The 57,671-nt window shown below is 27.7% G+C and carries 55 protein-coding genes and 2 other annotated features (1 of these 57 running past the window's edge); of the genes, 14 read left to right on the top strand and 41 right to left on the bottom strand.

Annotated elements, in window-relative coordinates; all coding sequences use genetic code 11:
* Positions 1 to 144, bottom strand: the start of a protein-coding gene (locus tag CSBG_RS06180; RefSeq protein ID WP_008677990.1) for a flavodoxin. Its footprint begins 282 nt before the window's first position; only the first 144 of its 426 coding nucleotides appear in the window; the start codon lies at positions 142 to 144; its stop codon lies off the left edge, out of view.
* Between the two features lie 163 nt (positions 145 to 307).
* Positions 308 to 1,393 (bottom strand): undecaprenyldiphospho-muramoylpentapeptide beta-N-acetylglucosaminyltransferase, encoded by a 1,086-nt coding sequence (locus CSBG_RS06175; protein ID WP_008677989.1) that lies wholly within the window; start codon positions 1,391 to 1,393, stop codon positions 308 to 310.
* 316 nt (positions 1,394 to 1,709) lie between these two features.
* Here CSBG_RS06175 and CSBG_RS06170 point away from each other — a divergent pair, with 316 nt between their 5' ends.
* Positions 1,710 to 1,898 carry an alpha/beta-type small acid-soluble spore protein gene (locus CSBG_RS06170; protein WP_008677988.1) on the top strand — a complete coding sequence of 63 codons (189 nt, stop codon included), beginning with the start codon at positions 1,710 to 1,712 and terminating at the stop codon, positions 1,896 to 1,898.
* Positions 1,899 to 1,980: 82 nt separating this feature from the next.
* Here the strand turns inward: CSBG_RS06170 and recJ are convergent, their stop codons facing one another.
* The 10 genes from recJ to CSBG_RS06120 form a co-directional block, all read right to left on the bottom strand.
* Positions 1,981 to 3,762: a single-stranded-DNA-specific exonuclease RecJ gene (recJ, locus tag CSBG_RS06165; RefSeq protein WP_008677986.1), complete on the bottom strand. Its 1,782-nt coding sequence runs from the start codon at positions 3,760 to 3,762 to the stop codon at positions 1,981 to 1,983.
* Positions 3,763 to 3,781: 19 nt separating this feature from the next.
* Positions 3,782 to 4,321, bottom strand: a complete 540-nt coding sequence (locus tag CSBG_RS06160; RefSeq protein ID WP_008677985.1) for a DJ-1 family glyoxalase III — start codon at positions 4,319 to 4,321, stop codon at positions 3,782 to 3,784.
* A gap of 19 nt (positions 4,322 to 4,340) precedes the next feature.
* Positions 4,341 to 7,247: a DNA topoisomerase IV subunit A gene (locus CSBG_RS06155; protein ID WP_008677984.1), complete on the bottom strand. Its 2,907-nt coding sequence runs from the start codon at positions 7,245 to 7,247 to the stop codon at positions 4,341 to 4,343.
* A gap of 20 nt (positions 7,248 to 7,267) precedes the next feature.
* Complete coding sequence (locus CSBG_RS06150; RefSeq protein WP_008677983.1) at positions 7,268 to 9,217, bottom strand: DNA topoisomerase IV subunit B; 1,950 nt, start codon at positions 9,215 to 9,217, stop codon at positions 7,268 to 7,270.
* Between the two features lie 448 nt (positions 9,218 to 9,665).
* Entirely contained in the window at positions 9,666 to 11,060 is a 1,395-nt protein-coding gene (locus tag CSBG_RS06145) for a glycosyltransferase family 2 protein (protein WP_008677982.1), read from the bottom strand.
* A 539-nt stretch (positions 11,061 to 11,599) separates the two neighbouring features.
* Positions 11,600 to 12,946 carry an NADP-specific glutamate dehydrogenase gene (gene gdhA / locus CSBG_RS06140; protein WP_008677981.1) on the bottom strand — a complete coding sequence of 449 codons (1,347 nt, stop codon included), beginning with the start codon at positions 12,944 to 12,946 and terminating at the stop codon, positions 11,600 to 11,602.
* Between the two features lie 278 nt (positions 12,947 to 13,224).
* Positions 13,225 to 13,848, bottom strand: coding sequence for a hypothetical protein (locus CSBG_RS06135; protein ID WP_008677980.1), 624 nt, complete (start codon positions 13,846 to 13,848; stop codon positions 13,225 to 13,227).
* 88 nt (positions 13,849 to 13,936) lie between these two features.
* Entirely contained in the window at positions 13,937 to 14,914 is a 978-nt protein-coding gene (locus CSBG_RS06130; protein WP_008677979.1) for a rhomboid family intramembrane serine protease, read from the bottom strand.
* Positions 14,915 to 14,986: 72 nt separating this feature from the next.
* Entirely contained in the window at positions 14,987 to 16,789 is a 1,803-nt protein-coding gene (gene pepF, locus CSBG_RS06125) for an oligoendopeptidase F (RefSeq protein ID WP_008677977.1), read from the bottom strand.
* Between the two features lie 31 nt (positions 16,790 to 16,820).
* A complete protein-coding gene (locus CSBG_RS06120; protein WP_008677976.1) occupies positions 16,821 to 17,219 on the bottom strand; it encodes a DUF6762 family protein in 399 nt (132 codons plus the stop codon).
* 426 nt (positions 17,220 to 17,645) lie between these two features.
* Here CSBG_RS06120 and CSBG_RS06115 point away from each other — a divergent pair, with 426 nt between their 5' ends.
* Both CSBG_RS06115 and CSBG_RS06110 read left to right on the top strand, forming a co-directional pair.
* On the top strand, positions 17,646 to 18,317 hold the full coding sequence (locus CSBG_RS06115) for a metal ABC transporter ATP-binding protein (RefSeq protein ID WP_008677975.1): 672 nt from the start codon (positions 17,646 to 17,648) through the stop codon (positions 18,315 to 18,317).
* 26 nt (positions 18,318 to 18,343) lie between these two features.
* Positions 18,344 to 19,141, top strand: coding sequence for a metal ABC transporter permease (locus CSBG_RS06110; protein ID WP_008677974.1), 798 nt, complete (start codon positions 18,344 to 18,346; stop codon positions 19,139 to 19,141).
* Positions 19,142 to 19,190: 49 nt separating this feature from the next.
* Here the strand turns inward: CSBG_RS06110 and CSBG_RS06105 are convergent, their stop codons facing one another.
* Both CSBG_RS06105 and CSBG_RS06100 read right to left on the bottom strand, forming a co-directional pair.
* Complete coding sequence (locus tag CSBG_RS06105) at positions 19,191 to 19,622, bottom strand: Fur family transcriptional regulator (protein WP_008677973.1); 432 nt, start codon at positions 19,620 to 19,622, stop codon at positions 19,191 to 19,193.
* A 62-nt stretch (positions 19,623 to 19,684) separates the two neighbouring features.
* Positions 19,685 to 20,239, bottom strand: a complete 555-nt coding sequence (locus CSBG_RS06100; RefSeq protein ID WP_008677972.1) for a manganese efflux pump — start codon at positions 20,237 to 20,239, stop codon at positions 19,685 to 19,687.
* 189 nt (positions 20,240 to 20,428) lie between these two features.
* On the opposite strand from CSBG_RS06100, the gene CSBG_RS06095 reads away from it, so the two are divergent.
* Positions 20,429 to 21,646: a 6-phosphofructokinase gene (locus tag CSBG_RS06095; RefSeq protein ID WP_008677971.1), complete on the top strand. Its 1,218-nt coding sequence runs from the start codon at positions 20,429 to 20,431 to the stop codon at positions 21,644 to 21,646.
* A 191-nt stretch (positions 21,647 to 21,837) separates the two neighbouring features.
* Positions 21,838 to 23,757, top strand: a complete 1,920-nt coding sequence (locus CSBG_RS06090; RefSeq protein ID WP_008677969.1) for an ABC-F family ATP-binding cassette domain-containing protein — start codon at positions 21,838 to 21,840, stop codon at positions 23,755 to 23,757.
* A 134-nt stretch (positions 23,758 to 23,891) separates the two neighbouring features.
* On the opposite strand, the gene dut is transcribed toward CSBG_RS06090, so the two are convergent.
* From dut to CSBG_RS06070, 4 genes are all read right to left on the bottom strand, one after another.
* Positions 23,892 to 24,332, bottom strand: a complete 441-nt coding sequence (gene dut, locus CSBG_RS06085; RefSeq protein ID WP_008677967.1) for a dUTP diphosphatase — start codon at positions 24,330 to 24,332, stop codon at positions 23,892 to 23,894.
* Between the two features lie 270 nt (positions 24,333 to 24,602).
* Positions 24,603 to 25,274 (bottom strand): prealbumin-like fold domain-containing protein, encoded by a 672-nt coding sequence (locus CSBG_RS17910; RefSeq protein ID WP_008677966.1) that lies wholly within the window; start codon positions 25,272 to 25,274, stop codon positions 24,603 to 24,605.
* Between the two features lie 95 nt (positions 25,275 to 25,369).
* Positions 25,370 to 27,601 carry a GGDEF domain-containing phosphodiesterase gene (locus CSBG_RS06075; RefSeq protein WP_207745196.1) on the bottom strand — a complete coding sequence of 744 codons (2,232 nt, stop codon included), beginning with the start codon at positions 27,599 to 27,601 and terminating at the stop codon, positions 25,370 to 25,372.
* A gap of 157 nt (positions 27,602 to 27,758) precedes the next feature.
* On the bottom strand, positions 27,759 to 29,036 hold the full coding sequence (locus CSBG_RS06070; protein WP_008677964.1) for a uracil-xanthine permease family protein: 1,278 nt from the start codon (positions 29,034 to 29,036) through the stop codon (positions 27,759 to 27,761).
* 322 nt (positions 29,037 to 29,358) lie between these two features.
* Here CSBG_RS06070 and CSBG_RS06065 point away from each other — a divergent pair, with 322 nt between their 5' ends.
* Positions 29,359 to 30,105: a polysaccharide deacetylase family protein gene (locus tag CSBG_RS06065; RefSeq protein ID WP_008677963.1), complete on the top strand. Its 747-nt coding sequence runs from the start codon at positions 29,359 to 29,361 to the stop codon at positions 30,103 to 30,105.
* Positions 30,106 to 30,162: 57 nt separating this feature from the next.
* Here CSBG_RS06065 and CSBG_RS06060 read toward each other — a convergent pair whose 3' ends face one another.
* The 8 genes from CSBG_RS06060 to CSBG_RS06030 all read right to left on the bottom strand — a co-directional run bounded on the left by CSBG_RS06060 (position 30,163) and on the right by CSBG_RS06030 (position 38,426).
* Positions 30,163 to 30,681 carry a tryptophan transporter gene (locus CSBG_RS06060; protein WP_035285699.1) on the bottom strand — a complete coding sequence of 173 codons (519 nt, stop codon included), beginning with the start codon at positions 30,679 to 30,681 and terminating at the stop codon, positions 30,163 to 30,165.
* Between the two features lie 140 nt (positions 30,682 to 30,821).
* Positions 30,822 to 31,053, bottom strand: a binding site (T-box leader).
* Positions 31,054 to 31,085: 32 nt separating this feature from the next.
* A complete protein-coding gene (locus CSBG_RS06055) occupies positions 31,086 to 32,462 on the bottom strand; it encodes an MATE family efflux transporter (RefSeq protein WP_008677961.1) in 1,377 nt (458 codons plus the stop codon).
* 139 nt (positions 32,463 to 32,601) lie between these two features.
* On the bottom strand, positions 32,602 to 34,338 hold the full coding sequence (locus tag CSBG_RS06050) for an EAL domain-containing protein (RefSeq protein WP_008677960.1): 1,737 nt from the start codon (positions 34,336 to 34,338) through the stop codon (positions 32,602 to 32,604).
* A gap of 52 nt (positions 34,339 to 34,390) precedes the next feature.
* Positions 34,391 to 34,516 (bottom strand): hypothetical protein, encoded by a 126-nt coding sequence (locus tag CSBG_RS18930; protein WP_008677958.1) that lies wholly within the window; start codon positions 34,514 to 34,516, stop codon positions 34,391 to 34,393.
* 20 nt (positions 34,517 to 34,536) lie between these two features.
* Positions 34,537 to 34,725: a DUF4250 domain-containing protein gene (locus CSBG_RS06045; protein ID WP_008677956.1), complete on the bottom strand. Its 189-nt coding sequence runs from the start codon at positions 34,723 to 34,725 to the stop codon at positions 34,537 to 34,539.
* A gap of 496 nt (positions 34,726 to 35,221) precedes the next feature.
* A complete protein-coding gene (locus CSBG_RS06040) occupies positions 35,222 to 36,088 on the bottom strand; it encodes a tRNA 2-thiocytidine(32) synthetase TtcA (protein WP_008677954.1) in 867 nt (288 codons plus the stop codon).
* Between the two features lie 151 nt (positions 36,089 to 36,239).
* Positions 36,240 to 37,004 (bottom strand): EFR1 family ferrodoxin, encoded by a 765-nt coding sequence (locus tag CSBG_RS06035; protein ID WP_008677952.1) that lies wholly within the window; start codon positions 37,002 to 37,004, stop codon positions 36,240 to 36,242.
* Between the two features lie 63 nt (positions 37,005 to 37,067).
* Positions 37,068 to 38,426, bottom strand: a complete 1,359-nt coding sequence (locus tag CSBG_RS06030; RefSeq protein WP_008677950.1) for an FAD-binding oxidoreductase — start codon at positions 38,424 to 38,426, stop codon at positions 37,068 to 37,070.
* A gap of 310 nt (positions 38,427 to 38,736) precedes the next feature.
* Here CSBG_RS06030 and CSBG_RS06025 point away from each other — a divergent pair, with 310 nt between their 5' ends.
* From CSBG_RS06025 to CSBG_RS06015, 3 genes are read left to right on the top strand one after another with little or no spacing between them, the layout of a single operon-like run.
* Positions 38,737 to 39,012, top strand: a complete 276-nt coding sequence (locus CSBG_RS06025) for a spore coat associated protein CotJA (protein WP_008677949.1) — start codon at positions 38,737 to 38,739, stop codon at positions 39,010 to 39,012.
* Entirely contained in the window at positions 39,012 to 39,275 is a 264-nt protein-coding gene (locus CSBG_RS06020; RefSeq protein ID WP_008677946.1) for a spore coat protein CotJB, read from the top strand. Before CSBG_RS06025 ends, CSBG_RS06020 begins: the two co-directional genes overlap by 1 nt.
* A complete protein-coding gene (locus CSBG_RS06015; protein WP_008677945.1) occupies positions 39,275 to 39,850 on the top strand; it encodes a manganese catalase family protein in 576 nt (191 codons plus the stop codon). Before CSBG_RS06020 ends, CSBG_RS06015 begins: the two co-directional genes overlap by 1 nt.
* A gap of 60 nt (positions 39,851 to 39,910) precedes the next feature.
* On the opposite strand, the gene aspS is transcribed toward CSBG_RS06015, so the two are convergent.
* Entirely contained in the window at positions 39,911 to 41,197 is a 1,287-nt protein-coding gene (aspS, locus tag CSBG_RS06010; RefSeq protein ID WP_008677943.1) for an aspartate--tRNA(Asn) ligase, read from the bottom strand.
* A 221-nt stretch (positions 41,198 to 41,418) separates the two neighbouring features.
* Positions 41,419 to 41,640, bottom strand: a binding site (T-box leader).
* A 110-nt stretch (positions 41,641 to 41,750) separates the two neighbouring features.
* On the opposite strand from aspS, the gene CSBG_RS18505 reads away from it, so the two are divergent.
* Both CSBG_RS18505 and CSBG_RS06005 read left to right on the top strand, forming a co-directional pair.
* A complete protein-coding gene (locus tag CSBG_RS18505) occupies positions 41,751 to 41,924 on the top strand; it encodes a hypothetical protein (protein ID WP_008677942.1) in 174 nt (57 codons plus the stop codon).
* Positions 41,925 to 41,939: 15 nt separating this feature from the next.
* Positions 41,940 to 42,185 (top strand): spore coat protein, encoded by a 246-nt coding sequence (locus CSBG_RS06005; RefSeq protein WP_008677941.1) that lies wholly within the window; start codon positions 41,940 to 41,942, stop codon positions 42,183 to 42,185.
* 89 nt (positions 42,186 to 42,274) lie between these two features.
* Here CSBG_RS06005 and CSBG_RS06000 read toward each other — a convergent pair whose 3' ends face one another.
* The 11 genes from CSBG_RS06000 to CSBG_RS05950 all read right to left on the bottom strand — a co-directional run bounded on the left by CSBG_RS06000 (position 42,275) and on the right by CSBG_RS05950 (position 54,140).
* Positions 42,275 to 43,213 (bottom strand): ROK family protein, encoded by a 939-nt coding sequence (locus CSBG_RS06000; protein WP_008677940.1) that lies wholly within the window; start codon positions 43,211 to 43,213, stop codon positions 42,275 to 42,277.
* Positions 43,214 to 43,215: 2 nt separating this feature from the next.
* A complete protein-coding gene (locus CSBG_RS05995) occupies positions 43,216 to 43,914 on the bottom strand; it encodes an N-acetylmannosamine-6-phosphate 2-epimerase (protein ID WP_008677938.1) in 699 nt (232 codons plus the stop codon).
* Positions 43,915 to 43,995: 81 nt separating this feature from the next.
* Positions 43,996 to 44,961 carry an acetylxylan esterase gene (locus CSBG_RS05990; protein WP_008677937.1) on the bottom strand — a complete coding sequence of 322 codons (966 nt, stop codon included), beginning with the start codon at positions 44,959 to 44,961 and terminating at the stop codon, positions 43,996 to 43,998.
* A gap of 1 nt (position 44,962) precedes the next feature.
* A complete protein-coding gene (locus CSBG_RS05985) occupies positions 44,963 to 45,928 on the bottom strand; it encodes an acetylxylan esterase (RefSeq protein WP_008677935.1) in 966 nt (321 codons plus the stop codon).
* Positions 45,929 to 45,932: 4 nt separating this feature from the next.
* The gene (locus CSBG_RS05980; RefSeq protein WP_008677933.1) at positions 45,933 to 47,558 is read right to left on the bottom strand and encodes an FAD-binding protein; all 1,626 of its coding nucleotides are present in this window, start codon (positions 47,556 to 47,558) and stop codon (positions 45,933 to 45,935) included.
* Positions 47,548 to 48,477: a dihydrodipicolinate synthase family protein gene (locus CSBG_RS05975; protein WP_008677931.1), complete on the bottom strand. Its 930-nt coding sequence runs from the start codon at positions 48,475 to 48,477 to the stop codon at positions 47,548 to 47,550. Before CSBG_RS05975 ends, CSBG_RS05980 begins: the two co-directional genes overlap by 11 nt.
* Positions 48,470 to 49,498: an oligopeptide/dipeptide ABC transporter ATP-binding protein gene (locus CSBG_RS05970; RefSeq protein WP_035285096.1), complete on the bottom strand. Its 1,029-nt coding sequence runs from the start codon at positions 49,496 to 49,498 to the stop codon at positions 48,470 to 48,472. Before CSBG_RS05970 ends, CSBG_RS05975 begins: the two co-directional genes overlap by 8 nt.
* Positions 49,488 to 50,525: an ABC transporter ATP-binding protein gene (locus CSBG_RS05965; RefSeq protein ID WP_035285094.1), complete on the bottom strand. Its 1,038-nt coding sequence runs from the start codon at positions 50,523 to 50,525 to the stop codon at positions 49,488 to 49,490. The genes CSBG_RS05970 and CSBG_RS05965 overlap by 11 nt, the downstream gene beginning before the upstream one ends.
* 12 nt (positions 50,526 to 50,537) lie before the next feature.
* On the bottom strand, positions 50,538 to 51,467 hold the full coding sequence (locus tag CSBG_RS05960) for an ABC transporter permease (RefSeq protein ID WP_008677929.1): 930 nt from the start codon (positions 51,465 to 51,467) through the stop codon (positions 50,538 to 50,540).
* Positions 51,468 to 51,476: 9 nt separating this feature from the next.
* On the bottom strand, positions 51,477 to 52,436 hold the full coding sequence (locus tag CSBG_RS05955; RefSeq protein WP_035285092.1) for an ABC transporter permease: 960 nt from the start codon (positions 52,434 to 52,436) through the stop codon (positions 51,477 to 51,479).
* Between the two features lie 69 nt (positions 52,437 to 52,505).
* Positions 52,506 to 54,140: an ABC transporter substrate-binding protein gene (locus CSBG_RS05950; RefSeq protein WP_008677924.1), complete on the bottom strand. Its 1,635-nt coding sequence runs from the start codon at positions 54,138 to 54,140 to the stop codon at positions 52,506 to 52,508.
* A 309-nt stretch (positions 54,141 to 54,449) separates the two neighbouring features.
* Between CSBG_RS05950 and CSBG_RS05945 the strand changes: the two genes are divergently transcribed.
* A complete protein-coding gene (locus tag CSBG_RS05945; RefSeq protein ID WP_008677922.1) occupies positions 54,450 to 54,899 on the top strand; it encodes a YhcH/YjgK/YiaL family protein in 450 nt (149 codons plus the stop codon).
* A 57-nt stretch (positions 54,900 to 54,956) separates the two neighbouring features.
* Here CSBG_RS05945 and CSBG_RS05940 read toward each other — a convergent pair whose 3' ends face one another.
* The 3 genes from CSBG_RS05940 to CSBG_RS18500 all read right to left on the bottom strand — a co-directional run bounded on the left by CSBG_RS05940 (position 54,957) and on the right by CSBG_RS18500 (position 56,639).
* Positions 54,957 to 55,757 (bottom strand): MurR/RpiR family transcriptional regulator, encoded by an 801-nt coding sequence (locus CSBG_RS05940; protein WP_008677920.1) that lies wholly within the window; start codon positions 55,755 to 55,757, stop codon positions 54,957 to 54,959.
* Positions 55,758 to 56,005: 248 nt separating this feature from the next.
* Positions 56,006 to 56,356 carry a DUF2500 domain-containing protein gene (locus CSBG_RS05935; RefSeq protein ID WP_008677919.1) on the bottom strand — a complete coding sequence of 117 codons (351 nt, stop codon included), beginning with the start codon at positions 56,354 to 56,356 and terminating at the stop codon, positions 56,006 to 56,008.
* 142 nt (positions 56,357 to 56,498) lie between these two features.
* Positions 56,499 to 56,639, bottom strand: a complete 141-nt coding sequence (locus CSBG_RS18500) for a hypothetical protein (protein WP_008677916.1) — start codon at positions 56,637 to 56,639, stop codon at positions 56,499 to 56,501.
* A gap of 461 nt (positions 56,640 to 57,100) precedes the next feature.
* On the opposite strand from CSBG_RS18500, the gene CSBG_RS05930 reads away from it, so the two are divergent.
* Positions 57,101 to 57,343: a DUF6241 domain-containing protein gene (locus CSBG_RS05930; RefSeq protein ID WP_008677914.1), complete on the top strand. Its 243-nt coding sequence runs from the start codon at positions 57,101 to 57,103 to the stop codon at positions 57,341 to 57,343.
* 111 nt (positions 57,344 to 57,454) lie between these two features.
* The coding region (locus CSBG_RS18495) for a helix-turn-helix domain-containing protein (protein WP_008677911.1) at positions 57,455 to 57,671 on the top strand (217 nt) is incomplete at its 3' end.

The raw sequence follows: 57,671 nt of genomic DNA, 5'->3' as shown, positions 1-57,671 counted from the left end.
TTCTGTTACATCTTCAACTGTTGCATCATAAACATATTTTATATTTACATCTGCATTGGCACATTTAGCACCTTCTGCAATTGAATTTGCAAGAACTTCTACATTTCCTCCATTGCTCCAATAGATAATAGAAATTTTCTTCATAATTACATCACCTCATCCTTTGACTAAATTAAGTCACATTGTTGGATATATATTACCTGTTTTTTTACTCACTATTTTATTATATAACACTATTTTTTTTTTGCAAGTTTTATACAAGCCATATTACTTCAATATATCCTTTTCAATTAAAAAAAATCTTATTTTACTTATTTAACTCCATACTTTGGTTAATTACTCCTAAAATCGCATCTACACCATTAGTTATACCACTTTTTTTCATATTTTTTACTAAAGCGCCACTTTTCTCTTTCAACTCATTTATTTTTGTAAGCAGCATTTCTTTATTTTCCATCATTTCATCTTCATCAAGGACTACTGAGTACCCTTCCTTCTCAAAAGATTTAGCATTTAATATTTGATCCCCTCTACTTATCTTTTTAGATAATGGAATTAAAAGAGTTGGTTTATTTAATGCTAGTAATTCAAATATAACATTAGCACCAGCTCTAGATATTACATAATCAGCAGCTTTTAATAAATGTGGAAGTTCATCTTTAACATACTCATATTGTACATATCCTTTTAAATTGTTTAGTTTTTTATCTAAATTTCCTTTTCCACATATATGAATAATATTAAAACTTTCTAATAAGGTTTTAATATTTTTTCTTACTTCTTCATTAATACTTTTAGCGCCTAAACTTCCCCCGATAATAAATAAAATTTCCTTATTATCATTAAACCCACATATCTGTTTTCCTTTAATTGCACTACCACTTAAAATTTCTTTTCTTATTGGTGTTCCTGTTAATACACCTTTACCATCCTTTATATAATTTAAACTTTCTCTGAAGGTAACGCATAATTTTGAGCAAAATGGAGCCGATAGCTTATTTGCTAACCCCGGAGTTAAGTCCGATTCATGTGATACAACTGGGATTCTCTTCATTGAAGCAGCTATTACAACTGGTACTGCAACAAATCCCCCCTTAGAAAATATTATATCTGGTTTTTCTTTTTTAATTATTTTATTAGCTTCTATAACACCTTTCATAACTTTAAAAGGATCTGTAAAATTTTTAATATCAAAATATCTTCTTAATTTTCCTGATGATATTTCATAATAAGGTATATTAGCATCTTTTATTATTTCTTTTTCTATTCCATCTTTGCTTCCTATGTATTTTATATCAAAACCTTCTTCTTTTAATCTTGGCACTAATGCTAAATTAGGAGTAACATGCCCTGCTGTTCCTCCCCCAGTCATTATTATTTTATATTTACTCATTTAAACACCCCACTTATTTAATTGACAATTAATAATTAATAATCGATAATTTCGGAATAAAACCCTCAAACAGTTTTATATATTATAATTTAAAAAATCCAAATTATTTTATAAACTATTTACTTTTAACTATAATTTAAAATTATTTTTCTCCTTAAATAATATCATATTATTCAAAACAATTTAAATGTTATTTAATTTATTATAAAAAATTATCTCTTCCACTATTATGCCCAATTACCTAAAGTTACATATCATATTTTTAAAAAATATACACAAGCTATAATTACAAAAGAGACAAGGAGGTGTAAAAATCATGGCAAGTAACAGAAGTTTAATACCAGAAGCAAAAAATGGATTAGCTAAATTCAAAAATGAAGTAGCTAGCGAAATGGGAGTACCATTCTCTGATTACAATGGAGATTTATCTTCAAAACAATGTGGTAGCGTTGGAGGAGAAATGGTTAAAAGAATGGTAGAACAATATGAAAACGGAATAAAATAGTTTTCCATTGTTAAATAATTAAATACCATAAACTTAAGGAGTTACCTTAACGTGATTTATATCATATCAAGGTAACTCCTTTTTAGTTTATTCGTATATTTTTTATCATAAGCTGGATATTTCTTTTACCATTAAATTCATTAATATTAGGATAATAAATCACATCTGCTTTTAAATTTATATAACTACTGTCACAAGCTCTAATAAATTCTTCTTCCCCATATTTATTTATAACTTCTTCTTTAAAAGTTTCAAATTTATCAAAGCTTACCCCATCTATATGTAAAAATCTTCCATTAGATTCAAATTTAAATCTAAGCTTTAGAAAATTCTTTTCTTTTCCTAGTAACCATATTCTTTCTATATTAACATTTTTAACAGCAAATAAAGGACTAGAGTTTCCTTTTCCAAAAGGTCTTAAACTTTCAATAATATTTATTAAGTCTTCGTTTAAGTAATTTAATCCAAGAGGCGAATCTATCTTAACAGTAGGAATTATATCATTATCTGATAACTTACATATATTGTTCAACTTATTTCTTAATGGAATTATATTTTCTTCTTTAATAGATAATCCTGCAGCCATTGGATGTCCACCAAACTTTTCTATAAGCTCACTACATTTGCTAAGTTCTTCAAATATATTATAGCTCTCTATTGATCTTGCAGATCCTTTAGGCATTTCCTTACCTTTAGTTAAGACTATACAAGGCATGTTATATCTTTCTTTTACTCTACCTGCTACTATTCCTGCAATACTTTCATGTATAGTATCATCATATACCACTATTACTTTTTCTTCTTTGTTTTTTTCATTTTCTATTTTTTCAATAATTTTTTCAGTACTTTCTTTAGTTAAATCTTGTCTTATTGTATTTAATTCACTTAATTGATTTGATAAGGCTTTAGCCTTATTAACATCATCTGTTATCAACAATTCTACTGATAAATCTGCAGTTTCTAACCTTCCTGTAGCATTTATACATGGCCCTATTACAAATCCTAAATGGTATTCTTCAATTCTTTTATCACTTAATCCAGTTGATTTTTTCAATTCTTGTATTCCAAAGTTCTTTGTATTATTTAATAATTCTAGTCCTTTTTTAACAATAATTCTATTTTCATCAACCAAATCTACAACATCGCAAACCGTTGCTATAGAGGCAAACTGTATTAAATCTAAAAACTTTTCTTCATCTATTTCAAATTCATCATATAAACACTTAGAGAATTTTAATGCTACTCCAGCTCCACAAAGATTTTTAAATGGATATTTGCAATCACTTCTTTTTGGATTTATTATAGCATCTGCACTAGGTACAGTTTCTTTCAATTCACCTTTATCATTTTCTCTAATTGGTATATCATGATGGTCAGTAATGACTATCTCCATGCCAAGTTCTTTAGCTAAGTCCACTTGTTCAAATGCAGCTATACCATTATCACAAGTTAAAACTACTTCATATCCCTCTTCTTTAAGCTTTTTTATTCTTCCACTATGCATTCCATAGCCTTCATCTTCCCTATTTGGGATATAATAACTATAATTTGCTCCTACATTTTTTAAAGCTTTGTAAAATATAGTCGTGCTAATTACTCCATCACAATCATAATCTCCATAAATAATTATTTTTTTATTATTTAAAATAGCATTTTTTATAATGCTTACTCCTTTTTTCATATCAGCCATTAGATATCCATCATAAAAATCATTTATTGTTCCATTTAGAAATCTATTAGCTTCTTCAAAAGTATCTATCCCTCTATTTGCAAGAAGTCTTAGTACTAATGGGTTTTCATTTATAGAATTAGAGAGCCTTAAAAAGCCCTCTTTTTTATTTACTAGTATCCAATTTTCTTTCATTTTCCCTCCTAAGACAAAACTATTTAAATAACATACCGCTCTTTATAGACTCTGCCTTATCTTTTGAAATTACTGATAATATTTCAAAAGCAAATGGAATTGCTGCAGCTGGTCCCTTACCTGTTATCATTTTACCATCTACAACTACTAAATCTTCCTTGTAATTACTATTACCTATTTGGTCTTCAAAGCCAGGATAACATGTCATATTTTTACCTTCTGTTATTCCTGCCTCACCTAGAGCTATTGGTCCTGCACAAATTGCACAGATCCACTTATCTTTAGCATTAAATTCTTTTACTAATTCTATAACTCGTTCACTATCTCTTAAATTTTCAGCTCCCGGCATACCACCTGGTAAAACTAAAAAATCATAATTTTTTAGTTCTTTATCCATTATATTTTTATCAGCTTTTACTATTATATTATGAGATGTTTTTACTTCTTCACCTTCTAATGCAAAAGTATGACATTCTACTTCTGCTCTTCTTAAAATATCAACAACAGTTAAAGCTTCTAAAGTTTCAAAACCATTTGCTAATAAAATTGCTACTTTCATTCTACAATCCCCTCCATGATTATATAATTTCTTTGATTTCATCCTCTAAGGATATAGTCATTATACTACTTCCCTTACCTGCTCTATTTTGAAGCTTTATATCTTCTAGCTCTACTTCCTTCTTTTCTTTATTTTTAGAAATTAACGTTATTTTATCCGTAGATGTTAATGCAATTTCATTTGTATTATCCCTACTTTGTGAGCCTATTAAAGAACCATAAATTACTTCATCGTTTTCTTTTAAACTTATTCCTGTAACTCCCGAAGCAACTTTTCCCATAGTATTAACATTTTCAGAAGAGAATTTTATACCCATTGCCTTTTTAGTTATAATAAGCATTTCAACTTGACAATCATCATATAATTCAACTGATATTAACTCATCATTATCATACTTAAATTTATACGTTATTTGTGTTGAATAATTACCATCAAACTCTGTTAAAGCAGTCTTTTTAATCATTCCTCTTCTTGTAAAGAAGTAAATAAATTTATTTTCTTCAAAAGTTTTTAAAGAAAATACTTTTATTACTTTTTCATCTTTTTCTATATTATCTACAATTTTATCTAGTGGCAGCTCTCCTTTGCTTACTCCAGATAATAAGAATGCTGGTATTTTAAATACTTTCCCCTTATTTGTAAACATTAATACATTACTTAAAGAGTCTGTACTTACTTTTAAATTATCATTTTTCTTAATACTGTTAAAGCCTTTTATAGTTCCTTTTGAAGTTATTCCTATAGAAAAATTAACAAACTCCATAGTTTCACTATATTCAACTTTTATTATTTCATCCTTATTAGATAAATTGAACATTATTGTCGGTAATATATTTCTAGGTAAATCTTCTATTTTAGGAATTTGTAAGCTAAATGATAATCCCTCTTTTGTTTCAAAGCTTATAAATTCTTTTACCTCTTCTTGATTTAATAATATAACATCTATAACTTCTTCAAGTTCTTTAAGCTTTATAGCTTGCAATTTTGTATAGCTTGTTTGGAATTTATCTAATGAACTTCTCTTAATTCCACCTCTTGATGTTATAAATTGAATATATTTGCTTGGTATAAATGAAGTTACTGAAGTTGCAAATATAATATTTTCTTCTTCAAGATTTAAAGTTTTTATTATATTATCTACTTTTTCACCTTTTTCTTTCCATTTACCTTCTGGAATATTTATACCTTTAGTTTGATACATATTTCCTTTGTTTGTAAATAAAAGAATGCTTTCTGTAGTATTAGATTTAAATAAGAACTTTAATTCATCACCTTCTCTATATTCAATATCTTCTGCCTTCGCATTAAGTCTATTGAATGTTTTTAGCGGTATTCTTTTTATAAAGCCATCCTTAGAAAGTGTTATCATAACATCTTCTACAACTATAAGCTCTTCAACATCTATTTTTGCTTCATTATCATCCTTAATAATAGATGTCTTTCTAGGATTTCTATATTTATCTGATACTTCTTTTAATTCATTTTTTACTACTTTTAGAAGTTCTTTTTCTTCTGATAATATCTTTTTAAGTTTCTTTATAGTTTTTTCTAATTCAGCATATTCCTTTTGGAATACTTTTATCTCAAGTCCAGTTAATCTATATAACATCAATTCTAAAATTGCTTCTGCTTGTATTTCTGTAAATCCAAATTTACTTATAAGATTTACTCCTGCATCTTTCTTAGATTTAGATTCTCTTATTGTTTTAATAATTTCATCTAAAACATCTATAGCCTTAATAAATCCTTCAACTATATGAAACCTTTTTTCAGCAATAGATAATTCTTTTATAGTTCTTCTAGTTACTATTTCCTTTTGGTGGTTTACATAATGCTTTATTATAGTTTTTAACCCCATTGTTTGAGGCTTTCCATCTGCAAGAGCTACCATATTAAAGCTTAAATTACATTGAAGATCTGTTCTTTTAAATAAATATTTTAAAACCTTATCTGCTACTTCTTCATCAGCTGCTTTTCTTAACTCTATAACAGCTCTTACCCCACTCCTATCTGACTCGTCTCTAATATCAACTATTGATTCTAATGCCTTAGCATGTCTTTTATCTCCAGTCATTTCAGATATAGTTTGAAGAAGTTTTGCTTTATTTCTTCTAAAAGGGAACTCAGTTATTACTATTCCAACTCTTCCGTTTTCAAGTCTTTCAATATTAGTTTTAGCTCTTAAAGTTACCTTACCCTCTCCAGTTTCATAAGCTGCCAAAATAGAATTTTGTCCTATTAATATTCCACCAGTAGGTAAGTCTGGTCCCTTTACATAATTCATAAGTTCTTTAGTTGTTATTTCCGAATTATCTATATATGCTAATACACCATCTGTAACCTCACCTAAATTATGAGGAGGAATATTAGTCGCAAGCCCTACTGCAATTCCAAATGTACCATTAACTAAAAGATTAGGATACCTACTTGGAAGCACTTTAGGTTCCATTTCACTATCTGAATAGTTTGGAACCATATCAACAGTCTCTTTATCTATATCTCTAAGCATCTCCATAGCAATTGGAGCAAGTCTTGCTTCTGTATATCTCATAGCTGCTGCTCCATCACCATCCATAGATCCCCAGTTACCATGACCATCTATAAGCGTTTCTCTAGTTGAAAAGTTTTGAGCCATTATAACCATAGCATCATAAACTGATGTATCTCCATGTGGATGATACTTACCTAAGATATCTCCAACTATTCTCGCAGACTTATAATAAGGTCTGTCTGGAAATGCTTTTAGCTGATATGCTCCATATAATATTCTTCTATGAACTGGTTTTAATCCATCTCTAACATCAGGCAGTGCTCTATCCTTTGCAACTTCAATAGCATAGGGCAAATAGTTATCAGGCATTGCCTCTTCTAAAGGGACTCTAATTATATTATTATCCCTTGGTATATCATTAACTTTCTTCGCCATATTTTTTCTCCATCCTATAATTAAAATTCTCCATATTTGTACATATAAGTTTTTCTTGGTTCAACTATATCCCCCATCAGTAAAGAAACCATTTTTTCAGCTTTAGCAGCATCCTCAATAGTTACTTGAAGTAGAGTTCTTGTTTCTGGATTTAATGTAGTTTGCCATAATTGATCTGGATTCATTTCACCAAGCCCTTTATATCTTTGTATAAGTGCACCTTTACCAATTTCTTTTTTTACATTTTCAAGTTCCTCATCACTATAAGCATATTTATGAACTTCTTTTCCTTTAACTGTTTTATATACTTTATATAGTGGTGGTTGTGCTAAATATAAATGACCATTTGCAATTAAAGGTCTCATATATCTATATATGTATGTCATCCATAAAGTTCTTATATGATATCCATCTACATCAGCATCACTCATTATTATTATTTTGTCATACTTTAAATCTTCTTCTTTATAATTGTCTAAAGTTCCTGTTCCTAAAGCTGTATTAAATATCTTTAACTCCTCTGAAGCTAAAACATTTTCTAACTTTTGTTTTTCTGTATTCATTATCTTACCTTTTGAAGGCATTATAGTTTGGAATCTTCTATCTCTTGCTTGTTTTGCAGAACCACCAGCTGAATCTCCCTCAACTACTATAAATTCATTTACTGTATTATCTTTCAAAGTACAAACCGCAACCTTACCTGCAAGTGGCGCAGCACCTTTTCCTACCTTTTTCTTTTCAGCTTCATTAATTTTTTTAATTTTTTCTCTTCTTTGGGCTGCTTGAAGTGCATTATTTATAAGCATAGTTGCAACTTCTTTGTTATCTTCGATCCATTCGCTAAACTTAGTGTATGCCAAGTCATTCATCATAGTATATGCTTCAGTACTACCTAGTTTAGTCTTTGTTTGACCTTCAAACATAGGATTAGTTATTTTAATTCTTACGATAGCAGTCATGCCTTCTCTTAAATCGTCACCTTCAAAATCCTTATCCTTTTCCTTCACAAGTCCAAGTTTCTTGGCACCTTCTTTAAATGCTCTAGTCATTCCTGTTTTAAATCCTGTTTCATGAGTTCCTGCTTCTGTAGTAGGAATATTATTAACATAACTAGCTATATTTTCTGTTGATGAATCTGTGAATTGAATACATAATTCCCCAAACATTTGTATATTATTAACTACTCTTTCTCCTTCAAAGTAAATTGGAACTTGATGAAGTGTAGTCTTACTTTCATTTAAATATTCTATAAAATCTAAAAGTCCCCTTTCAGAATAATATTCTTTTCTAAATTCTTCTTCTTTTCTTAAGTCTATTAACTCTAGATGTATTCCTTTATTTTGGAATGCTAATTCTTGTAGCCTTTCATCAATTACATCAATTTTAAAGTCAACACTTGAAAAGACTTCTTTGTCTGGCATAAAAGTAACTTTAGTACCTGTATTTTTAGTTTTTCCAACTACCTCAAGCTTTGTTATAGGTGTTCCAGGCATATCTCTCTTTAACTCTTTATCATAAGCATATCCAAACCTTTGCTTATATATATTTCCATTTTGATGTACTTCAACCTCTAACCATGATGATAAAGCATTCACAACAGCTGCTCCTACACCATGTAATCCCCCAGAAGTTTTATAATTTTTATTATTAAACTTTCCACCAGTATGTAGTTCTGTAAAAACCATCTCTACTCCTGACTTCTTTTTAATTGGGTGAATGCCTGTTGGGATTCCTCTTCCATTATCAATAACTGTAATACTTTTATCTTTGTTTATAACAATTGTAGCCTTATTTCCATACCCATTGGATATTTCATCTATAGAATTATCTAAAACTTCCCAAACACAATGATGTAATCCCTTTGTTCCTGTAGAGCCTATATACATCCCCGGTCTTATTCTAACTGGCTCCAATTTTTCTAAGGAAGTTAAATCAGTAACATCATATCCTTTCATTAAATCTTCGTTCATACAAACCTCCAAAATCACTATTAATACGTCAAACCAAGATCTTTTAATTAGTTTAACCATCCATATTCAATATATATATACTTCAATTAATAATGTAAATAATTAAAACTAATTGTATATTAAATAGCCAACATACTTATTTAATTAAAATTTAAATTGAAATCATATATACTAATAATTTTTAATATAAGTTACTCAAACATTAAATTTATTTTATAATATCAATTACTTAAATTAATTATTTAAGCCTTAAAGCTTTATTGTAACCTATATAATCTTTTTAATTTTATCATAATTAACTTACAAATAAAAATATAAATCTTTATATCAAAAAAGTCAAACAAACGTTCGCAAAAGAATTTAAAATTTAAAAATATTTATAATCCTCTTTACATATTTAAAGAGCTGTTATAAAACTATTTTAGTAGTTTTATAACAGCTCTTTTAATTACTGAACATCACAAATTTCTATATTTCTAACATGCTTAGTCGGATTCCATTCCTTATTATTCTTTCTTATTATACCTTCTATTGTAATTGGTATCCATGTTAATGTATATAATGAATATAATAAGAATCTAAAGAATAAAATAAGTTTCTTTTTACCTAGGAATAATGCTGTAGCTAATAAGAACGCCAAATTATAAACTATGTCTATTAATAAAACTGTTGCATAATTTTCTGCCTTCGTAGCAAATACAGGTAATATAAATACGCTTAAAGAATAGAATATAAGCATTACAAAAAGTCCAGGTGATATCTTTTTATCTAATCTCATAATTAAAGGAGTAATTAAAAATTGCATAATACCAATAACTTTAAAGAAAACATCTCCTGTTAAATAACTAATTAAAAAGATATTAAGTCCTTCTGGGCTCATGCCTTGAATAAAGCTTAATACTGCTGATATACCAATCATTAAAGTAAAGAACGGCTGTATAACATATAAAGCACAATCTAAAACAAACCATTTTCTTTCTTTGATGCCTTTTTTGACAAGTTTAACAAAATATCTAGATGCTACATCTGTAAATCCTTGCATCCATCTTCTTCTTTGTACCCATGATTGTTTTAATGTTAATGGCTTTTCATCATAAATTATTGCATCATGAGCCCAACCTACTTTTTCGCCATTTAAAACTAATTTACAACTAAATTCTAAGTCTTCAGTTAAGCATGTAGCTCCCCAACCAAACTTCTTTAAAATATCTGTGTCTATAGCAAATCCTGTTCCCCCAATTTGATTTGATAATCCAACATTTGCTCTTGCTAATTGATACATTCTATTTTGTGTCCAAAATGCTATTGAATAAGAAGTAGCTATCCATGAATCATTAGGATTTTTACTATCTATATAGCCTTGTACTACTTTATAACCTTCTATCATTTTTGAATTTATTTCTTTACACCAATTTTTTGATACTAAATTATCAGCATCAAATACTGCAACTGCATCATATTTCTTTTGCATTTTGAATATTTTATCAAACATCCATTCTAATGCATATCCTTTACCCTTTTGCTCTTTATTGAATCTTTCATAAACATAGACTCCATATTTTCTTGCTATTTTTGCAGTGTTATCATCACAATTATCTGCAATAACAAAAACATCAAAAAGTTCTCTCGGATAATCCTGATTTAGCATACTCTCTATTAACTTTCCAATAACAACTTCCTCATTATGAGCTGCAACTATCATTGCAAACTTTTTTGTAGGTGTATAATTTTTCTTTTCTACTTTTCTTCTTAATCCAAAAAAAGCTAATATGAAATAATACATCATTATTGCAAAGACAACAATCTGAAATGCACCTGTCACAGTAAAAATAATCTCTTCCATTACATCCACTCCTATAAATAAAGGAAATTTTCCTTGTATTACTATTTTTGAACATTATCTTTGACATCTTTATTAAATATATTCTAATAGGGGTAAAAAATCAAGTGTAGAAATCTTAAAAATTCATTAATATTATATTAATCCAGCGTGCTTCAATTAATAATCTAAGTAATTAAAACTAGGAATATATTATAAAAATTGTAATTACATATTATTTAATTTTTCATTTGAATTACTAAAATAATAATTCTAATTATATATTTCAATTACTCAGTTTATCAAATACCAAATAATTATTTATATATATTATTTTATCCTATATAAATAACATATATAAATAATATGCTTATGTAATAATTCCCTAATTTTTTTACCCTAAATAAATATATTGTTGATAGTTTCCTTTTATTAATAATTTTCTTTATATCTTTATAAAATTTATACTATTAAAATATAAAAGCCACTTAGCTTATAGTATTAACTTAAAACTAAGTGACTTCTTATTAATAATCTTAAAATAGGGGTTGCTATTTTTGAGATTATACTATTCCTTGAGCTAACATAGCCTCTGCAACCTTCTCAAATCCAGCTATATTTGCTCCCATTAATATATTTCCTGGCTCGCCATACTTTTCTGCTGCACTTTTAGAGTTCTTATATATGTTTTTCATTATATCTTTAAGCTTTAAATCAACCTCTTCAAAACTCCAAGCTAATCTCATACTATTTTGAGACATTTCTAAAGCAGAACAGGCAACTCCACCTGCATTAGCAGCCTTTGCTGGACCAAACATTACTCCAGATTTTTGAAGTAATTCAATTGCATCTAAATCAGTTGGCATGTTAGCACCTTCTGACACAACTTTTACTCCATTTGAAATTAATATTTCTGCGGATTCTCTATCTAATTCTCCTTGTGTTGCACAAGGAAGTGCTATATCACAATTAATCTTCCAAATTTCCCTAAATCCTTCTACATACTTAGCAGTTGGAATTGAATCTAAATACTCCTTGATTCTACCTCGTTTTACTTCTTTAATTTCTTTTATTACATCTAAATTTATTCCATTTTCATCATAAATATATCCATTTGAATCACTTAAAGCTACAACCTTAGCACCTAATTCTGTTGCTTTTTCACAAGCATATATAGCAACGTTTCCTGACCCTGATATGACTACAGTCTTGTCTTTAAAACTTAAATTATTATCATTTAGCATTTCTTCTGTGAAATACACTAATCCATAACCTGTAGCTTCTTTTCTAGCTAAACTTCCACCATAAGTTAATCCTTTTCCAGTTAAAACGCCTTGATCATTTGCATTTCTAATTTTCTTATAATAGCCATACATATATCCTATTTCTCTAGCTCCAACTCCTATATCTCCAGCTGGGACATCTGTATCAAGACCTATATGCTTACATAATTCTGCCATAAAGCTTTGACAAAATCTCATTACTTCTCTATCAGATTTTCCTTTAGGGTCAAAATCTGATCCCCCCTTACCTCCACCTATAGGTAAGCCAGTTAAGGAATTTTTAAATATTTGTTCGAAACCTAAAAACTTTATTATACTTTGATTTACAGATGGATGGAATCTTAGTCCACCTTTATAAGGTCCAATTGCACTATTAAACTGAACTCTAAACCCTCTATTAATTTGAACCTTTCCTTCATCATCTACCCATGGTACTCTAAAAAATATTTGTCTTTCAGGTTCAACAATTCTTTCTAATATTCCCTCTTCTATGTATTCAGGATGCTTGTCGAATACTGGCACTAAAGAATTCAGTACTTCTTTTATTGCAGATAGAAATTCTTTTTCACCACTATTTCTTTTTTCTACTTCAGTAATAACTTTATTTACATATTCTCTTCCGGACATTGGCCCCAACTCCTTTAATTTCCAATAATACTTATAATACATTATTATAATATTTTTTACTATATTTTTCTTTAATATTCTATAAAATTATTAATTTAATAATTTTATACGCATTTGCATATTATTTTAAAAATTTGAAAACATTTAAAAATCATTATATAAATTTTATTATGTAACGAATTTAAGTACAGATTATAAATATTACTAATAAAAAAATAATCTTTATAACCTGTACTTAAATTATAATAATTTATTTAATAAAATTTATTTAATAAAATTTATTTTCTACTTTTTTCTACATCATCTATTATATACTTTATTATTTTTATATCTTTACCTTTGCTATACATATATATTGGAATAGCTGTTATTATCCCAACCACAGTTCCACATATTATATCCCACATAGTATCATTTAAACTACCATTTTGAGCATGAAGTCCAAATAAAGAATCTGTTGTAAACTCCCATATTTCCCAGGTTCCCGCTGCAGCTGTTGCAAATAATATAACAAACATAACTGAAATAAGCGGGTTCATTTCTTTTCTTGATTTTTCATTAGTTAAATATAAAAATAAAACATATCCAATTATAGCAATTATAGCACCAGATAATAAGTGCAAAAATTTATCATAATTAGTTATTGAATAAAAATCCCAAACACTTGCTAAATACATTGATAAGAATATAAAACTCATATTTATATAGTATATAATTCTAGATCCCTTAAGAAAGCTCTTTATATATAATAAATATGCTCCTACTATAGTTACAAATGTAAGTCCTATTCTAAAAAGCTTTTCTCCATCCCTTACCATAAAATCGTATATAGCAGTTATTATTAGTAGTAAAGTAAAAATAACTGCTAGTATAAATTCATTCTTATTTTCTTTATTCTTCAATGATATCACTCCTAGAATTTAATACTGATAATTATAACAAATTTAAAAATTTATTTTTACTTTATAAATATTGTTTACTAAATATTAACTAATTAATCTTAAAATTTTTCTTTTTAAATAATATAAATGAAGTTATTGTTCCAAGAATCAATCCACCTAAATGAGCAAAATTATCTATATTCGGAATAGTTATACCTATAATAACATTCAATCCTATAGTCTCTAATATATTTTTCATATATTGCTTTCCAATTTTATCTCTTTCTTTTAATCCAAATATAAGCATTGCTCCTAAGAGTCCAAATATTGCACCTGATGCACCTACAGATATACTATTAGGCTTAAATAAATAACTAACCACAGATCCACCTAAAGCTGATATAACATAAATTGCTATATATCTCTTACTTCCATATACAGCTTCGACTTCTCTTCCTATGATATTAAGCGCACTCATATTAAAGAATATATGAATTATTCCACCATGTAAAAAAGCAGATGTTAATAATCTATATATTTCCCCACTATTAATTAGAACATTAACTTTTGCGCCCATTTGAATTAAGGTATAAATATCAATATCAATTAAATTTCTGGATTTAATAACTTCAATTAAATATAATAAAATATTTAAAATAATTATTGTATATGTAACTTTATATTCCTTAAAGCTTATCCTTCTTTTACTATCTATATTCACTATATAATCTATAATTGGAATAAACGCCTTAGATCCATTACTACAATATATTATTTTTCTTTCTTTTAAAGAAAATATTAATTTATTATAATTACTTTCTCCATAATTTATATATTCTCCTGAAGTTAGAATTATTAAATTTAAGATAAATGGCTTATTTAATGATTTTGCTAGATATTCTCTTGCTTCATTAAAGTCAACTTCTTCATCTGAATCCTTTACCACTATAACTCCAACCATTACTTCATCTAAATCTAATAATCCTATCCATTTATTTTTATTATGATAATTACTATAATAATCCCTCATAAAGAATTTTAATTCCTTAGTTATTGAATTAAAAAATACTTTTTCAAACTTCTCCACCTATATCCCCCTATCATTTGAATAGTAATAAGCAATTGGCATTTTGTTTACCAATTGCTTATTAATCTTTTATTAATTAATTTCTTTATCTAGCATATCCAGAAGTTCATTAAATCTTTCTATAGTTGCTTCTAAAGGTCTTGAAGTAGTCATATCAACTCCAGCCTTCTTTAAAATTTCTATTGGATAATTGCTACCACCACTCTTTAAAAATTCTATATACCTCGGAACTGCATCTTCTTTTCCTTCCAATATTGATTTTGCAAAAGCTGATGCCGCAGCATATCCAGTTGCATATTGATAAACATAGAAATCAGAATAAAAATGTGGTATTCTTGCCCATTCAATATTAATTTCTTCATCAACTATCATATCTGGTCCAAAATACTTAACATTTAACTCATGCCATGCTTTATTATAATCTTCAGCTGTTAAAGGTATTCCTTTTTCTAAGCTTTCATGAGTATATAATTCAAACTCTGCAAACATAAGTTGCCTAAATACAGTTGTTCTTATTTGCTCTAATTCTTGATTTATTAAATATAATTTTTTCTTCTTATCTGTTTCTTTATTTATTAAATGATGTATTAGAAGTGCTTCATTAGTAGTTGATGCTACTTCTGCACAAAATAGTGTATATCCTGCATAAATATATGGTTGCTCTTTTCTTGAATAATAAGAATGAATAGAGTGGCCCATTTCATGAGCTAACGTAGACACATCATGCAACTCATAATTATAGTTTAATAAAACATATGGCATTGTTTTATATCCACCCCAAGAATAAGCTCCTCCTCTTTTACCTTTGTTTTGATATATATCTATCCAGCCTTCTTCAACTCCACCTTTAAATATATTTAAATATTCATCTCCTAATGGTTTTAATCCTTCTAAAACCATATCTACAGCACTATTAAATTCTATATGCTCTTTAGGTATTTCAATAACTGGAACATATAAATCATACATATGCATTTCATTTAATCCTAGTAGTTGTTTCTTTAATGCTACATATCTATGAAGAGATTTTAAATTTTCATCTATAGTTTTTAAAGAATTCTTATAAACTTCTAGCGGTATATCATTTGGCTTTAATGAAGCTTCTAGTGCAGAATTATATTTTCTAACTTTTGCACTAAAATTAAAGTTCTTTATTGAACTTGTTAATGTAGTTGCAAAAGTATTTTCTAAATCTTTATATGACTTAAATAATGTTTTAAATGCTTCTTCTCTTACTTTTCTATCTTTACTTTTTATAAATCCTGAATAATTACCTTCTGTTAATTCTACCTTTTTACCATCCTCATCCAATATATCTCCAAACTTCATATCTGCATTTGTAAGCATATTGTGAATTGAGTCTGGAGCATCTAAACAATCTGAAACTTGTGCTAATAGTTCTTCTTGCTCTTTACTTAAAATATGAGGTTTTTCTTTTAATATATCTTCAAACATAAATGAATACATCTTTAGCTTTTCATTAGTATTTATAGTATTTCTTATAAAATCATCCTCTAATGACAATATTTCTGGTACAAAATATGCTGTATATGATGCAAATTCTGCCATATAAGAATCTACCTTATTCATCATAGATTGATATTTAGGATTTGATGTGTCTTCATCACACTTTAAATGTGCATATACATATACTGTTTCAGCCTTTATACCTAAATCTACATATTTATTTAAGTAGCCTAGAATATTTTCTTCATCATTTAACTTTCCTTCAAAATCCTTAAGTGATGGCGCTTCTTTTTTTAACTCCTCAAAAGTTTTTTCCCACTCTTCATCAGTTGAAAATATTTTATCTACCTTCCACTTATACTTATTTTCTATTTCTTCTCTTTTTTTCAATACCTTTGATTCACTCATAATTTCCGCCTAATTTTTTAGGCCCTCCCTTCTAATTATATTCTTCTTCTTTTCCTACAATATCCTTAAAAGCGTTTTCCATAGAATCTTCAATTAATTCTACACATCTTGTTATTCTTTCCTTCATAACCTCATAATCATCTACATATTCAAATTTTATTAAAAATGTAGGATTATATTCATCTAACACATCCTCAATTTCAAATTCTTCTTTTATAAAGGCATCATAATTAAAAACATCATATATTGCTGAGTATTCCCATTCTTCTACATCTTTATTTGTATCAAAATATAAATTTACAACTTCATTAACAACAAAAAGTTTCTTTACATATAAAGCTCCCTCTGAAACTTGAAAACTTCCAAGCTCCTTAGTTATAAATCCCGTATCCTTATCCTTTTCCATTAATACTAAACTTGAAAAATCCATATATATTCCTCCACAATCTTTACTTTAGTTTTAATAACTTACCTATATTATATGTTTTATTCATAATATAAATCAACTGAATAAAATAATTAAGAAATGAAAGAATGTAAAACTTAATATAAAAAATCTTTAAGAATTTTTTCAATAGAAAATGCTTTCACCAATATATTTTAAGTTTTGCATATCAGGCATTGAATATTTAGTCAAATGTAGTTATGTTCCTACTGAACTTTACCCTAGTAGATTTAAATTAACGTCTCACCTTTTCATGCTAACTTTTTAGCAATAAGTTGCTTCACAATTTTAAAATATGGTAATAATATAAATAATTAAGTAAATATATAATGTATATATAAAGTAATTGTTGCAAACCATTTGCATTTTCATATATAATAAGTCTAGACTATTTAGGAGATGATTTTTTTAATGATTAATATAAAAGATTTATGTTTTTCATATTCCAATAAACCACCATATTTACTTAAAGACATAAATTTAAATATACCTGAAGGTATATATTTATCTATAGTTGGCGAAAATGGAAGTTGTAAAACAACACTAATAAAACTAATACTAGGTTTATTAAAACCAACATCTGGTTCAATTGAAGTTCAATCTAATTCTATTGGATATGTTCCGCAAAGATTAGATTCTTTTAATTCTCAGTTTCCTATTACAGTAAAAGAAGTTTTATCTTGTCACAAAAAAAGTTTGAAAAATATTAATATAAATATTTCTTCTATACTTGAAACTGTAAATATGAAAGATTATGAAACAAGACTTTTAGGAATGCTATCAGGTGGACAGCAGCAAAGAGTTCTTATTGCTAGAGCCTTAATGGGAAATCCAGATATTATTATTCTCGATGAGCCATCTACTGGTGTTGATGAAGCAAATCAAATTGAAATATACAGTATTTTAAAGAAATTAAATCAAGTGGATAAAAAAACTATTATATCAATCGAACATAATATAGATATTGCTTTAAATAATTCAACTCATATACTTAAAGTAGATAATGGAAACATTACATTATTTACAGTTGATGAATATAAGAATTTTAGAAATAATAATTTTAAGTTAAATGATGCTATTTAAGTTTATAATCAAGAAAGGTAGATTATATGTTTCAATTAGATTTTATGCAAAATGCCTTTATGGCTGGCTTTATAATATCAATACTTTGTCCTTTCATAGGACTTTTTTTAGTGCTTAGGCGCTACTCCATGATTGGTGATACATTATCACATTCATCTTTTGCTGGAGTTGCTATAGGATTGGTTTTAGGGGTTAATCCTCTTATAACAGCATTTTTATTTACAACTCTTTGTGCAATAATTATTGAATTATTAAGAGAATATTATAAAAAATACGCTGAACTTGTTATGTCATTAGTTTTAACTTTTAGCTTAGGAATAGCAATAATACTTATAAGTAGTGGAAAAGCTTCCGCTAAAGTTAATTCATTTTTATTCGGTAGTATCCTTACCGTTTCTACACAAGATATATTCATGATATTGATTGTAGGAATAATATGCTTAATAGCACTTATATTTTTATATAATAAGCTTATTTATATTACCTTTGATGAAGAAGGTGCAAAAACTGCTGGGATAAAAGTAAAATTAATAAATTATATTTTCACTATATTAGTTGGTGCAACTATTTCTATGTCTATACGAATAATGGGGATACTTGTAATTTCATCTATAATGATTGTCCCTGTTGCTACTGCAATGCAATTAAAAAAAGGATTCAAAACAACATTATTATATTCAATATTTTTTGGAATGTTTGATATTTTGATGGGATTATTTTTATCGTATTATATAAATAGTGCTCCTGGAGGTACTATTGCAATTACCTCAGTATTTACTTTAATTATAGTAATAATATTAGATAAATTTTTAAATTTTGAATAATGTTTTAATTTTAAATTATAAAAGGGATATTTTTACGAAAATATCCCTTTTATAATTTATTAATATTAATTTTTATTTGTTTTTTACATTGATCACAAATACCATTAAGCTCTAGCTTATGTTCTGTTAAACTAAAACCAACCTTAGCCTTTATAGCTTCTTCTATCTCTTCCATTGGACAAGGTATTTCAACGCACTTATGGCAAACATCGCATTTTAAAGTATGCTTATGACTTTCTTTTTTTAGTATATATATTGCAGGTCCATCTATATTTATTTTCTTAATTATATCTTTTTCTTCAAGTAACTCTAGTGTCCTATATATAGTGCTAAGATTTAAGTTTTCATTTTGCTTTTTACATTCACAATATATATTTTCTGCTGATAGCCCTTTATCTGAAGACTCTATTATATTTAAAATTGAAATTCTTCCTGCTGTTACTCTCATTCCATTTTCTTTTAAATAATTTTCCCAGCTCATTTTATTCTCCTAACGTTCTAATCTTTATATAATTATAACACTAATACTCTACATATTAAATATTAAAAAAATATCATTTTAAATCCCAGTATTAATAATATTAATCCTCCTAATAAATCAGCATATTTACATATAAAATCAACTCTTCTAGCATATCTACACATAAAAAATCCACTTGTACATATAAGTAATGTTATTAATCCTACCAAAATAGCATCAATAAATAATAAGATTTCATTAACTTCATGAAATGCAGTAAAGCCAACTACTAAAGCATCAATACTAACTGACATACCTAAAATCATATACATTGACTTTCTTATTAACACTGACTCATCATTATCATTCTTTTTAAATGCTTCTAGTATCATTATAAATCCTATTAAGGCTATTATAACTCCACCTATAAAATTAGGTATAGCAACTATATATGTATCAAAAAACTTTCCTCCTACTCCTCCTAAAAATATAAATAAAAATTGAAAGAAAGCAAATGAAGCTATAAACCCTATTTTATTTCTTCTTTTTAATATAGGATTTATTCCTAAACTTATACTAAGTCCAAGCGCATCCATTGCCATAGCTACTCCTATTAAAATCACTTCTTTTAATCCCATTTTCTAGAAACCCCTCCAAATTATATAATTCTACTCTATATATAATTATAAAGTATAGTATTTATGTATTATTTTTTTTAAATAAGTACTTTTAATAAGACAAATTTTGTTGTATATTATTAAATAGAGTATATGATATTTGAAAAAGTATATCATATTTTGTAGTTTTATATAAAGGAGAGTAACTTAATGGCGAATTGTATAATTGCTCAATCTGGAGGTCCAACATCTGTTATTAATTCAAGCGTAGTAGGTTTACTACATGCAAATAAGGATTTAGGTGCATTTAATAAAGTATATGCAGGTCTAAATGGAATAGAAGGTATATTAAATGGAAATATAATAGAATTATCTTCCTTTACTGATGATGAAATAAATACATTCAGATATACACCATCTTCTGGTTTAGGTTCTTGTAGATATAAAATGAAAAACTTAGAAGAATCAAGTGAGGAATATGATAAGCTTTTAGATATATTAAAAATTAATGACATAAAAGCCTTCTTTTATGTAGGCGGAAATGACTCTATGGATACTATTGCTAAGCTAGGCAAATATGCAAAAAAAACTGGGATAGACATAAAGTTTATTGGTATCCCCAAGACAATAGATAATGATTTAATGTATACTGATCATACTCCTGGTTTTGGTAGTGCGGCAAAATTTATTGCAACTACAGCCCTTGAAACATATTTAGATTCATCAGTTTATATAAATAACGGAATATTTATTTTAGAGACAATGGGTAGAGATACAGGCTGGCTAGCTGCTTCTGCTTGTACAGCTAGGATCAATGGAGAACCTGTTGCAGATTTTATATATTTACCTGAAGTTGCTTTTGAAATAGAAAAGTTTCTTTTAGATGTTAGAAAAAGATTCCAAGAAAAAAATAAAGTTTTTATAGTTGTTTCAGAAGGCATAAGAAATTCTGAAGGCAAATTTATAACTGAAGTTGAAAAACAATCTCATGATAAATTTGGACATGCACAATTAGGTGGCGTTGGTTCTTACTTAAAGAACTTAATAATCCAGTCTGGTATAACATCCAGAGTTAAATCTTTAGAATTAGGTGTATTACAAAGATGTGCAATCCATTGTGCTTCCGATGTTGATTTAGAGGAAGCTTTTGAAGCTGGATACTCTGCATTAAAGTTTGCACTTGAAGGGCATAGTGGATATATGGTTGCTATAAAAAGAGGTTCAAACTCAACTTATTCTACTTCTCATTTCCTTGTAGAAGCAGATAAGATAGCTAATAATGTTAAATACTTTCCTATGAATTTAATTAATGATGAAGGAAATCATATAAAAGAAGAAGCATTAGATTACTTCTTACCTCTTATTTCCGGAACTCCTTCATTAGTTATAGATAATCATTTACCTAAATTTAAGACTATATCTAAATAGTGAAAAGCATGTAAGCCTTCTTACATGCTTTTATTTATATACATATGCCATTATTTTAATTCTATTAAGAATTCAACATAAAAGTTTACGTATTTGATTAGCTTAACACCTTAGAGTATAATAAAATTGGAATTATTGAAATTTATAAGTTTAAATATATTTGATATATAGGATAAGCGTAGGAGGATAAAATGATAGTTTTAAGTTGCAAAGATATATCGAAAAGTTATGGAATAAGAGATGTACTAAAAGATATTACCTTTTCAATTAATGAAGGTGATAAAGTTGGAATTATTGGTGGAAATGGTGAAGGAAAATCAACCTTATTTAAAATAATATCTAAAGAATTATCACAGGATTCTGGTGAAATATTTATAGATAAAAATAGAACTATAGGATATTTAACTCAACATGTTGATTTAGATTTAAATAATACTATATATGATGAAATGAATTTAGTATTTAAAGATCTTCGTAATATTGAAGATAGACTACATTCGTTAGAAATAAAGATGGCTGAACCTTATAATGAGGATAATGCAGCTTATCATGAAAAAATTATAAAAGATTACACTACCCTTCAGGATTTATATTCTCATAAAGGTGGTTACACATATAAAGGCGAAATATCTAGAGTATTGAAAGGTCTTGGTTTTCTAGAAGAAGACTTCGATAAACCTATAAATACACTTAGTGGTGGACAAAAAACTAGAGTTTCACTTTGTAAACTGCTTTTAAAAAACCCAGATATAATTTTACTTGATGAACCAACTAACCATCTTGATTTGGAAGCTATAGAGTGGCTGGAAGAATATCTAAAAAATTATAAAGGAACAGTTTTAGTAATATCTCATGATAGATTTTTCTTAGATGCTGTTACAAACAATACCTTTGAAGTAATTAATGGCCATGTTAATTGTTACAATGTTTCTTATACTAAATTTATTGACCTAAGAAAGAAAAATTATGAAGCTCAACTTAAAGCTTATAATCTTCAGCAAGCTGAAATTAAAAGACAAGAAGCAATAATAGAAAAATTTAGAAGCTTCAACAGAGAAAAAAGCATAAGAGCTGCTGAAAGTAGAGAAAAAGCCTTAGAAAAGATGGATAGACTAGATGCTCCAGATAAGGAAAAAGAAGCTTCTAAAATTCAATTCGAAGCCTCTGTTAAAAGTGGGCATGATGTTCTTCATATTGAAAACCTAGCTAAAAGCTATGGAGATAATAATCTCTTTTCAAACCTTAATTTAGATCTTAAAAGAGGAGAAAAAGTAGCATTAATTGGAGAAAATGGTCGTGGTAAAACAACTCTCTTTAAAATTATTTTAGATAATTTAAATCCTGATAGTGGTAAAGTTATTCTTGGAACAAACGTAAATGTTGGATATTATGATCAAGAACAATCTGATTTAAACCTAGATAAGACTATTTTAGATGAAGTATGGGATGAATTTCCTAACTTAACTACGTCTAAATTAAGAGGTGCATTAGCATCGTTTTTATTTACTGGAGATGATGTATTTAAAATAATAAATACTCTTAGTGGTGGAGAAAAATGTAGGATAAATTTATTAAAGCTTATGTTATCAAAATCTAATTTATTATTATTAGACGAACCAACAAACCATCTTGATATAATGTCTAGAGAAGCTCTTGAAGATGCACTATTAAGTTATGATGGAACATTAATGGTTATATCTCATGATAGATACTTCCTAAATAAAGTAATTAATAGAATATTAGAACTTAATGAAAATGGTATTAAAGAATTTTTAGGAAACTATAGTTATTATCAAGAAAAGAAAATTAATCCTAATAGGTTTGAAGTTTTAGAAGAACTATCAAATGGAAAAACTAAAACTCAATTAAAAGATGAAAAAAAGAAAAAAAGAGAACTTGAAAAAGAGGAAAAAACTCTAAAGCTAAAAATAAAGAAAATAGAAGATGATATCTCTACTGGAGAAGAAAAGTTATTATCGCTACAAGAAGAACTTTGTCTTGAGGAAATTTATTCTAATCCTTCTGAAAGCGAAAGAGTTAATAAGGAAATAAAAGATTTAGAAGAAAAAATCGCTAGTCTATACGAGGAATGGGAGAATTTATCCAATTAAACGACTTTGCGCAATTTATAATTGATAGTATAGAATTAATGAGAATATATAAATATATTTTTTAAAGTAATTCATCTTAATAGGGGTGCCTTGCGGCAGCCCCTTAACTTTTACTTAATATCATGTAAATTGTTTTATCTTTTCCCTGTGGAACCAAATCCCCCCTCTGCTCTTTCAGTTTCACTTAACTCTTCTACTTCATCAACTTCAACATACCATACTGGTTTTACTACCATTTGTGCAATCTTCATACCTTTTTCAACAATAAAGGTTTCCCTTCCATGGTTTATTAATACTACTCCTACTTCACCTCTATATCCTTCATCTATAGTTCCTGGTGTATTTAAAACAGTAATCCCATGTTTTAATGCTAATCCACTTCTAGGCCTAACCTGCGCCTCAGTTTGAGGCGGTAACTCTATCTTTATTCCTGTTTTAATCAATGCTGTTTCAGATGGATTAATTTTAACCTCTTCTACTGAATATAAGTCTAACCCAGCATCCCCTTTATGTGCATAATTAGGTATTATAGCTTCATTATGTATTTTTTGAACTTTCAATTTTAACTTATTCATTTGTATTCCTCCAATAAAAATCTTATCTTTATTGTAACAAGTAATTCTTATTTATGTCTATACTTATTATATTCAAAATAAAAAGAGGCTGTACAAACAGCCCTTTAACGTAAAATTTAAAATCTTGTAATATTTTATAATAAAGTATTTAAACTTATACTATTTTAAAACTACTGTCAACAGTTCTCATCTTCATTATTCATTTTATATTTTACATTTTTAATTGCGCGACAGCTCCTTTTTATAAGTGTATAAATATTTTCTCATATTCTATCTTCTGTAATAAGCTGACTTTATTTTATTTACTACACATATATTTGCTGATTTATTATTTTTATCTATAGTAACCTCATTCCAAGTATAGTATAAAGGCTTTTCAAAAAATCTTCTATCTACTATTGCTATAACCCTGTAACATCCATTTTCTAAATTTTCAAATACTACTTCTCCATTTGAATCAGTAAATTTTGAATCATACAATTTAGGAGATATACCATTTAATAGATATAAGTTTATCCTTGCTCCCTTAAGTTCTACTCCATCTCTACTTGCTAATCTTGATATGATTTCAATTCTACCTTTTTCCTCTACTCCATTATAACTATTAAAGTTATTTTCTGAGCTATACTGTGAATTATATTGTGAGTTATATTGTTCTTGTGAGCTATCTTGTGAGATACCTTCTAATTTATTTTCTATATTTGAATATAGTCTATCATAAGGGTTTTCACATTTTTCCTCACTAAAATCACTTTCTATTATTTCTTCTTGAGTATTACATATGTTGTCTCTATTAATAGTTCTTGTAGAATTATCCTCGCCAACTTCCCCATCGACTTGAATAAATAAATTCAAATTTCCATTTTCATCTACAGTATATTGATCTTCATTATTATTATTATTTTCGTCACTATGATATTGATCGTCAATAACTATTTTCATATATACCTCCAAAGCATAATATAGTTACATAATATGCTTTGCCTATGATTTTGGTGATAAAATAATAAAAAAAAGTGTCAAAAGACACTTTTTACTTAAGTTGAAATCATTCTAATAGCTTCATCAAACTCGACAGGTCTACTAAAATAATATCCTTGAATAACATCACAACTAATTCTCTTTAAAAAATCCAGTTGTTCTTTAGTTTCAACTCCTTCTGCAACTACTAATAGACTTAAGTAGTGTGAAAGTTCAACAATACTATTTATTATATACTCACTTTTTTCTTCTATAACTATTCCATCTATAAAACTTTTATCTATCTTTAATACATCTATAGGCAAAGTTCTTAAATAACTTAATGATGAATATCCAGTTCCAAAATCATCTAACGCTAATGAAACTCCTAACTTTTTTAACTTCTCTAATGTACTTATATTTCTTTCTGCTGATTTCATTATTATACTTTCTGTAATTTCAAACTCTATATATTCAGCACTCAAATCATAGAACTTTAATGATTCAGATATAAATGAAACTATATCTTCATCCCTAATTTGCACCTCAGACAAATTAATCGCCATTTTAAACTTCTTATTATTTTTTAATGTTAATTCCTTACACCTTCTAAAACTTTCATTTATTATGTATTTTCCTATAGGTATTATAAGACCTGAACTTTCCGCTATTGGTATAAATTCACTAGGTGATACTATTCCTAACGACTTACTATTCCACCTTACAAGAGACTCGAAACCTATAACCTCTTCTGTATCTACTTTAATCTTAGGCTGATATAGCATTTTTATTTCACTCTTGTCAACAGCAACCCTTAACCCTTTTTCTATATCAAATTCTCTATTTAGAATTTCTAATATTTTTATGTCAAAAAATTCATATCTATTTTTCCCATTAACTTTTGCAAGATACATAGCCATATCTGCTCTTTTTAAGAGAATTGGCATATCCCCTCCATCTATTGGATAAACACTAACTCCTATACTTAATGTACAAAAAATTTCTTTATCATTTATTATTATTGGATTACTTAATTTCTTTATTATATTATCTAAAATATACTTAATTTGATTTTTTTCTTGTATATTATATTGAACTATTATAAATTCATCTCCGCCATATCTAGCAAAAAGAGAATCTTTTATTTTCATATTTTTTATAATTTTTGCAAATTCAATTAAAAGTAAATCTCCAGCATCATGCCCATATGTATCGTTAACATATTTGAAATTATCTAAATCTATAAAAATAAATGCTATTTTTTCATTAGGATAATTATTTATATGATTTGTAACCTCTCTCACAAAAAACCTTCTATTTGGAATCCTTGTAACTTCATCATTGAAACTCAAATAATTAATTTCAATTTCTTTTTCCTTTCTATCTGTTATATCTGAAAAAGCTCCATGAATAAATAAATCCCCATTTTTCTCTAATGTTTTTTTCCCTTTACTTTGAAGCCATACAACTTTATTATCCTTACTTAATATTCTATAATCTATAGAATAAAACTCATCTTTTTTTGAATTTAAAACCTTATTTATTTTCTTATTATATAAATCAATATCATCTTCTAATATAAACTTTTTCCAACTTTTATCTGAAATTAATACATCTCCTTCTCCTTTAATTTCTAAATATTCTCTAATACTATAATCAATTGATATAATATTTTGATTAACATTCCACCAAAATGCAATGTCCTTAGATCCCTCTACAGCTAGTCTATTCTTATTTTCTATAACCTTATTCATATTTTCTACTCTTTTTCTTTCAGTTATATCTACAATAAGTCCAGATAAATAAAAAACATTATTTCTTACCTTCCCATTTCCTTGCACTTTAAGTAATAGTTTTTCTCCTGAAAAATCTACTATGGATGATTCTAAAATAAAGTTATCTAATATTCTATTATGTATAATGTTTTCAATGAAAATTTTTATATCTTCTCTTTCATCTTCAACAATAAATGAAAACCATTCATCAAAACTCTCTATATCCTTATTAATTTTTAAAATATCTTTTATCTTTTTAGACATATACAATTTATTATTTTCACTATTCCATTCCCAAATTGCACATTCCAATGCATCTATAGCCATTCTATATCTTCTCTTGCTTGATTCTGCTAATTTATATAGCTTTTCATATTTTTTATTTATATAAACCAATCTAATCATCAACAATAAAATAATAAATAACATGATAGATAATAATGAAGTTACATTGTCAAAATTACTTTTAACTATTAATATAATTAAACATAAACTAGCAAATATGAAAATAAAATTATTTTTTCTTTTTTTCATGATTATCACCAGTACCTTTTCCTTAAAATTATATTCTAATAATTATATATTTTATCATATTCTTCCACATATTAACATAATTTTAACTTGATAAAATTAAAAAATAGACGAATGTAAATATATCAGCTTACATTCGCCTATTTTAATCTTTTATTATTTATTTAAATATCTTTGTTAATACTATATTTAATGTAACACCTACAAGTGCTGACAAACTTAACCCAGATATACTTACAGTTTCAGTTATACTTATTCCTATAGCTTTTGGCATAAATAATCCTGATAATCCTATAAATATAATTGTTATCATAACTATAATATTCTTTATATTAAACTTTACGCCTTCATTCTTAATTGTATTTACTCCAACTAAAGCTATCATCGAAAATAACATTATGCTTATTCCACCCATAACTGATGAAGGTATTGTTCGAATTGCCGCTCCAAACTTATCTATAAAACTTAAAATTATTGCAAAAACTGCTGTTAATCTTAATATTGATGGATCGTAATTTTTAGTTATTGCTAATACACCTGTATTTTCTCCATACGTAGTATTTGCAGGTCCACCTATAAGTGATGCTGTCATAGTAGCAAGTCCATCTCCAAGCAAAGTTCTATTTAAGCCTGGATCTTCAATAAAATTCTTTCCTACAATAGTACCATTAGTTGTTATATCTCCTATATGTTCCATAAATACAGCTAATATAACTGGAACTACTATCATTATTGCTCCTGCATCAAACTTGGGTAAAGTAAACTTTGGAATTGCTATAAAACTTGCATTTTGAATTGCAGTTACATCAACTTGTCCTAATACTAAACTTAGTGTATATCCAACTATGACTGCAATTATTATTGCTAGTTGTGATATAAATCCTTTTGTAAATCTTTTTATGCTTAACGCCAATCCTAATGTTATTATAGCTATTATTAATGCTTTGCCTGAACCTGCTTCGCCAGCTATAAATGAATTTACTCCAGCCATATCTAAAGCTGTTGGTATAAGATTTACACCTATAACTATTATCATTGGTCCAACAACTTGTGCTGGTAAAATATTTCTTATTTTAGATACTCCTATCTTTTTTATTATAAATGAAACCACAACATAAACTAACCCTGCTACAAACATTCCACCTTGTGCATATCTTAAATCTCCATATTGAGTTGCAACTGCACCAATTACTGGAATAAATGCAAAGGATGATCCTAAGAATACAGGCACTTTGCCTTTAGTGCATAGATGAAATATAAGAGTTCCTATTCCAGCTGAAAATAAAGCAACTGATGGATCCAATCCTGTTATTATAGGTACTAAAACTGTTGCTCCAAACATTGCTATTAAATGTTGAAGACCTAAAACACTTTTTATTAAACCTTTCTTAACATTACTTAAGGTGTTTGTTTCTTTTGTCTCTACATATTGTGCCATTTAATGACCTCCCTATTTTTATTAATAAGGAGAAATTCATATTTCTCCTTTTCTAGCCTCTCTGGACTAATTTTAAAAGGTATTTTTGCATAAAAAAACTTCTCTACAAATTTCCAGAGAAGTCATAATAATCCCACAATAATTTTACTTCTTTTGAGCCTCTCTGGACTAATTTAAAGAATAAATTTTCTTTTTCTAAAATTATATCACCTATCTATTATTATTTCAATATAAATTGTAATTTCCATATAATAAACATTGTATTCTTCGAATTCTTGGGAATACTAGTACTAGCATAATAATCTTTAGGAGGATACTTAATATGAAATTTAAAAATTTTAGAAAGACGTTAACTACACTTTCTATGGCATTGATATTATCTTTCTCTTTTATAACTAATGCCCAAGCCATAGAAAATACTGAAAATTCATCTAAAGATAGTGAACAGGAAAAGGTAGTTTATCTTACTTTTGATGATGGTCCTGGTGGAAAAGTTACACTTCAAGTTTTAGATACACTAAAAGCTGAAAATGTTCCAGCTACTTTTTTTGTTATAGGCTGTCAAATCAAAGGACAAGAAAATACTATCTTAAGAATGAAAAATGAAGGACATAGTATTGGACTTCATAGCTTTTCTCATAATAGAGGAAAACTATATTGCGGAGATGAAGGCTTTTTAAAAGAGATGCTACAAGATCAAGAAACCTTGTATGAAGTTACAGGAGAAAAATATAATATTTTAAGATTTCCATTTGGCTGTAATAATCAATCTTACAAATTAACACAAAAATTAGTAGATACATTACATGAAAATAATTTTAAAATATACGACTGGAATACTGATAGTGGTGATGGTGCAAATCATAATTTAGCTCCTGAAAACATAGCAAAGAAAGCATGTAAAAGTGAGGATAAGGATACTGTTGTGATTTTAATGCACTGTACATATATAAATAAAAATTCAGCTAAAGCTTTACCTTCCATAATTAAATATTATAAAGATAAGGGATATACTTTTAAAGCTATTGATGAAACTACTCCAGAGTTGTATAAAGTATCTAAGAAATAATTTTTAGGAGCTGTTTCAATACAGCTCCTATTAAAATTTTTTAATTATCAATGTAATTTATTTTCTTATTAGTACCCCAGTAGCTTTTAAAGCTATTACAATAGCTTTATATAATATCATACCTAAGAATATATTCATTATTGCAGCAGGTATAACAACGATACTAATTAAACTTACTAAGGTACCTGGTAAACCTACTAATAGACTTGCAGATCCTAAAAATACAAATCCACTTAATATAGTTCCTAAACTTAAAGCTATTATCATCTTTATATTATTATTAATTCTATTTCCTATTAACTTAAATATAAAATATATTGCATTTGCTGTTACAACTTTATCTATAATATTAGGTAGTTGTCCACCTGGAAATTTTGTAGTAAGTGCAGTTAATATACCTATTATAATACTTGATATCAAAGTTGTTTTATAATCATTATTTATTACTATAATTATAAATAGCATTGCAAGTGCAAAATCTGGTTGCATAGGTAAACCTAAAGCTGGTGTTATTTGATGTAATAGAGCTCCAATAGCTATCAATATTGCATTTAGTATCATTTTTTTTACATTCATATTTCTATTCATATTCGAAATCTCCTTTTATAAATTAATTTGCTTCAATCTAATTTGTCTCCTCTAGTTCACAACATAATTACCAGCTCCTTTAACCTTTATTTTAATTTAAAAGAATAAAAAAACGTCCTATACAAAATGTATAGGACGATATTATCCGCGTTGCCACCTAAATTGCTTTAAAAGCCTCTCTTATCAGGTACTAACATACCCTATTCCCTATATCGTGGGACTTACGGATCAACTACTTTAATAAAATTTCGTATCACTCCTCAGAGGCCCATTCACTATTTGCTTTAGTACCGAAATCACACCACCTTCGGCTCTCTGAAACCTTACATAATAGCTACTCTCCCTCATCAAAGGATTATTCTAATAATTAATTTACTAATATATTATGCTATTTATTCATAATTGTCAATAACTTCAAGAATTTTTTTTCTATTTGGCACTATTATCATAAAAATAAATAATACTAATAATAATATTCCCTTAACAATGCTTGTACCACTTATACTCCACCAAACTCCATTTATTCCAAGTGAAGACATTCTGCTTAATAAAATAGCTAGAGGTACTCTAAGTCCAGTAAATAATATACTAACCCATGATGGTGTAACCGTATTTCCAAGCCCTGAAAATGCTCCTGCTGTTGTAATTTCTATACACATAAATAATTGGGAATACCCTAATATTTTAAGATATATAGCACCTTGTGAGATAGCTTCAGCTTCAGGTATAAATATTGAAAAAACTCTCTCTCCTGCAAAAACTAGCAATATTGTAGAAAAAATACCCACTAAAATTGCCATAATCATAGTTGCTTTATATCCCTTTAAAATTCTATTCCATCTATTGGCTCCATAATTTTGTCCCACAAAAGCTGTTAAAGCTGCTGCAAAACCTTCTGCCGTCATCCATGATATAGCTTCTATTTGTGATCCAACCTTTTGAACTGCAATTGCTACTGGTCCCCAGGATGCAATTACCCTTCCAATTATCATAGCAAAAACTGAAAACATACAATTTTGAAGTGCTGTTGGAATCCCCAGCTTACATATTCTATAAATATAAATTTTATCTAAATACTTTTTATTTTTTAAACTTAAGCTATATCCATTTTTCACAAATGATATTATAAATATAATAGTTACAACAGCTTGTGCACTAATAGTTGCTAGAGCTGCTCCAATTACCCCAAGCTTTGGAAACCCAAAAAGTCCAAATATCAATATTGGATCAAATATTATGTTAAAAGCTAATCCAATAGTATTTATTAAAAAAGGTATTTTACTACTACCAGAAGCATTAAAAATACCTGTAAATAATGGATTTAAAAAGCTAAATATCATTCCAAATGATACTACAATTAAATAATCTATAGACATTTTTATTATATTTTCATCACCTAAATTAAAGAATCCTATTAATTGATTTCTAAAAATTATTAAAATAATTGTATATAATATTGCTATTACTATATTAATAAATAAACTATTATATATAAATTTATTTCTTTCCTTAACATCTTTCTTTCCTATGGCTTGAGAAACTCCTATTTCGGCTCCTATTTTAGATATAAATACAAGTGCACTTCCAAACCAAGTAAAAAAACCTGCTGTTCCTATTGCTGCAACTGATTCACTACCTATCCTTCCTACCCACATCATATCTATCATATTATAAGCCATTTGTATGAAAGATGTCCCTAAAATAGGAATAGCCAATTTTAGTAATGAATTAAATATATTTCCTGAAACTAAATCCACTGATTTTTTCATATGTACCTCCTTCTGATGATATTATTATCTTCAAATTATATATTTAGTAATATATTTTTTCAATATACTTAAATTTATTTCTTTGTTTTTTTAATATTTTATATTTTTAACAAAATTTAAAGGATTACCTAGGTAATCCTTATTTACTTAGCATACTTATTATATTTTCAAAATACTCAGGTTTACTATAATAAAAACCTTGTACTGTATCGCATTCTATACTTCTTAAATAATCCACTTGCTCTTTTTCTTCGACTCCTTCAGCAACAACTGTCATGCCAAGTTTATGTGATAATTGAATAATATTTTCTACTATGTACCTGCTTTTGTCATTTTCAGCCATATCAATAACAAAACTTCTATCAATTTTTAAAACATCTATTGGTAGCTTAGTTAAATGATTTAAAGAAGAATATCCAGTTCCAAAATCATCTAAAGCAATAGATGCTCCCAGTTCTTTTATTTGTAGCAAACATTCTATGTTTTTATCTACTGATTTCATTATCATACTTTCAGTTATTTCTACTTCTATGTACTTAGGGGATACATTAAACTCCTCTATCAAAGAATTAAAGTATTCTAATAAATTACCATCTCTCAATTGTATTTCAGATAAATTAACTGCTATTTTAAAATTATCATAGCCTTCTGATAATAAATATTTTACCTTCGCAAAAACCTCTCTTAATACAAATTTGCCTATTGGTATTATAAGCCTAGTATTTTCAGCTACTGGAATAAATTCCCCAGGACTAACAAAGCCTATTTCATTACTTTTCCATCTAAGTAATGCCTCAAATCCATTTACTTCATCATCAGTAAGCCTCACTTTAGGCTGAAATACAACAAACATTTCATCATTATCTAATGCAGTTCTAAGCCCTCTTTGAATTGAATAAATTCTATTTATCTCTCTCGATATATTATTATTAAACATTTGCCACTGATTTTTACCATTACTCTTTGCTATATACATTGCAGCATCAGCATTTTTAAGGAGTACTTCAAAATCCTCACCATCATCTGGAAAAACTGATACTCCTATACTTGTTGAAGAATAAATTTTATGACCATTTATATCATATGGATTTTTTAATATGTCCATAATCTTTCTTACCGTAGTATTTATTTCATTTAAATAACTTATAGATGAAATAAATATTAAGAATTCATCTCCACCAAATCTACATAATAATTGATCATCATTAAATATTTTCTTTAAGTCTTCTGAAAACTTCTCTAAAAGTATATCTCCACATTTATGTCCATAAGAATCGTTTATAAATTTAAAATTATCTATATCTATTATTATTAATGCTCCTCTAGATTCTGAAACAATATGCTTCTCCAGTTCTTTTTCTATAATATTTTTAAATTGCTTTCTATTATTTAATCCTGTTAATTCATCATAATAACTAATATACTCTAACTTTAAATGTGCTTCTTTTTCTTTTGTTATATTATGAACATATCCTTCAAAGCCTAAAAACTCGCCTTTATTACTCTTTCTTGCCTGACCTTTAACGCTAATCCATATATCTACCCCTAAAATATTAGTTATCTTAACTTCAATTTCTTCTAAATTATTTTTTATACCATCATTTAATATATCAAAATAATCCTGGCGAAAGTAGCTTCTAAACTCATCAAAAGTCATTATAATAAAATCTTCTTTGTATCCTGTAATTTCTTTATTGTTCCCATAAAGCATTATTAAATCTTCCTCTTTATTTACAGAAATAAATAGTCCTTTAATAGACTTAATAAAAGATTCCTTTGAATTTAATAAAAACTCTTTTTGCCTGTCTTTATGATTATTCAAATCTTTATTATTAAGGGAACCAACATCCTTGTTATAACTCATTTCCCTAATCATATATTTAATCCTTCTCAAAGTATATTTTTATATTTAGTATATAGTCAAATTTCTATTTATTTTCTTCTACTTTCACTTCATTTTTTGATTTTTCTTTATTATCATTTATTAATGTTGCAACTAAAGCAGCCCCAGCAGCTACAACTACTGCTAATTTACCAAAGTTTTTCATTTTCATAAATTATTCCTCCTACCCAATTACTTAAATTGATTTTGATCTCTTTTATATTTATATCCTATTGAATTTAACTTTTCTTTTAATTCCTCTTCTGTTACTCCTATATCTTCACATAATGCTGATAAATTAGAGTAAAAATCTCTTAATTTCATATTTATCATACTTAATAGAATATTAGGATCCATAGATAAAACGCTTTCTCTATCCATACTATTTCTCCTTTTTATATATACAATTTCTATATATTTGAAATCTTAAATAAAATATACCATATATTTTTTAATAAAAAAAGCTTATTATACATATTTTTGTATATTTATTAAGATAAAAATAGAATACTAATTCATTTTTTATTATCGTAATTAATTATATTATTTTTATATGTTTTAATTATTTTTTATAAAAGCTAAGGAACTACTCTTAAGTTTTATTTTGAGTAGTTTCCTTTATAAGCTTTATTCAATTAATTATTTAACTTCTGGTACTTTAGAAGCTTCACTTTTCTTTGGAGATTTGTATCTCTTCTTTTCCCAACTTGCTTCTTGATTTTTTTTTAGCCATTAGATTTCACCTCCATTATGTTATTAGTATTTATAATCTATTTCTAATTATTCCATATACCCTTAATAAATTATTATTTCATAAAAAATAAAGATACTATGTAGAAATTCTTCATTACATAATATCTCTATAATCAAATTTTAATTATTCTTCATCATAAACTTCTAAATACTTAGTCTTTATACCATCTTTTTCCCAACCAAGTATAGAATCTAAACTAACATTTTCAGCTGCCTTAAATATTGATTTTTCAACACCATCAAAATTCTTTTTAAGCTCTTTTATTAATTCTTTAATTTCATATCTCTTATTTCCTATCTTCTCAGCCGAAACCATACATGCACAATTTAAAGGCCAAATTCCTGCATTATTAGTAAATCTCTTTATATACTCTTCTTCTACATAGTAAAGTGGTCTTACAAGCTCCATTCCTTCAAAATTAGCTGCCTTCAATTTAGGAAGCATAGTTTTAAAATTACCTGCATAAAGCACATTTAATAATGTAGTTTCTATAACATCATTATAATGATGTCCTAATGCCAACTTGTTGCATCCAAGTTCTTTTGCTTTACTATATAGTGATCCTCTTCTCATTCTTGCACAAAGATAACATGGATAATCTCTTGCCATCTTATCTACAACTTCGAAAATTTTTCCTTCATATATATGTACTGGTATTCCAAGATGATTACAATTTTCTATAAGTAATTCTTTTATTTGCGGATGATATCCTGGATCCATTGCTATAAACTCTAATTCAAAGTTCATTTGTCCATGTTTTTTAAGCTCTTGGAAACACTTAGCCATAAGTAACGAATCTTTACCACCAGAAATAGCTACTGCAATCTTATCCCCTTCTTCTACAAGGTTATAATCTTTTACCGCTTTTACAAACTTAGTCCAAATATGTTTTCTATATTTTTTAACAAGGCTACGTTCTATTTCTTCTAAAGGCTTTTTTTCTTCAGTAGGAATTAGTCTCTCGCAGCCTTTACCTGCTATACTACTCATTTTATCACCTCATTTAATAATCCCTATCAATTATATCACTTTTTAAACTTATTGTCTTTATATAAATATTGACCTATAGTACATTCTACATTTTCTATTAACTCTATTAATAGGTAGCCTTCTAACACTTATATTTAGTATTTTACTTTAACTAACTTATCAGTTCTTTAACCTTTATATATGGGTTCTTATATCTATTTTTCTTTACTGTACTTTTCCCTATATTTATAGCTTTTTTAGGACATAAATTTATACACGCCATACAATCTGTACAATTACCTTTCCAAGTTGGAATATTATTTTTCATTATAATATTATCTACAGGACATGCCTTTTTACAAATTTCACATCCAATACAGTCATTATTAACATTAAATTTTTTATCCTTATTTTTATATACATTTTTCCAAATAGAATAAAGAATCTTATTTAAACCAAATTTATAATTACATTTTTTTATTTTTCTTTCATTAATTTCATTAATAAAGTCTTTTAGAATTTTCTCATTTTTATCAATTGCTTCAATAGCTCTTTTTTCACTTGGATTTCTACCTGCTCTAATATAGTTAGAAATATATTTTATACATACAAAATTTGATAAAATATTTGTGTCTTTAATAATTTCATTTATATGAACAAAACTACTTTTTGCTTCTCCTCCACCAGATACCCCTACTGCAAAAACATAGGAATTTTTCTTTAACTTCAATTTGCATAAGAAATCTAAAGCTATTATAGGTAAAGAACCACAATGTATTGGATATATAAACCCAACTGCATTATCATCACAAATAAAATCATTGTCTCTTAATGCTTTTGTCATGGATATTAACTCTACATTTTCATTTAATGCTTCTTTTATTTTCTTTGAAACATATAAACTATTTCCAGTTGAAGAAAAGTAATAAATTTTCATAAATAATCCCCTATCCTACTTTGTATAATCTATAAATGATTATATCACGAATAAAATAAATTTCTATTTTACACTTTTAATAACTTGAGGATAATTAAAAACATTATATGGATCATATTGTTTTTTAATCTCTTTTAATCTTTTAATATTTTGCCCATAATATTCTTTTTCGTAATTATCTAGTTCATCTAATGGAAAGTTAACAAAAGATCCTTCTGTTAGTATCTCTATTGATCTAAAATTGCTCTTAACCCATTCCCTATTTATATCAGCATACTTATTTTTTTCCCAAACAGATTGAATTCCCATTATAAACTTAGCATCTCTATAATAGTATGCTGTATCTAATTTATCTACATCAGCAATAGCCCCACCAGCTCCATAAAATGATATTGCAGTATAAACTGCTCCTTCTGCAGGAGCATCTATTATTTCTATAAGTTGTTTTATTTCATCATAATTATAGTCTCTATAAACAAATCTACCTGTTGACTTATACTTTTCATAGTCAGGATGACTGTCCTGAATCCATCTATTACATTCTAATATACTCATATCCTCTATTTTAGTCTCTATTGAACTTGTTATATTTTCTAAAGGATTAAGTATTTCTCTAGCCTCAATAGAATTTCCATAAAATAATCCTGTAAGCTTAACTCCTCTTCCTCTTTCAGGTGAATTATATATTGCAGTCTTTAAATTCATCCTTCTATCTAAATTCTTATATAATTCTTGAAGAACCTCAATAACTTTAATATTATCTTCATTACTAATATTAGGATAATTTATATATATCAAAGTCCCCATTTTTATTTTTTCTTTTAACTTTATAGTCATTGAAGTTATAATCCCAAAATTACATCCTCCGCTTCCCTTGCAAGCCCAAAACAAATCACTATTTGATTGTTCATTAAGAATTAATTTTTTCCCTTCATAATTTATCATTTCAACTTCAATTAAACTATCACATGCTAATCCTAGGAATCTGCTTGAATATCCCCAGCCACCGCCAAGCACAAGCCCTGCTACTCCTACAGTTGGACATCCTCCTCCTGGGAATGCATAATTCCTGCTTCCTAGAGCTTCATATATTTCTCTATTTCTTACTCCACCCCCTATTCTTGCAAAACCATTATTTTCATCTATGTAAATTTCATTCATTTTACTTATATCTATAACAGCTACATCATTACCTGTTGAATATCCTTCATAGCTATGAGCACCTGATCTTACTCTTATTTCTATAGAATTATTTTTTGCCCATAGTATTGCATTAATTACATCTTCCTCATTATTGCAATATATAATCACTAATGGATATTTTTCAATAGCTCTATTCCAAGCTAATCTACTTTCTTCATATTCAAAACTTTCTTTGGTAATTATCTTGCCAGTTAATCCTGAATAATCAACACTTCTCATTTAATCACCTTCTGTAAATTATTTTATATATAAGATGATAACATATCATTCTTTAAAATCAATAAAAAAGAGTTCGAATAAAACTTATTAATTATTATAAATTTGTATAACCCCTTTTACTTAATTATAATTTGAAGCCTATTTTAAAGCCTTTAAAATTACTTATTAACTATTTTTACCTTTTATCCATGATATCTACAAATACTTAACTTTTTTTGAATCATTTTTATTTTTATTTATTTTTTATCACATTTCTACTTTTTTCTACATAACTTAGAACTATAGATACTAAATGAAAGGATGTTAATTTATGTACTATCGTAAAGATAATGATTGTGAAAAATGTAATGATTGTGTAAACGACCCTAGCAAGCTTTATTGTGATATATCTTGTCCAGACACAACTAAAAACTGCCGTGAATCATATAAAGTTTTTAATCCTCCTATATATGCAAAAGCATTTATTGCTCTTCAACCATATGAGAATTTATTTAATATAGAAGATGCATTTGCTGCTGGAACAATATTCAAAGACTTATATAGTCCTTATTGTGCTGTTCAATATATTAAAGGAGGACATAAATAATGAAACGTGAAGACTATCTAGCAAAAATACAAAAATTGCAATTCTTTGTTGTTGATTTAAATTTATATTTAGATAACTTTCCTGAGTGTGAAAAAGCAAGACATGATTATGAAGTAATATCTTGTGAACTAAAAAAAACAATTTGGGAATATGAAAAGCAATATGGCCCATTAACTAACTTTGGTTCTTCTTACTTCCAAGATCCTGAAGCTTGGGTTAATAGTCCATGGCCTTGGGAAAACATGAAAGGAGGAAAAAATTAATGTGGTATTATGTTAAAACATTACAACATCCCGTAAACTTAAAATCAACAGACTTAAAAATGGCTAAAGTTCTTATTACTCAATATGGTGGTCCAGATGGAGAACTTAGTGCTGCACTTAGATATTTAAATCAAAGATTCTCTATGCCTACAAATAAATCTAAAGCATTATTAACCGACATAGGAACAGAAGAAATGGCACACGTAGAAATAATAGCTACAATGGCTCATCAAATTATGGAAAATGCATCAATAGAAGAAATTAAGGCTGCTGGCATGGATGGTCATTATGCTGATCATGGAAAAGCAACTTTCTATACTGATGCTACTGGAAATCCTTGGACTGCTACTTATATCCAAGCTAAAGGTGATGTAATTGCAGATTTGCATGAAAATATGGCAGCTGAACAAAAAGCTAGAGCAACTTATGAATGGCTAATGAACTTAACAGATGATGCTGAAATTAAAAGAATATTAGGATTCTTAAGAGAAAGAGAAGTTGTACACTATCAAAGATTTGGCGAAGCTTTAATGGATGTACAAGATAACACTAAACTTACAGATTTTTGTAAATAAAATAGTGTTAGGACTACCTTAAAAGGTAGTCCCTTATTTTTTATTAAACTCATTCATCAATTAAGGTGTTATACGAGTTCTATCTCTAGGAATAAGTGATGCTTCCCTAACATTTTCTAAATTTAATAATTGAGTTGTAATCCTTTCTAATCCTATTGCTAATCCACCATGTTTTGGCATACCATATCTAAATATATCTGTATAACTTTCATAATCCTTTGGATTTAGTCCCTTATTTTCTATACTTTTTATAAGCATATTATAATCATTAATTCTTTGTCCCCCAGTTGTTATTTCAACACCTTTAAAAAGCAAATCAAAACTTCTAGTTCCTTGCTCTTCAAATGGCATTGTATACATCGGCCTCTTTCTTTTTGGATAATTAGTTAAAAATATAAAATCACACCCATATTTTTCTTTTGCATACTTACATATAAGTTTTTCTCCTTCTGGATCTAAATCTCCTTCTAAATCTCCCTTGCCATATACTTTTTTTAATATTTCTATTGCTTCATTAAGTTCAATTTTCGGTATACTAACATCTATTTTAGGAATATTTACATTTAATATTTTTAAATATTCTTTACCTTTTACTTCTATAGCTTTTAATATAAACTTTATTAAATCTTCCTCTAAATTCATTATATCAAACTCATCATTAATAAATCCTATTTCTAAATCCATGCTTATATATTCATTTAAATGTCTACTTGTATTATGCTGCTCGGCTCTATATACATGTGCTACTTCAAAAACCCTTTCAAATCCAGCTCCCACCATCATTTGCTTATAAAACTGAGGACTTTGCGCAAGATAAGCTGTTTTTTCAAAATATTCTACTTTAAATACTTCTGTTCCACCTTCTGCACCTTCTGCAACTATTTTAGGAGTAAATATTTCTGTAAATCCTTTATTTATTAAAAATTCTCTAAAGCTTTGAACTATTATATTTTGTATTTTGAATATAGAATTAACTTTTTCATGTCTTATACTAATTGCTCTATTGTTTAATATAGTGTCTAAATTTACATCCAACTCTTTTTTGTTTAGTTCTATTGGAAGTTCATGTGCTTCACTTATTATTTCAAAACTCTCAACTAATATTTCAAATGGATTTAATGAATTATTACTTTTCTTAACTATACCAACAATTGATACTACTGATTCAAGCTTTAATGAACTTAAATCAATATTATTATTTTCTATAACACATTGTACCAATCCTGATCTATCTCTTATTAACAAAAAAGTTATTGATTTTAGCCTCCTTACTCTATATAACCAACCTTCTATCTTAATTTCTTTTTCTATAAAATTAGGAATATTTTTTACTAATATTCTTTTCATCTCTATCTTCCTTTCGTAATTTAATACTATTTTTTACTATTTAAAACCTTTATACTTAATTATTTTATTTATTCAAAAAAATAAGCCCCTTGAACAAACTGTCCAAGGGGCGATAAAACTTCGCGGTACCACCCTTTTTTAACTTTATAAATATAAAATTAAGTTCAATTCTAAAACATACGCATAAAGCGGACCCACTTTATAAAAAAACCTCCACTCCATATAGGAGCGAAGGCTATGTTCACGGTACCATCCTAATTTAACTTAATTAAATAATTAAAAAGTTATCTCAATCTATTAACGCTAGAACACGTCTTACCCTACTCAATTTCAAGTAAGCATCTCCAAGATGTCTTTCGATATCAATTTCTCATGAAGCTTCCACCATCCTTCACTCGCTGAAGATACTCTTAAATATCTACTTTTCTTTTCATCGATTTTTTCTTTTTATTTATATTATTCCCTATAAGAGTAAATGTCAATATAAATTACAAAAATTATTAAGAATATATTCAAATCCTTTTACTAATAATAAATTTGGAGGTGATAAGTCATGACTTCAAAAGAATTATTATATATTGAAGACGCTTTAGGACATGAGCAATTTATGGAAACAAAATGCCAAGAAACTGCATCAAAAATTCAAGATGCAGAATTAAAAACTCTAGTAACTCAACTAGAAGCTAAACATAAAGAACTATTTGGAAAATTATATTCATTATTATAAAAGGAGGTTTGTAGTATGGATGATAAAAATTTAATGGAAAACATTTTACTACTTACAAAAGGTGCTGCTGATTTATATTTACATGGAACAATTGAAGCTTCTACTGAAAATATACATCAATCCTTCCATGATTTATTATGCGAAACATTAAAAATACAACATGAAGTTTATAAAAAAATGGAAGCCAAGGGTTGGTATCCTACAGAACAAGTAGATGCTCAAAAGATTCAACAAACAAAGCAAAAGTACACTATGCAATAATATAAAGAAAGATGCTAATTATAATTAGCATCTTTCTTTATATTATTGGAAGTATCTATGAATTAAATTATTCATTATTCTAAATAAATCTAGTTATTTATATTATAATGAACTGCACCAACTAATCCTGCACTATTTTCTAATTCAGCAGCTTCAACCTTTAAATTTTCTCCAAACTTTTGCATGACATGAGATAATACATAGTTTCTAACAGGTTTTATAAATAACTTTTCTTGTTTACTTACTGCTCCCCCAATTATTATAATTTCAGGATTAAAAATATGAGCTAGGCTAACTAGTCCCTTACCTATATCCTCTATCCAATTAATTACAACATACTCTAATTCCTTATTTCCTTTTTCTAATTCATCAAAAATATACTTTCCATTTATCTCATCTTTTGATATAGATAAATTACCTATATCACTATATTTTTCTTTAACATTTTTAATTAATGCTGTCATAGATGCATATTGTTCATAACAACCTATATTTCCACAAGTACATACTTTTCCATTAGAATTTATAGAAAAATGTCCTAGCTCTCCTGCTATTCCTATGTTCCCTAATAATACATTTGAGTTAACTATTATTCCTCCGCCAACTCCTGTACCTATTGTAATACCTATTATATTTTTATAATTCTTTGCTTTACCTATCCATTGTTCTCCAATAACCATACTATTTGCATCATTTATAACTGTAGTTTTTAAATTATATATTTCTTCTAGTTCTTTTTTTATTTCTGTATTACACCAATTTTTAATATTTCCTCCTACACCAACAATAACTCCAGTATTACTATTAACTTGACCAGTTGCAGAAACACCAATACCCATAAGTTCATTTTTATTTATAGAATTATCCTTTAAAAATCTTTCTATTGATTTTTTAACTGTTTCAAATATAGGAGTTTTATAATTATCAAATGCAACCTCATAATTATCTGAAGCTAATATTTTTCCTTTATCTGTTACTAACCCTAACTTTACTGAAGTTCCCCCAATATCAATTCCTAAATACTTCATAATTACCTCTTCTTTATTGCTTCCATAAATCTTGTTGTAATCTCTAAAGGTCTAGTGATAGCACCTCCAACCACTACAGCATAAGCTCCAAGGTCGAACATTTCAACAGCTTGGCTTGGATAATGAATCCTTCCCTCTGCTATAACTGGTATATCTATAGATTCTACTAAATTTTTTACTAATTCGTAGTCTGGCCCATCTAACTTAGGAGTATAACTTGTATATCCACTTAAAGTTGTCCCAACCATATCAACTCCTGCTCTAAAAGCATTAATTCCTTCTTCTAAATTCGATATATCAGCCATTAACAATATATTCGGATACTTTTCTTTTATAGCTTTTATAAATTCCTCTACAGTCCTTCCGTCTTTTCTTTTCCTTAATGTGCAATCAAATGCAATAATATCCGCACCAGCCTTTGCTAAAGAATCAATTTCATCCATAGTAAATGTAATATATGGTTCAAATCCTTCATATGATTTCTTAATTAATCCTATAACAGGTAAATTTGTTTCTTTCTTTATTCCAATAACATCTCTTACTCCATTTGTTCTGATAGCACAAGCTCCTGCTTTTTTTGCTGCTCTTGCCATTAATGGCATCATTGAATCCTCTTCAATATAAAGTGGCTCATCAGGAAGAGCTTGACAAGATACTATTAATCCACCTTTAATCTTTTCCATAATTTCTTCTTTTCTCATAAAAACACCCCTAACTTTTATACTTAACCTGTAATTTTCTATATAACATTTATAATAATTATCAATATCAATCAATATATTTTAATTAACATTATTGAACTGCATAAACTTTAGATTTTCATTTTCAAAAAAGTTATTTAATTCATGCCCATATTTATGGAATATTAAATGTTTCTTTTTACAATTTACATTATTAAAAACCGCATACTGAGTACTTGGTGGACATATGCTATCTAATAAACCTGTTCCAATTAATAAATCACAACTTAATTTGCTTGAAAAATTCACAATATCTATATATGCAAGTTTTTCAAAGACTTCTTTTTCTCTTATGTGCATTGGATCAAACCATCTAAAATAATATCTAATTCCTTCATATGCATTTACATCTAAGTCCATATCCCAAACCCTTTTAAAATCAGCTAAAAATGGATATTGCAAAGAACACTTATTTATATTTTTATTTAAGGCAGCTACTACTAAGGCAAGTGCAGCTCCTTGGCCTTTTCCAAATGATATTATTTTGCTTATATCAGTTTTCTCAAATTTTTCTATTATCCTAGATAATATATAAGCATCCAAATATACTTTTCTATAGTACATATCTTTAAGCTCTCCATCTAAACCATTAATTACATGTCCACACACAGTAGAGCCTTTTATTCCACCAATATCTTGACTTTTTCCACCTTGTCCTCTACAATCCATAGCAACTACTGAGTATCCAATTGCCACGTATCTACTCAAGTGATACCAGCCTTTGCTTGCTTCTTTATAATCATGAAATTCTAATACTATTGGAAATTTCTTTTTGCTTGATGGACAAATATATTTTGCATAAATTTCAGCTCCATCTATACCATTAAAATAAATTTCATAATATTCAGCTTGTTTATTTTTAAACTCTTTTTTTACCATCCTATATTTTAAATTTTCTTCAGTAATACTATTTATTTCTCTATCCCAAAAATTATCAAAGTCATTTGGCTTTATACTACTTCCTAAATACGCCTCCATTTCCTTTATTGGCATATCCATCATCGACATATCATTTTCCCTCCTTTAAGAAAAAGTCTATTAACATATCATCAAATGCACTTATTTCTTCATGTGTATAATCTGGGAAAATAATATGTTTCTTTTTAGAAGTTATATTATTATATACAGCAAACTGAGTTGATGGAGGACAAATATTATCCATAAGTCCTGTCCCAAATAAGACTTCTGATTTTAATCTATGAGAAAAATTATGTACATCTATATACCCAAGCTTCTCAAATACTTCATCTTCCTTTTCTCCCATAGTATTAAACCATCTTGAATAATATCTTAATCCTTCATATGCTACTAAATCTAAATCCATATCATATACTCTTTTATAATCTGAAAGAAATGGATATAATGCCGCACATCTTTTTATAATTGGATTTAAAGATGAACATACTAATGCTATTCCAGCTCCTTGACTTGCTCCATTAGCATATATTCTATTTGAGTCAATATCTTCTAATTCTTGAGCAATTCTACATAATATTGAAGCATTTTGAAACAACCTAACGTAATACATATCTTTAGTATTGCCATCTAATCCTGAAATGATATGTCCAGAAACTGTAGCCCCCTTATAGCCTCCAATATCTTCACCTTTCCCCCCTTGCCCAGGGCAATCCATAGCTAAAACTGCACATCCCATACCTGCAAATGAAGACTGTTCAAACCATCCCCTACTTGCTCCTGGATAACCATGAAACTGTAATATTAATGGTATTTTGTAATCTAATTTAGGTTTAATATATTTAGCATATACTTTTTCACCATTTATGCCTTTAAACCACAAATCATAATAATCACATGAACTAAATCCCTCAATTTCACTACAAGTGAGATAATAGTCTAAATGATGATTATATACTTCCTCCATCCTATTATCCCAAAATAAATCGAAATCTTTTGGTATGGGATTCGTACCTTTATATTTTCTAAGTTTTTCTAATGGCATATCTACTACAGGCATTTTGTCACTCCCCTTGAAAATAGACTTTAATATCATTATCAAATTCTACATTTATTCTTCTATCCATTTTTTCATTTATAGTTGGATAATCACTTCTATAATGTGAACCTCTACTTTCCTTTCTAAGATCAATTGCCTTTAATATTGATTTAGCAAGTAAAATATTAGATTCTAGCCTATATGAATATTTTATATTTTTCATATTTATATCTTCTTTATATATAAAATTTTTAGATATATTATTTATCTTTGAAAGTGCTTCATCAACCCCCATTTGATTTTTTTCTATCATTGCATTTTTAAACATAATATCTTGAACTTCCTCAATATGCTTATTTGCTTTATCTATTTCATAAAGTTCAAACTCTATTTCTTCCACACAAATATCTTTTTTATCTTTTGCATGTTCAGCAGCACTTTCACCTGAAATTTTTCCGAATACAAGTCCATTAGCTGTAGATAAACCTCCTATTCTATCCGCACCATGCATTCCACCTGTACATTCTCCTGCTGCAAACAATCCTTTTATTTTTGTTTCAGCTTTTTCATTTATGCTAATACCTCCATTAGCCGCATGAAAAAACATTCCTACATTTATTTCATCATCTATTGTCAGATGTTTATTTTCTTCTAACCAATTAAAATATAATCTTATAAACTCTGGCATATTATATTTTAATTCTTCATTATATTTAATAGTCACACCATTTTTATTTCTTAAAAATTCTTTAAATATAGAATAATCAATATCTCTAGAAATTAATCTTGAAGTAAATGGACCGTAAGTTGATCTCATATCAAGTTTTTCTTTTAAATTATAAATACCCTTGAATACATCTACTCCTTCCCCATCTTTAGCCTCTATATATTTAAATGTTTTTTCATTAAATATTGTTTTATAACATGGCTTAATATATCCTGGCATCATCTGCATAAATTCTATATTGTTTAATGTGCAACCAGATTTTAATGCTAATGCTTGTCCTTGCCCTGTAATATCATTAGTATTTAATCTATGTTTAAATAATCCTCCTACTCCACCACTTGCAATAACTATTGATTTACACTTAATAAATTCTAGTTTATTTAATTTATTAACAAGAACTACCCCTACTACATTACCATTTTGTTTCACTATATCTATAACTTCTGAGAAAGGATATTTTATTACCTTATTTGCTTTTAATTTCTTTCCAAAGACTTCTTTTGCACTACTAAATAAAATTCCATTCCAATTTCTTTTTTTATGATCAAAACACGGGATAAATTCTTTCTCACCTTCATTATCTGCTTGCTTTAATTTAATTCCCATATCCTTCAGTTCTTTTATACATGGATTTATATTCTTCACAAATGTTTTTACTAAATTTCTTTCTACAACATTACAACCAACTTCAATGATTGTTTTAATTAAATCATCTTCATCATTTTTGTCTGTTGGACTAATTAAACCTAATCCCCATGTACCAGGATAAAAACTTGAACCCGAAAATATATTAACACTACTTGAAAGTATTACTTTGCATCCTTTATTTGATGCTTGGATTGCAGACATTACTCCTGCAATCCCAGCTCCAATTACAAATACATCACAATCAGTACTCTTTCTTAACTTTACTTTATATTTCATCTAAGAACTCAACCCCTGTTATATTGTAGGTTTCTTTTAATTTCTTATATCCTTCTCTAAACTCTATTTCTTCTTTTTCTGTTAAATTTTCAAATGGACTACGACAATATCCTGCATTTATTCCTCTCCATCTTAATACAGCTTTCATCCCTGCATAAAATGATGGTAGTTTTAGTGAATACATTATTATCTCTACTGCTTGACGTTGAAGTTTTTGCGCTTCATCTATATTTTTACTATCTACAGCTTTTTTAATATCAATAAATAATTCTGGCATTATATTATAAAATGAACCTATTATTCCATCTGCACCTGCTAAAAGTCCTGACATAGCCATTTCATCTGCACCTGAATAAACTAAAAAATCTTCTCCTAATTCATCTTTTATTTGTGTTATTTCATAATGAGATAAAGCAGTATATTTTATTCCTTTAACATTCTCTATTGATGCTAACTTCTTTATAGTATTCATTCCTAGTAATCCTGCTAAAGGTACGTTGTAAACTATCATTGGAAGATTACATGAATTTGCAATTTCTTCATAATACTTAACTATTTGATTTTCGTTAAATTTCCAATAAAATGGTGGAACACTAGATATTCCATCAGCACCTGCTACTTCTGCATGTTTTGCTAAATCAATGGATAATCTTGTCCCTATTGCTCCAACATGAACTACAACTGGTACTCTTCCCTTATTTTCATCTATAACTATTTCAACAACTCTTTTTCTTTCTTCACTATTCATAGTAAAGCCTTCTCCAGTTGATCCTGTAAGATATAGCCCGTCTACTCCTTTATTAATTAAATATGATACTAATTGTCTCATTCCTACTTCATCTATATCTTCATTTTTATCAAAAACTGTTAATACTGCTGGAATTACTCCCTTAAAATCTTTAATATCAAACTTACTCATTATTATTCTCCTTTATATTCATTTCTGCTAAGTGACAGGCAACATAATGCTCTTCCCCATCAACTATATGCTTTTTTAATAATGGTCTTTCTTTTTTACAAATATCCATACATTTTCTACATCTTGGATGAAAGTTGCATCCTTCTGGTGGATTCACTGGACTTGGCACATCCCCTTCTAATACTATTCTTTTTCTTTTATGATCTAAATCAGCTATTGGAATTGCTGACAATAACGCTTCAGTATAAGGATGTAAATTATTTGAGAAAATTTGAGATGTTTCTGCAAGTTCAACTATTCGTCCTAAATACATTACAGCAATTCTATCACTTATATATTCCACTACACTTAAATCATGTGTTATAAATATATATGTTAAATTTCTTTCTTCTTTGATCTTCTTTAATAAATTTAATACTTGTGCCTGTATTGAAACATCTAAAGCTGATACAGATTCATCGCAAATAACTAGTTCTGGATTAACACAAAGTGCCCTTGCTATACCAATTCTTTGTCTTTGTCCACCTGAAAACTCATGTGGATATCTATCCATATATTCTCTTCTCATATTTACAGCTTCTAATATATCCCCAATTATCATTCTTCTATCTTTTTTATCCTTTACCCCAAATTTCTTTAAAGGATCTGACAAAGATTGATAAATTGTAAATGCAGGATTTAAAGATGAATGTGGATCTTGAAAGACTATTTGCATCTTTCTACGTGCTAAATCCATTTCTTTAGTATTTAATTTTCTTAAATCTTTTTTACCTACATCTCTTTTAAAATCATAGATCATTTCTCCTCCAGTTGGCTTAACTAATTGAAGAATAGATTTACCAAGTGTAGTTTTACCGCATCCAGATTCCCCTACTAATCCAAGAGTCTCACCTCTATAAACAGTTAAATCAATATCATTTACTGCTTTAACAAATTTAGTAGGTTTCTTTAGCATACCAGCCTTTATTGGAAAGTATGTTTGTGCACCTTTTAACTCTAATAAAACTTCTTTATTTTCCACTTGATATCACCTCTTTTTCATTTAAATTATTTTTAATCACAATATTATGATTAAAACAACGTACCATATGAGTTTCACCTATAACCTCTTCACTTGGCATTTCATTGCATTTTTCACAAGCATAATTGCATCTTGGTGCAAACTGACATCCAATAGGTCTATCATATGGATCAGGTGTTGAACCTTTTATAGGATTAAGATCCTGATCTTTTCCTTTTCCTAGTATAGGAATTGACTTTAAAAGAGCTTCAGTATATGGATGTGCTGGAGTTTTTAAAACTTCTTCAACTGAACCACTTTCAATTATATTTCCCATATACATAACAGCAACCTCATCTGCAAGTTCACTAACAACTCCCATATCATGAGTTATAAGTAATATTGCTGTATCATTTTCTTTTTTTAGCTTATCCATAAGCTCAAATATCTGAGCTTGAATTGTAACATCTAAAGCTGTTGTTGGTTCATCTGCAATTAAAACTTTAGGACTACAACTCATCGCCATTGCAATCATAGCTCTTTGCCTCATTCCACCTGAAAACTGATGGGGATACTCATTTATTCTTTGTTCTGGAAATGGTATTCCCATGTCTTTAAGTAAATTTAAAGTTCTCTCTTTAGCATCTTTTTTAGATACCTTTTCATGACATAATATATTTTCAGTTATTTGATAACCAACTGTATAAACAGGATTTAATGCTGTCATTGGGTCTTGGAATATCATAGCTATATCCTTGCCTCTTAGATTTCTCATTTCTTTACCATTTCTAGGTAGCTTGTCTATTCTTATATCACCTTTGTCTCCATGATATATTATTTCACCTTCTTCTATCCTAGATAGTTTTGGTAATAACTGCATTATTGATGATGCAGTTACACTTTTTCCACAACCTGATTCTCCAACAACACAAAGTGTTTTTCCCTTTTTTATTTTAAATGAAACTCCATTTATTGCTTTATTACATCTTTGATTTGTATAAAAGTAAGTCTTTAAATTATTAACAGTAATTATAGGTCTATCCTTCATATTTCTTCCTCCTTAACCTTGTTGTGTTGGATCTGTTGTATCACGAAGACCATCTCCGACGAAGTTAATACTCATAACAAATAAAGAAATTACTATACCTACTGGTAACCATAACCACCAGTTATTTTGTAATGTAAACATATCTTGAGATGCATTTAAAATATTTCCCCAAGTTGCAATTTCAAGAGGTACTCCAAGTCCTAAAAAGCTTAGTGAAGCTTCTTCTAATATAAACATTGCTGTACTTAAAGTTATATTTACAACAATTGGTCCTATTGCATTAGGTAACATATGTTTATAGCAAATTATAAAATCATTTAATCCAAAGGATTTAAGTGACTGTACATACTCCTCTTCCCTAATTGAAAGAATCTTTGCACGAGCCATACGATAAACGCTACCCCATCCTGTTAAAATAAATATTATTATAAGATTAGTTAGACTTTGTCCTAATATTGATACTAGCATTAATACTAATACTAATTGAGGGAATGACATAAAAACTTCTGATAAACGTAAAACTATCCTATCAAACCAGCCTCCTTTATATCCTCCATAACATCCAAGTAAAACTCCAATAACTGCACATCCTAGTGCACTACCTAATCCTATTAAAATTGATATTCTTCCACCATATAATACTCTTGAAAATACATCTCTTCCTACTTTATCTGTACCAAATAAATGCTCTGATGATGGTGACCTTAAAACATTATTCATATCAACAGCTAGGGGATCATATTTAGTTAAAAGCGGAGCAAATATCGCTGATAGTAAAATTATAGAAAATATAATTATTCCAATTACTGCAAGCTTATTATTCATAAGCTTTCTTAATGAACGATTTACATTTTTCTTCCCTAAAGCTCCAGACTCCTCTAATTCCTTTATCTTATCTAACTTACGATCAAATCTACTTCTTTTAATTCTTACCTCTGCCATACTATCCTCCTAATCTAACTTAACACGTGGGTCAAGTAAAGCCGTTAATACATCAACTAAAAAGCTTGAAACTAATACTGCTGTAACTGTAAGTAAAGCTATCATCATAACTAATGGATAATTTTGAGCACGAACTGCAGTTGCAAATGCACTTCCTATACCCGGCCATCTAAATATTGTCTCTATTACTACTGCACCACCAATTAAAGTTGGTAATCTGAAGCCAATTAAAACAATAACGGGTGTTAATGCAACTCTGAATCCATGTACTAAATTTACCCTCCACTCTGGCAACCCCTTACTCCTAGCTGTTCTTATATATTCTTTGTTCATAGTATCAAGCATACTTGAACGCGCATATCTCATTACTCCTGCTGTAAGTGAAATTCCCAATACAAGTGCTGGCAATATTAAATATTCATATCTATCTATAAATGCTGTTTTTCCTGGCATCATACGCCCACCTACAGGTAACCACCCTAAATTTAAAGAAAAAATTAATATACAAACCATTCCAAAGAAAAATTGTGGTATTGATACTCCAATCATACCTGCAACTGTTAATAAATTTTCTGAGAAAGTTCCACGACGTATTGCACTAAATAATCCTAAAAGACTTCCAAGAATAGTTGAAATAAGTAAAGCTGCAATAGCTAATTCTAAAGTAGCTGGTAACAAATCTTTTATTATATTTATTATAGGAACTCCACTTGATACACTATATCCAAAGTTTCCTCTTAGTATTTCTCCAAGCCACCTAAAATAACGCAATATAAAAGGGTCATTTAATCCATAAGCTGCACGTATTTCATCTAACTTAGCTGGATCCATATTTGACAATAATTCAGGACTTATCATATGTGATACTGCATCTCCTGGAGTTAACTCAAGTCCTAAATAAATTATAAATGTTATAAGTAAAAGCATAGGAATTAATCCTAATATTTTTTTAATTATGAACTTTACCATAATGTCCCCCCTAATTTGAAATTTAGGGACTGCCATATGCAATCCCTAAATTTAATTATTTAAACTACATTAGTTTATCTTCCAGTTTTGAATATTCCAATCATAGTTGAATTGAGGATTACCATATTTCTCAATGCCAGTTTCAATTCTATTGCTTTCGATTAAGAATATAGGTTGATAATATAATGGGATTGAGAATAAATTTTCATTTTCGTATTTTTGTAATTCAAAATATGCTTTCTTTTGATCTTCTGGATTCATTGATGAATTTGTTGCATCTATTAATTTATTTAATGTTTCATCTGCTGGAGTATGTGAATTCGAAGGTGAGCCTGTCTTATATCTGTCATAATATTCATGCATTGAAAGAGCTGCATTAGCTGCATAAGCCATATCCCATTCTACAGCACTTGGACCATTTACTTGATCATCAGGTGCCTTCCAAAGAATAGTTGCTAAATCTCCTTCAACTAATCTAAAGTTCATTTTTATTCCTACATCTTTTAAGAATGATTGAATTGAAGTCATTAAATCTACTGTTAATTGATCTGTATAATAATAAACAACGTCTAATGTGTAATTTGGATCCCAATTAGCTTCTGCTAATAATTGCTTAGCTTTTTCTGGGTTAAAATCATAATTATTTAAGCCTTCTACCTTATCTGCTCCATTTGGAGTTAAGCTATTTGCTGGAATTATAGTATCGTCAAATAAATTTTGTCCAATAGTTTTCATGTCTATTGCATATTTAATTGCTTGACGTACCTTTGGATTTGCTAACGGAGATTTTGTTCCATCAGCCTTATTAAATTTATTTACATAAAATAAACGAGTGTATCTTACATCTACTTGAGTTAATTTTACATTACTTGAATCTTTTAAAGCCTTAACATCGGCTACGCTCTTTGTATATCCATAATCTAATAATCCTGATTTAACATTATTAACTAAGTTAGGATCACTATCTCCTGGGCTAGGTGTTAAATGAATTGTATAATTAGCAACACCATCATAATATTTGTCAAATGGTACTAATGTTGTATAATCATTCATTTTAACTTCTTCTACTTTAAATGGTCCTGAACCAATTGGATTTTGGAAGTATTCTGCTTGTTGGAACTTTAATGGATCTACTCCTTCAAAATATTTTTCTGGTAATGGGGCAAATTGTGTAAATGTTAACAATGCATCTGGTGCAACTTTATCAAAAGTAATAGTTATTTTATTTCCGTCAATTACAATTCCTGAAAGTTCTTGTGCTTTTCCAGCTAAGTAATCCTCGCTACCTTTTATAGCTTTGAATGTATTTAAAAATACAGGATTAGCAACTGCTGTTTTCATGGAATATTCTATACTCCATTTTATGTCTTGCGAAGTTATCTTTTCTCCATCATGCCAATATATATCGTCTCTTAAATCAAATACTAATTCCGTTCCGTCATCACTAAGCTTGTACTCTTTTGCTAGTTCTCCTTTAGATGGTTTCAAGTCTGCATCTGCTTCAATCAAATGATCATATAATACCTTCGAATAAGTATATGATCCTGGATTTAACCATGGTGTTTCAAAAAACTCTACCGGCCCACCATTAGAATACATAATTTTTTGTTCGCTTTCGTTAGAAGCTCCACTTTTGTTACCACCACACGCAACTAAAGATAATGACATTACAGCAGCAATAACACAGCTAATAACTTTTTTCATTCTTTTCCCTCCATCTCTTTACCCTATTAAATTATCAAAATAAAATTTTCACTCCATTTTCGGTTTGATTTTTGGAGTTTAACTTCACTTATACTTTGATTATATCACCAGAAAATTCCATTGTAAACGTTATTTAATCCATTTAATACTATTTATGGATTTTACTATTTAATTAGTATATTTTTAATAATTCGTTAAAATATTCTGAATTTTCTTTTTGTTTTTAATAAATTTGATTCTAAATCATAATTTCAATAATAAATTATTGTATAATGATAATGAAAATATTATAAAGATGAGGGTGAATTTATGATAGTTGGAAAGTTAAAAGATTTAAACCGTTATAAGGGATTAAACCAAAATTTGGACAAAGCTATTGACTACATATACTCTGCCAATCTATATGACTTAAAGCTTGGCAAAAATTATATTGATAATGAAAATATATTTATTAATCGATTTAACTATATTGGTCAAAAAGAATTTGATTGTTTTTTTGAAGGTCATAAAAATTATTTAGACATACACATTATCCTAAACGGTAAAGAAAAATTAGGTTATTCCGATATTTCAGAACTAAATCAGGTATCCAAATACGACTTAGAAAATGACTTTATAAAATTTGAAGGACCTATAAAAAATTATATAGACCTAAAAGTTGGTGACTTTGTAATAACTTTTCCTGAGGACATTCATATGCCTAAAATTTCAATTAATGATGAAACTATAGAAAAAATAGTTTGTAAAGTTCTAGTTTAAAATTATTATAAAAATAAAAAGCATATTTAAAGCCTATATAGACCTAAAATATGCTTTTTATGTTGCAGATTTATCAATTAGTAACTCAGCTGTTTTTTCTTTCAAGCTTAATACACTTTCTTTATTTAGTAAAGCATAACCTGTACACAATAAATCTATTATATAAAGCTGTGATATTTTGCTTATTAGTGATCCACCATCTAACAAATTTTCCTTTCCTGCTGTTAATAAAACACAATCTGCTATTTGTGCAACAGGTGATAGTGCATAATTTGTTATCGCTATAATTTTTGCTTTTTGCTTTTTAGCTACCTTTAAAGATTCTATTATATCTTTAGTATATCCTGATAAACTAAGTGCAATTATTACATCATTTTCATCACAAACAGATGAATACATAAGTTGAAAATGACTATCTGTAATAGAAAGACCTGTTTTCCCCATTCTTATAAATCTACTTTGTGCTTCATATGCAGCTAAACCCGATGCCCCTACACCATAAAAGAATAATCTATTAGAACTTTGAATGAATTCAATTGCCATCCTTAATTGATTGGAATCTAATACATTTTTTGTATTTTGAATCGTATTTGTCATATTGGCTGCAATAGAGTCTATATAATTTTCATGATATGTTTCATTCACAGGCTCGTCATCTTTTGCTATTTGAAGCTTTAAATCCTGAAATCCACTAAATCCTATCTTTCTTACAAATCTTAATATAGTTGCTTCTCCCACCTTAATCTTTTTAGATATCTCTAGAAGTGTTTCATAAATTATATTACCTTTTTCTTGTAAAATATAATCTGCAACCTTTCTCTCAGATTTACTTAATGATGGATAACAAGATTCTATCATTGCTATATACCTGATAATAACACCACTTTCCTTTTATATTATTATAAAACAATTAATATTCTCATTACTAATTATTCCTAAAATTTATATATTAGCTACTTATTAATTTAATATACATTATATAACTTTCTATTTTATAACTCAATATTGTATTTTTAGTTCTATATATCTATAAATTTTCAAGTTATCCTATTATAAAAAATATATATTTATATCAAATCCTCTATATTATTACTGTATTTAATATATTATTTTCTTTCAAAACTTATAAACCTACTTCCTTGAAATGAAAGGATTCCTCTATCCCCTTCTGCTAATAATCCATATTCCCTTCCTGATAATTTCAATTCAATTCTTTCTCCGTTAGAAAATTCAAAGGTTACATAATATTTTGTAGAAGATGTTGACATAGAATCATGATGATTATGATGCGATACTGACGCTCTTTTAGATACAATCAATGCTTCAACTGGTATAATTGGTTGTTTATTATTATTACTCCATTCTTTTACATTCTTAACTATTGTAAATATAAAAAGGCAAAAAAAAGCTATAAAAAATAGTGGGAAAATAAATGAAAACAAATTAAATCCATACATGATAAATAACTCCTCCTGTTTTATACTTTTATTACTATAATTGTATAAAATTATTTAAGTATATACAACATAAACCTATCATTAATCCTTATTGTAAGGTAGTAAAATACCACTAGTACTTTGCATTCTAGTGGTATCAAAATTAATCCATTGTGTTTTCTTTATGGCCGCATTCTTCACATTTATAATATTTCTTTCCATATTGATTATTATCATATGCATAATCAAATTCCTTCATAACTTCGCCACAAATAGGGCAAATTTTATTTTCATTATTTTTCAATAGGTTCCCTCCTATAACTTATTAAAATATAAGTATTTATTTTCATAATAAATTATTATATACACATATAATAATTTATTGGTTAAAAATAATTTTAATTTACATATATTTAATATATTATATAACTTTTTATTTATTTCTTTATTATTTATATATATGTATATTTAAATTATACAAATTATGGATTATAATAAATATAAATTCTATTTAAGGAGGTTATTAATATATCTAAATTATTTAAAAATAAAGCTATTATTACCATAATAATTATTGTACTTTTAGTTATCATAGCTGTATCATCATTTTTTTATTATAAAGAACGTTCATCTGGTAACATAAACGCTAAATCAAATATATCTGAAATTGAAAAAATAAATGAAGAAATTTCAAAGGAAGAAAATAATGAAATAAAGGAAGATGAATATTATCCTGTTGAAAAAATTTATGACATACTTCACAGAATGAGTAACACAAAAATAATTGCAGAAGATAATCAAATTTGGGGCAGAATATCTATGGACCCTGAATATATTATATCCTTAAAAAGGCTAATAGAAAAAGTAGATTATGAGGATAAAGATTATATGTTAGAAGTTCTTACTAGATGGGAAAATAACGATTTTTCAAATGCTGTAGAAGAACATAATTACTTTTGGAAAAAGCTTGGTGGAACTATCGGAAAAGCAACTTCTGTAAAAGAATAGAACATCTTTATACATTTATTTATAAAAATAGTACAAGCTACTCAATGATATGCTCCCATTATAGTAGACAGTTAAAATAATAAAACTGTTCTATAATGGGAGGATTTTTTTATGTCAAGAAAATCAAAAGTATCAACCGAAATAAAAGTCCAAGCTGTTGAAGATTATTTAAGAGATATAAAAAGTTTATCTGAAATAAGTAATGAACTAAATATCTACAAAAGTGCTATTTCAGCTTGGGTCCGTAAATATAAAACCTTTGGGAAAGAAGGTTTATTAAACAAAGGATATAATACATCCTATTCTGCTCAACTTAAAACTCAAGCCG

The organism is Clostridium sp. 7_2_43FAA (genome assembly GCF_000158375.2).
Taxonomy (GTDB): domain Bacteria; phylum Bacillota; class Clostridia; order Clostridiales; family Clostridiaceae; genus Clostridium; species Clostridium tertium.
The sequence above is the reverse complement of the archived record's forward strand: the minus strand, read 5'-3'. Positions and strand labels throughout refer to the sequence as shown.

Bases quoted from the DNA above. Each gene is read 5' to 3' on its own strand.
- CSBG_RS06175 (WP_008677989.1), bottom strand. From the start codon at position 1,393: ATGAGTAAATATAAAATAATAATGACTGGGGGAGGAACAGCAGGGCAT.
- CSBG_RS06170 (WP_008677988.1), top strand. From the start codon at position 1,710: ATGGCAAGTAACAGAAGTTTAATACCAGAAGCAAAAAATGGATTAGCT.
- recJ (WP_008677986.1), bottom strand. From the start codon at position 3,762: ATGAAAGAAAATTGGATACTAGTAAATAAAAAAGAGGGCTTTTTAAGG.
- CSBG_RS06160 (WP_008677985.1), bottom strand. From the start codon at position 4,321: ATGAAAGTAGCAATTTTATTAGCAAATGGTTTTGAAACTTTAGAAGCT.
- CSBG_RS06155 (WP_008677984.1), bottom strand. From the start codon at position 7,247: ATGGCGAAGAAAGTTAATGATATACCAAGGGATAATAATATAATTAGA.
- CSBG_RS06150 (WP_008677983.1), bottom strand. From the start codon at position 9,217: ATGAACGAAGATTTAATGAAAGGATATGATGTTACTGATTTAACTTCC.
- CSBG_RS06145 (WP_008677982.1), bottom strand. From the start codon at position 11,060: ATGGAAGAGATTATTTTTACTGTGACAGGTGCATTTCAGATTGTTGTC.
- gdhA (WP_008677981.1), bottom strand. From the start codon at position 12,946: ATGTCCGGAAGAGAATATGTAAATAAAGTTATTACTGAAGTAGAAAAA.
- pepF (WP_008677977.1), bottom strand. From the start codon at position 16,789: ATGAGTGAATCAAAGGTATTGAAAAAAAGAGAAGAAATAGAAAATAAG.
- CSBG_RS06120 (WP_008677976.1), bottom strand. From the start codon at position 17,219: ATGGATTTTTCAAGTTTAGTATTAATGGAAAAGGATAAGGATACGGGA.
- CSBG_RS06115 (WP_008677975.1), top strand. From the start codon at position 17,646: ATGATTAATATAAAAGATTTATGTTTTTCATATTCCAATAAACCACCA.
- CSBG_RS06110 (WP_008677974.1), top strand. From the start codon at position 18,344: ATGTTTCAATTAGATTTTATGCAAAATGCCTTTATGGCTGGCTTTATA.
- CSBG_RS06105 (WP_008677973.1), bottom strand. From the start codon at position 19,622: ATGAGCTGGGAAAATTATTTAAAAGAAAATGGAATGAGAGTAACAGCA.
- CSBG_RS06100 (WP_008677972.1), bottom strand. From the start codon at position 20,239: ATGGGATTAAAAGAAGTGATTTTAATAGGAGTAGCTATGGCAATGGAT.
- CSBG_RS06095 (WP_008677971.1), top strand. From the start codon at position 20,429: ATGGCGAATTGTATAATTGCTCAATCTGGAGGTCCAACATCTGTTATT.
- CSBG_RS06090 (WP_008677969.1), top strand. From the start codon at position 21,838: ATGATAGTTTTAAGTTGCAAAGATATATCGAAAAGTTATGGAATAAGA.
- dut (WP_008677967.1), bottom strand. From the start codon at position 24,332: ATGAATAAGTTAAAATTGAAAGTTCAAAAAATACATAATGAAGCTATA.
- CSBG_RS17910 (WP_008677966.1), bottom strand. From the start codon at position 25,274: ATGAAAATAGTTATTGACGATCAATATCATAGTGACGAAAATAATAAT.
- CSBG_RS06075 (WP_207745196.1), bottom strand. From the start codon at position 27,601: ATGAAAAAAAGAAAAAATAATTTTATTTTCATATTTGCTAGTTTATGT.
- CSBG_RS06070 (WP_008677964.1), bottom strand. From the start codon at position 29,036: ATGGCACAATATGTAGAGACAAAAGAAACAAACACCTTAAGTAATGTT.
- CSBG_RS06065 (WP_008677963.1), top strand. From the start codon at position 29,359: ATGAAATTTAAAAATTTTAGAAAGACGTTAACTACACTTTCTATGGCA.
- CSBG_RS06060 (WP_035285699.1), bottom strand. From the start codon at position 30,681: ATGAATGTAAAAAAAATGATACTAAATGCAATATTGATAGCTATTGGA.
- CSBG_RS06055 (WP_008677961.1), bottom strand. From the start codon at position 32,462: ATGAAAAAATCAGTGGATTTAGTTTCAGGAAATATATTTAATTCATTA.
- CSBG_RS06050 (WP_008677960.1), bottom strand. From the start codon at position 34,338: ATGATTAGGGAAATGAGTTATAACAAGGATGTTGGTTCCCTTAATAAT.
- CSBG_RS18930 (WP_008677958.1), bottom strand. From the start codon at position 34,516: ATGAAAATGAAAAACTTTGGTAAATTAGCAGTAGTTGTAGCTGCTGGG.
- CSBG_RS06045 (WP_008677956.1), bottom strand. From the start codon at position 34,725: ATGGATAGAGAAAGCGTTTTATCTATGGATCCTAATATTCTATTAAGT.
- CSBG_RS06040 (WP_008677954.1), bottom strand. From the start codon at position 36,088: ATGAGTAGTATAGCAGGTAAAGGCTGCGAGAGACTAATTCCTACTGAA.
- CSBG_RS06035 (WP_008677952.1), bottom strand. From the start codon at position 37,004: ATGAAAATTTATTACTTTTCTTCAACTGGAAATAGTTTATATGTTTCA.
- CSBG_RS06030 (WP_008677950.1), bottom strand. From the start codon at position 38,426: ATGAGAAGTGTTGATTATTCAGGATTAACTGGCAAGATAATTACCAAA.
- CSBG_RS06025 (WP_008677949.1), top strand. From the start codon at position 38,737: ATGTACTATCGTAAAGATAATGATTGTGAAAAATGTAATGATTGTGTA.
- CSBG_RS06020 (WP_008677946.1), top strand. From the start codon at position 39,012: ATGAAACGTGAAGACTATCTAGCAAAAATACAAAAATTGCAATTCTTT.
- CSBG_RS06015 (WP_008677945.1), top strand. From the start codon at position 39,275: ATGTGGTATTATGTTAAAACATTACAACATCCCGTAAACTTAAAATCA.
- aspS (WP_008677943.1), bottom strand. From the start codon at position 41,197: ATGAAAAGAATATTAGTAAAAAATATTCCTAATTTTATAGAAAAAGAA.
- CSBG_RS18505 (WP_008677942.1), top strand. From the start codon at position 41,751: ATGACTTCAAAAGAATTATTATATATTGAAGACGCTTTAGGACATGAG.
- CSBG_RS06005 (WP_008677941.1), top strand. From the start codon at position 41,940: ATGGATGATAAAAATTTAATGGAAAACATTTTACTACTTACAAAAGGT.
- CSBG_RS06000 (WP_008677940.1), bottom strand. From the start codon at position 43,213: ATGAAGTATTTAGGAATTGATATTGGGGGAACTTCAGTAAAGTTAGGG.
- CSBG_RS05995 (WP_008677938.1), bottom strand. From the start codon at position 43,914: ATGAGAAAAGAAGAAATTATGGAAAAGATTAAAGGTGGATTAATAGTA.
- CSBG_RS05990 (WP_008677937.1), bottom strand. From the start codon at position 44,961: ATGTCGATGATGGATATGCCAATAAAGGAAATGGAGGCGTATTTAGGA.
- CSBG_RS05985 (WP_008677935.1), bottom strand. From the start codon at position 45,928: ATGCCTGTAGTAGATATGCCATTAGAAAAACTTAGAAAATATAAAGGT.
- CSBG_RS05980 (WP_008677933.1), bottom strand. From the start codon at position 47,558: ATGAAATATAAAGTAAAGTTAAGAAAGAGTACTGATTGTGATGTATTT.
- CSBG_RS05975 (WP_008677931.1), bottom strand. From the start codon at position 48,477: ATGAGTAAGTTTGATATTAAAGATTTTAAGGGAGTAATTCCAGCAGTA.
- CSBG_RS05965 (WP_035285094.1), bottom strand. From the start codon at position 50,525: ATGAAGGATAGACCTATAATTACTGTTAATAATTTAAAGACTTACTTT.
- CSBG_RS05960 (WP_008677929.1), bottom strand. From the start codon at position 51,467: ATGGCAGAGGTAAGAATTAAAAGAAGTAGATTTGATCGTAAGTTAGAT.
- CSBG_RS05955 (WP_035285092.1), bottom strand. From the start codon at position 52,436: ATGGTAAAGTTCATAATTAAAAAAATATTAGGATTAATTCCTATGCTT.
- CSBG_RS05950 (WP_008677924.1), bottom strand. From the start codon at position 54,140: ATGAAAAAAGTTATTAGCTGTGTTATTGCTGCTGTAATGTCATTATCT.
- CSBG_RS05945 (WP_008677922.1), top strand. From the start codon at position 54,450: ATGATAGTTGGAAAGTTAAAAGATTTAAACCGTTATAAGGGATTAAAC.
- CSBG_RS05940 (WP_008677920.1), bottom strand. From the start codon at position 55,757: ATGATAGAATCTTGTTATCCATCATTAAGTAAATCTGAGAGAAAGGTT.
- CSBG_RS05935 (WP_008677919.1), bottom strand. From the start codon at position 56,356: ATGTATGGATTTAATTTGTTTTCATTTATTTTCCCACTATTTTTTATA.
- CSBG_RS05930 (WP_008677914.1), top strand. From the start codon at position 57,101: ATGAGTAACACAAAAATAATTGCAGAAGATAATCAAATTTGGGGCAGA.